At 71.3% G+C, this 57,671-nt stretch carries 46 protein-coding genes (2 of these 46 running past the window's edge); 37 read left to right on the top strand and 9 right to left on the bottom strand.

Annotated elements, in window-relative coordinates:
* On the top strand, positions 1–422 hold the 3' portion of the coding sequence (leuB, locus tag ACYVAK_RS13250; RefSeq protein WP_461061752.1) for a 3-isopropylmalate dehydrogenase. It extends 709 nt beyond the left edge of the window; the window shows 422 of its 1,131 coding nt (coding positions 710–1,131); its start codon lies beyond the left edge, outside the window; the stop codon is at positions 420–422.
* A gap of 41 nt (positions 423–463) precedes the next feature.
* Here the strand turns inward: leuB and ACYVAK_RS13245 are convergent, their stop codons facing one another.
* Complete coding sequence (locus ACYVAK_RS13245; RefSeq protein ID WP_461061750.1) at positions 464–1,906, bottom strand: PhnD/SsuA/transferrin family substrate-binding protein; 1,443 nt, start codon at positions 1,904–1,906, stop codon at positions 464–466.
* 343 nt (positions 1,907–2,249) lie between these two features.
* On the opposite strand from ACYVAK_RS13245, the gene ACYVAK_RS13240 reads away from it, so the two are divergent.
* The 3 genes from ACYVAK_RS13240 to lnt are packed head-to-tail and all read left to right on the top strand — an operon-like array spanning position 2,250 to position 6,483.
* Entirely contained in the window at positions 2,250–3,338 is a 1,089-nt protein-coding gene (locus tag ACYVAK_RS13240; protein WP_461061748.1) for a hypothetical protein, read from the top strand.
* Positions 3,339–3,355: 17 nt separating this feature from the next.
* Positions 3,356–4,051 carry a hypothetical protein gene (locus ACYVAK_RS13235; protein ID WP_461061746.1) on the top strand — a complete coding sequence of 232 codons (696 nt, stop codon included), beginning with the start codon at positions 3,356–3,358 and terminating at the stop codon, positions 4,049–4,051.
* A complete protein-coding gene (gene lnt / locus ACYVAK_RS13230) occupies positions 4,051–6,483 on the top strand; it encodes an apolipoprotein N-acyltransferase (RefSeq protein ID WP_461061744.1) in 2,433 nt (810 codons plus the stop codon). The genes ACYVAK_RS13235 and lnt overlap by 1 nt, the downstream gene beginning before the upstream one ends.
* Here lnt and mpl read toward each other — a convergent pair whose 3' ends face one another.
* Complete coding sequence (gene mpl, locus ACYVAK_RS13225) at positions 6,484–7,842, bottom strand: UDP-N-acetylmuramate:L-alanyl-gamma-D-glutamyl-meso-diaminopimelate ligase (RefSeq protein WP_461061742.1); 1,359 nt, start codon at positions 7,840–7,842, stop codon at positions 6,484–6,486. It lies immediately after the preceding gene.
* A 4-nt stretch (positions 7,843–7,846) separates the two neighbouring features.
* Entirely contained in the window at positions 7,847–8,413 is a 567-nt protein-coding gene (locus tag ACYVAK_RS13220) for an adenylate kinase (protein ID WP_461061740.1), read from the bottom strand.
* Positions 8,414–8,595: 182 nt separating this feature from the next.
* Here ACYVAK_RS13220 and ACYVAK_RS13215 point away from each other — a divergent pair, with 182 nt between their 5' ends.
* The 5 genes from ACYVAK_RS13215 to ACYVAK_RS13195 all read left to right on the top strand — a co-directional run bounded on the left by ACYVAK_RS13215 (position 8,596) and on the right by ACYVAK_RS13195 (position 15,550).
* Positions 8,596–9,849, top strand: coding sequence for a 6-phosphofructokinase (locus ACYVAK_RS13215; protein WP_461061738.1), 1,254 nt, complete (start codon positions 8,596–8,598; stop codon positions 9,847–9,849).
* Positions 9,850–9,930: 81 nt separating this feature from the next.
* Positions 9,931–12,054: a putative bifunctional diguanylate cyclase/phosphodiesterase gene (locus ACYVAK_RS13210; RefSeq protein ID WP_461061736.1), complete on the top strand. Its 2,124-nt coding sequence runs from the start codon at positions 9,931–9,933 to the stop codon at positions 12,052–12,054.
* 53 nt (positions 12,055–12,107) lie between these two features.
* Complete coding sequence (locus ACYVAK_RS13205) at positions 12,108–12,713, top strand: sigma-70 family RNA polymerase sigma factor (RefSeq protein ID WP_461061734.1); 606 nt, start codon at positions 12,108–12,110, stop codon at positions 12,711–12,713.
* Positions 12,710–13,351 (top strand): NrsF family protein, encoded by a 642-nt coding sequence (locus tag ACYVAK_RS13200; protein ID WP_461061732.1) that lies wholly within the window; start codon positions 12,710–12,712, stop codon positions 13,349–13,351. Before ACYVAK_RS13205 ends, ACYVAK_RS13200 begins: the two co-directional genes overlap by 4 nt.
* A gap of 165 nt (positions 13,352–13,516) precedes the next feature.
* On the top strand, positions 13,517–15,550 hold the full coding sequence (locus ACYVAK_RS13195; protein WP_461061730.1) for a sodium-translocating pyrophosphatase: 2,034 nt from the start codon (positions 13,517–13,519) through the stop codon (positions 15,548–15,550).
* Positions 15,551–15,633: 83 nt separating this feature from the next.
* Here the strand turns inward: ACYVAK_RS13195 and ACYVAK_RS13190 are convergent, their stop codons facing one another.
* Positions 15,634–17,298 (bottom strand): NAD(P)/FAD-dependent oxidoreductase, encoded by a 1,665-nt coding sequence (locus tag ACYVAK_RS13190; RefSeq protein WP_461061728.1) that lies wholly within the window; start codon positions 17,296–17,298, stop codon positions 15,634–15,636.
* 145 nt (positions 17,299–17,443) lie between these two features.
* On the opposite strand from ACYVAK_RS13190, the gene ACYVAK_RS13185 reads away from it, so the two are divergent.
* From ACYVAK_RS13185 to ACYVAK_RS13140, 10 genes are all read left to right on the top strand, one after another.
* A complete protein-coding gene (locus tag ACYVAK_RS13185) occupies positions 17,444–17,854 on the top strand; it encodes a hypothetical protein (RefSeq protein ID WP_461061726.1) in 411 nt (136 codons plus the stop codon).
* A gap of 56 nt (positions 17,855–17,910) precedes the next feature.
* Positions 17,911–20,067: an FAD-dependent oxidoreductase gene (locus ACYVAK_RS13180; protein WP_461061724.1), complete on the top strand. Its 2,157-nt coding sequence runs from the start codon at positions 17,911–17,913 to the stop codon at positions 20,065–20,067.
* A gap of 37 nt (positions 20,068–20,104) precedes the next feature.
* On the top strand, positions 20,105–21,178 hold the full coding sequence (locus ACYVAK_RS13175; RefSeq protein ID WP_461061722.1) for a methyltransferase domain-containing protein: 1,074 nt from the start codon (positions 20,105–20,107) through the stop codon (positions 21,176–21,178).
* A 23-nt stretch (positions 21,179–21,201) separates the two neighbouring features.
* A complete protein-coding gene (locus ACYVAK_RS13170; RefSeq protein WP_461061720.1) occupies positions 21,202–21,864 on the top strand; it encodes a glycosyl transferase family 2 in 663 nt (220 codons plus the stop codon).
* Positions 21,861–22,565 carry a DUF2064 domain-containing protein gene (locus ACYVAK_RS13165; protein WP_461061718.1) on the top strand — a complete coding sequence of 235 codons (705 nt, stop codon included), beginning with the start codon at positions 21,861–21,863 and terminating at the stop codon, positions 22,563–22,565. The genes ACYVAK_RS13170 and ACYVAK_RS13165 overlap by 4 nt, the downstream gene beginning before the upstream one ends.
* Entirely contained in the window at positions 22,562–23,377 is an 816-nt protein-coding gene (locus ACYVAK_RS13160) for a sterol desaturase family protein (protein ID WP_461061716.1), read from the top strand. The genes ACYVAK_RS13165 and ACYVAK_RS13160 overlap by 4 nt, the downstream gene beginning before the upstream one ends.
* Positions 23,370–24,326: an arsenosugar biosynthesis radical SAM (seleno)protein ArsS gene (gene arsS / locus ACYVAK_RS13155; RefSeq protein ID WP_461061714.1), complete on the top strand. Its 957-nt coding sequence runs from the start codon at positions 23,370–23,372 to the stop codon at positions 24,324–24,326. The genes ACYVAK_RS13160 and arsS overlap by 8 nt, the downstream gene beginning before the upstream one ends.
* 88 nt (positions 24,327–24,414) lie before the next feature.
* Entirely contained in the window at positions 24,415–24,969 is a 555-nt protein-coding gene (gene ppa / locus ACYVAK_RS13150; RefSeq protein ID WP_461061712.1) for an inorganic diphosphatase, read from the top strand.
* A gap of 187 nt (positions 24,970–25,156) precedes the next feature.
* Positions 25,157–26,233 (top strand): HDOD domain-containing protein, encoded by a 1,077-nt coding sequence (locus tag ACYVAK_RS13145; protein ID WP_461061710.1) that lies wholly within the window; start codon positions 25,157–25,159, stop codon positions 26,231–26,233.
* Positions 26,230–27,345 carry an HDOD domain-containing protein gene (locus ACYVAK_RS13140; protein WP_461061708.1) on the top strand — a complete coding sequence of 372 codons (1,116 nt, stop codon included), beginning with the start codon at positions 26,230–26,232 and terminating at the stop codon, positions 27,343–27,345. The genes ACYVAK_RS13145 and ACYVAK_RS13140 overlap by 4 nt, the downstream gene beginning before the upstream one ends.
* Before the next feature lie 42 nt (positions 27,346–27,387).
* Here ACYVAK_RS13140 and ACYVAK_RS13135 read toward each other — a convergent pair whose 3' ends face one another.
* The gene (locus ACYVAK_RS13135; RefSeq protein WP_461061706.1) at positions 27,388–27,894 is read right to left on the bottom strand and encodes a fasciclin domain-containing protein; all 507 of its coding nucleotides are present in this window, start codon (positions 27,892–27,894) and stop codon (positions 27,388–27,390) included.
* Between the two features lie 45 nt (positions 27,895–27,939).
* Here ACYVAK_RS13135 and ACYVAK_RS13130 point away from each other — a divergent pair, with 45 nt between their 5' ends.
* A complete protein-coding gene (locus tag ACYVAK_RS13130) occupies positions 27,940–28,938 on the top strand; it encodes a protein-disulfide reductase DsbD domain-containing protein (RefSeq protein ID WP_461061704.1) in 999 nt (332 codons plus the stop codon).
* Between the two features lie 73 nt (positions 28,939–29,011).
* The gene (locus ACYVAK_RS13125; RefSeq protein WP_461061702.1) at positions 29,012–29,614 is read left to right on the top strand and encodes a thioredoxin family protein; all 603 of its coding nucleotides are present in this window, start codon (positions 29,012–29,014) and stop codon (positions 29,612–29,614) included.
* Between the two features lie 33 nt (positions 29,615–29,647).
* Here the strand turns inward: ACYVAK_RS13125 and ACYVAK_RS13120 are convergent, their stop codons facing one another.
* The 3 genes from ACYVAK_RS13120 to ACYVAK_RS13110 all read right to left on the bottom strand — a co-directional run bounded on the left by ACYVAK_RS13120 (position 29,648) and on the right by ACYVAK_RS13110 (position 35,152).
* On the bottom strand, positions 29,648–30,979 hold the full coding sequence (locus tag ACYVAK_RS13120; protein ID WP_461061700.1) for a serine hydrolase: 1,332 nt from the start codon (positions 30,977–30,979) through the stop codon (positions 29,648–29,650).
* Positions 30,972–32,357, bottom strand: a complete 1,386-nt coding sequence (locus ACYVAK_RS13115) for an MFS transporter (protein WP_461061698.1) — start codon at positions 32,355–32,357, stop codon at positions 30,972–30,974. Before ACYVAK_RS13115 ends, ACYVAK_RS13120 begins: the two co-directional genes overlap by 8 nt.
* Before the next feature lie 146 nt (positions 32,358–32,503).
* Positions 32,504–35,152 (bottom strand): TonB-dependent receptor, encoded by a 2,649-nt coding sequence (locus tag ACYVAK_RS13110; protein WP_461061696.1) that lies wholly within the window; start codon positions 35,150–35,152, stop codon positions 32,504–32,506.
* Between the two features lie 197 nt (positions 35,153–35,349).
* Here ACYVAK_RS13110 and ACYVAK_RS13105 point away from each other — a divergent pair, with 197 nt between their 5' ends.
* The 16 genes from ACYVAK_RS13105 (at position 35,350) to ACYVAK_RS13030 (ending at position 56,145) form a co-directional block, all read left to right on the top strand.
* Positions 35,350–37,986 carry an alpha-amylase family glycosyl hydrolase gene (locus tag ACYVAK_RS13105; protein ID WP_461061694.1) on the top strand — a complete coding sequence of 879 codons (2,637 nt, stop codon included), beginning with the start codon at positions 35,350–35,352 and terminating at the stop codon, positions 37,984–37,986.
* A gap of 64 nt (positions 37,987–38,050) precedes the next feature.
* Positions 38,051–40,786, top strand: coding sequence for a serine/threonine-protein kinase (locus ACYVAK_RS13100; RefSeq protein WP_461061692.1), 2,736 nt, complete (start codon positions 38,051–38,053; stop codon positions 40,784–40,786).
* A 118-nt stretch (positions 40,787–40,904) separates the two neighbouring features.
* Positions 40,905–41,720: a type II secretion system protein gene (locus ACYVAK_RS13095; RefSeq protein WP_461061690.1), complete on the top strand. Its 816-nt coding sequence runs from the start codon at positions 40,905–40,907 to the stop codon at positions 41,718–41,720.
* A gap of 10 nt (positions 41,721–41,730) precedes the next feature.
* Entirely contained in the window at positions 41,731–42,243 is a 513-nt protein-coding gene (locus ACYVAK_RS13090; protein WP_461061688.1) for a hypothetical protein, read from the top strand.
* Positions 42,240–43,820 (top strand): hypothetical protein, encoded by a 1,581-nt coding sequence (locus ACYVAK_RS13085; protein WP_461061686.1) that lies wholly within the window; start codon positions 42,240–42,242, stop codon positions 43,818–43,820. The genes ACYVAK_RS13090 and ACYVAK_RS13085 overlap by 4 nt, the downstream gene beginning before the upstream one ends.
* The gene (locus tag ACYVAK_RS13080) at positions 43,817–44,350 is read left to right on the top strand and encodes a hypothetical protein (protein ID WP_461061684.1); all 534 of its coding nucleotides are present in this window, start codon (positions 43,817–43,819) and stop codon (positions 44,348–44,350) included. The genes ACYVAK_RS13085 and ACYVAK_RS13080 overlap by 4 nt, the downstream gene beginning before the upstream one ends.
* The gene (locus ACYVAK_RS13075) at positions 44,347–44,973 is read left to right on the top strand and encodes a hypothetical protein (protein ID WP_461061682.1); all 627 of its coding nucleotides are present in this window, start codon (positions 44,347–44,349) and stop codon (positions 44,971–44,973) included. Before ACYVAK_RS13080 ends, ACYVAK_RS13075 begins: the two co-directional genes overlap by 4 nt.
* 55 nt (positions 44,974–45,028) lie before the next feature.
* Positions 45,029–45,739: a type II secretion system protein gene (locus ACYVAK_RS13070; RefSeq protein WP_461061680.1), complete on the top strand. Its 711-nt coding sequence runs from the start codon at positions 45,029–45,031 to the stop codon at positions 45,737–45,739.
* Positions 45,740–45,767: 28 nt separating this feature from the next.
* Complete coding sequence (gene mshL / locus ACYVAK_RS13065; RefSeq protein ID WP_461061678.1) at positions 45,768–47,438, top strand: pilus (MSHA type) biogenesis protein MshL; 1,671 nt, start codon at positions 45,768–45,770, stop codon at positions 47,436–47,438.
* Positions 47,439–47,473: 35 nt separating this feature from the next.
* Positions 47,474–47,953 carry a hypothetical protein gene (locus tag ACYVAK_RS13060; protein WP_461061676.1) on the top strand — a complete coding sequence of 160 codons (480 nt, stop codon included), beginning with the start codon at positions 47,474–47,476 and terminating at the stop codon, positions 47,951–47,953.
* Positions 47,940–49,634, top strand: a complete 1,695-nt coding sequence (locus ACYVAK_RS13055) for a GspE/PulE family protein (RefSeq protein ID WP_461061674.1) — start codon at positions 47,940–47,942, stop codon at positions 49,632–49,634. The genes ACYVAK_RS13060 and ACYVAK_RS13055 overlap by 14 nt, the downstream gene beginning before the upstream one ends.
* Positions 49,631–50,887, top strand: a complete 1,257-nt coding sequence (locus ACYVAK_RS13050; RefSeq protein WP_461061672.1) for a type II secretion system F family protein — start codon at positions 49,631–49,633, stop codon at positions 50,885–50,887. Before ACYVAK_RS13055 ends, ACYVAK_RS13050 begins: the two co-directional genes overlap by 4 nt.
* 13 nt (positions 50,888–50,900) lie before the next feature.
* Entirely contained in the window at positions 50,901–53,192 is a 2,292-nt protein-coding gene (locus tag ACYVAK_RS13045; protein ID WP_461061670.1) for a hypothetical protein, read from the top strand.
* On the top strand, positions 53,189–54,259 hold the full coding sequence (locus ACYVAK_RS13040; protein ID WP_461061668.1) for a hypothetical protein: 1,071 nt from the start codon (positions 53,189–53,191) through the stop codon (positions 54,257–54,259). Before ACYVAK_RS13045 ends, ACYVAK_RS13040 begins: the two co-directional genes overlap by 4 nt.
* The gene (locus tag ACYVAK_RS13035) at positions 54,256–55,416 is read left to right on the top strand and encodes a hypothetical protein (RefSeq protein ID WP_461061666.1); all 1,161 of its coding nucleotides are present in this window, start codon (positions 54,256–54,258) and stop codon (positions 55,414–55,416) included. The genes ACYVAK_RS13040 and ACYVAK_RS13035 overlap by 4 nt, the downstream gene beginning before the upstream one ends.
* A 36-nt stretch (positions 55,417–55,452) precedes the next feature.
* Positions 55,453–56,145, top strand: coding sequence for a type II secretion system protein (locus ACYVAK_RS13030; protein WP_461061664.1), 693 nt, complete (start codon positions 55,453–55,455; stop codon positions 56,143–56,145).
* A gap of 12 nt (positions 56,146–56,157) precedes the next feature.
* On the opposite strand, the gene ACYVAK_RS13025 is transcribed toward ACYVAK_RS13030, so the two are convergent.
* Positions 56,158–57,671, bottom strand: the 3' portion of a protein-coding gene (locus tag ACYVAK_RS13025) for a BTAD domain-containing putative transcriptional regulator (protein ID WP_461061662.1). Its footprint extends 181 nt past the window's final position; the window shows 1,514 of its 1,695 coding nt (coding positions 182–1,695); its start codon lies beyond the right edge, outside the window — the gene reads right to left on this strand; the stop codon is at positions 56,158–56,160.

The raw sequence follows: 57,671 nt of genomic DNA, 5'->3' as shown, positions 1-57,671 counted from the left end.
TGGTCACCGAAAACCTCTTCGGCGACATCCTCACCGACGAGGCCGCGATGCTGGCCGGCTCGATGGGCCTGTTGCCCTCGGCCGCGCTGGGCGACGGCCCGCGCGGGTTGTACGAACCCATCCATGGCAGTGCGCCGGACATCGCCGGACAGGGCATCGCCAACCCGATCGCCGCCATCCTGAGCGTCGCGATGCTGTTGCGGCACTCGCTCGGCCTGCATCGCGAAGCAGAGGCCGTCGATGTGGCCGTCGCCACCGTGCTCACTGCCGGCGAAGGCGACCCTGCCCGACGCGCGCGCGATCTGGGCGGCACGGCAACGACCTCGGCATTGACCGAGGCGGTGCTGGCCGCGCTGGCCGCCGATACGCCGCGAGCCAGCACCGTCGAGCCGGCGTTCCCGGCCGTCGAGCTCCGGGACTGAGGGCGCCGGCCGTCGGCCGGCGTGATTGATCCGCGGGGTGGTCAGGCGTCGAGTTCCGCCACCGCACCCGCCTCGGAACGGCCGGTGTCGAGATGCAGGCCGCTCATCCAGAGGGGGCGGCCTTCGACGTCGCGAGCGACCACCTCGCCGCGGTCGCGCATCGACACCCAATGACCGAGGCGGTGACGCATGCGGAGATCGACGTCGTACCGGCGGGTCTCACCCCGCAGGTGCGCCTGAACCGCATCCCAGACCCGCTCCACGTCGTCCGGATGGACGCGACTGCGGAAGGTCTCGATATCGATCGGGGCGAGCTCCTCCAAGCGGTAACCGATCATCTCGGCCCAGTGCCGGTTGACGCGAAGCTCGCCGGTCTGGACGTTCCATTCCCAGGTACCGGCCCGCACCGCGCCCAGGATGCCCCGCAACCGCCGCCGCTCCTCGTCAACCGCCTGCTTCGCGGCGGCAAGCGCGAGCGCGTCCCGACGATGGCGACGCCGGGAACGCGTCAGCCCGACGACGGCCCAGAGGGCCGCCAGGAAGAGGGCAAAGACGCCCACCATCGTGCCCCGGTGGGCCGTCCAGACGTCGTACCAGGCCACGCGCACAGGCGAGTCGAACGGCGGCAGGCGGAGCTCGCGCAGCAGCGCCTCCACCCCCGAGTAGTCCGCCGGAACGGCCACCTGGCCGATGCCGGCGGCGACGAGGGCCGCGCTTCCCGGCTCCATGGCCAGCAGAACCTGGGCGAACCGACGCGCGCGCTGCTCGTCGAATTGCGGCAACAGGACGACCGGCCACTCCGGATAGACGGGCGTGGAGGTCACATAGGGAAACCCGGGGACGTCCATGGGCGCGACGACCTCGAGCTGGCCAACCCGCGCATCGCCGATGCGACGCCATTGCTCGAGCAGGCCGGTACGGACGAAGCCGATGTCCGCGCGCTCCTCGAGGACGGCGTCGAGGACGTCGTCGTAGGCAGGCCCCGTGCGCTCCAGTCGAAGGGAGGTCGGTCGAACGCCGGCATCGATGATCCGCCGCATCGGGGCCGCATAGCCGCCGAGCAGACCGCGATCCTGGTAGGCGACGCGCGCGCCCGAGAGCCCGTTCAACGCCGCCCACTCCGGCCGGTCCTGACGGCGGACGATGACGCCGCCGAAATAGGGCGTCGCCGGCTCGCTCGGGTCCATATCGATCGTCGCGACCGCTCCCGAGAATGGGCGTTCCGCGCGGATCTCGATGAAATGGACCGGGTTGGTGATGACGACATCCAGCTCGCCGCGCAGGACCGCGGCGCGGAGCGCCGCCGGTGGCAGCATGACGAGGTGCACCTCGGCGCCCTCGCCGAGACCGGCCTCGATGGCCCGGGCCCAAGGCCCCCAATCGGCCCGCCGGTCCAGCGTCGGGCCCGAGGAAAGGATCCCGACCCGAACGGGGGCGGCCGCGGCGACCGCGCCCGCCGCGACCAGGAGGACGGAAAGCAGCAAGGGGGGCAAAGCGGTGGAGCGCACGTGGGAGGCCGCGTCGGTGGGTCACCCCACCATGCGCCAATCAGGCCGGACACCTCAACCCCTCGGCGCCAGAGGACCGCCACGCTCCGAATATTGCATTGCAACATCCATACGCCCCGGCTGCGCTGCAACGCAGCATCAATTCGACCGAACGCCGCGCCCCATCTTGCGCCGCGCCTGACCGTACGCTAGCGTCCGTCCCGCGATGCACGGGGTGCGCCAGGGGATGTCAGCGCCCGCATCGTGGAGCCGGCCGCCGGTTTCCGTCGGACGCAGCGGGGAACACCCCGCGGCGATCACCACGCACAGGGGACAATCGATGAACCATCTCGCTCGCCGCCACACGCGGCGCGGTGCCATGGCGCTCGCGCTCGTCGCGATCGCTGCGCCGACGCTCGCCAGCACGCTGAACCAGAACGTCTCATGGACGGTCGACCGCGCCGGCACCACGGCCAAGTACCGTGTCGTCGCCTATGGCGATTCCATCTACGCCGGCTACAACGGGTCCATCTCGAACGCCGCCCGCTGGGCCGCGCCGACCGTGGACTCGGAGTACCTTTCCGCCCGCTGGAACGCCGACATCGAGAGCATCCGGCGTGCCAAGTCCGGCGCCGTGGCCCGCGACGTTTACGAGAACAAGATCGTCGCGGAGCGCTCGTGGATGCAGTCGGCGTCGACGCGGGTCGTCACTTTCGAGATGTGCGGCAACGACGGCCTGCAGGCGCGCACGGCCTTCAAGAACCAGACCGGTACCTGCAATTACAGCGGCATCGAAGCCGCCGTGAACAGCTGCAAGACCTACGTCGCCGCGTCGATGGACTACATCAACGCCAACGCCCACCCGAACACCCGGCTGAAGGTCATCTCCAACCTCTACTACCCGGGGTTCAATGCCGACAACGTCCAGAGCTCGTGCCGCGACGCCAGCACCGGCCAGACCGTGAACCTGCGCGACCGATTCCTGCCGGCCATCACCCGCATGAACTACTGGATGTGCGAGTACGCGCGGCAGAAAGGCTTCCAGTGCGCCGACAGTTTCGCCCAGTACATGGGCGCGGACTTCGACAGCAATGGCGATGGCCAGGTCGATTCCGACGCGCTCCGCTACGTGCCGGGCGACACCGAAGCGAGCTACGTGCAGCGCATCACCGTGACGCTGCGCAACACGCTGCGCGATGCCAACACGCACTTCATCTCGTCCACGACCAGCGCCGACTACATCCAGTCGGACGACGTGCACCCGACCTACAGCGGCCCGACGGTCAGCGCCGGCCTCTGGGGCGGCAGCACGGGCACGGGGGCACCGCGCTATCCAACGATCAGCAACGGCCGCAATCCGATCTGGAACACCTTCGGCCACGAGCGGATGGGCTGGGCGCTTTCGGTCTACAACCCGGCCAGCCCCTGACGCCTGACGAACGCCCCGTGGCTTTCTCGCCGCCCGGCCGCCACGCCCCGTCGTCCTCCGTGGACGACGAGGGCGTGCGCATCCTGCGCAAACCCGCCGCGCCGCGTTTCGGCGTCGAGGCGCGATGGGCCGCCGGGATCGCCGCCGTGGTCGGTGTGACGGTGGCGATGTCGCTCTGGACCTCCGACCGTGAGCCACCCGCCGCACCGCCGGTCGCAGCGACGCCCGTGCCGGGTCGCCTCGCCGTGCCGACACCGGAGGCGACGCCTCCGATCGCGCCCGATGTCGCACGGCACCTCGCGCCCACGCCGGACGTTCGGCCGATCGCGCTGCCGGCACCGCAGGGCGATCCCAACGATCTCGCGAGTTACTTCCGCCCCGGCGATCCCGTGCCCTCGACCGCGAACCTGATCAAGGCGATGAACCAGGCGGGCCTCCGCACCGGCATCGCGGCCTTCAATCCGCCGGGCACCAGCCCGCCGCTCGAAGGCCTCGCCGTTCCGGCGGATTTCGAACTGCCGCCCGGCTACGTGCGCCACCACCAGGCCACCGATGAGGGCGACACCATCGAGCCGATCCTGATGTTCTCGCCGGACCTCGTCCTGCGCGACGCGCAGGGTCGCCCCATCCCGCTGCCGGCGAACCGCGTCGTCCCGCCGGAGCTCGCGCCGCCGGGCCTGCCGCTGCGCTGGGTCCGCCCCGGCAAGTCTTGATGCCGGCCACGAGCGCCGGCGCCCGCTGGCGGATCCCCGCGCTGCTCCTCGCCACGGCCTCGCTGGTCGCGGTTTTCGCTGCTGCGGAAGCTGCCTGGCCGCTGGCCGCCCTCCTGTTCGTCCCGTGGCTGTACGCCCTCGACCGCGCGCGATCGTGGCGCGGTGTCGCCGCGCAGGGCTTCGCGATGACCGTGCTGTTCACCGCCGCGGTGCTCTGGTGGTTCGCCGTCGGCGTGGGCGCCTTCACCGGTATCGGCACCGGCCTCGCCGCCGCCGCCCTGCTGCTCGGCGCGCCCTTGCTGCAACCGCAGGTCCTTGCTTTCGCGCTGGTGCGTCACGCCGTCGGCCGCGCGCACGGACCGCTGCTGCGTGCCCTCGCCGGGGCGGCCGCCTGGGTGGCCACCGAAGCACTGTGGCCGAAGCTGCTCGGCGACACGCTGGGCCACGGGCTGCAGCCGGCCGACGCGCTGCGCCAGGCCGCGGACCTCGGCGGCGCTGCGGGCCTCACCGTCGTGGTGCTGCTCACCAATGAGGCGATCGCGCACGCGTTCGCCCGACGTCGCGCTGGCCTTAGGGCCTGGGGCGCGCCGCTCGCCCTCGGGGCGGCGATGCTCGGCGCGGTCGCGAGCTACGGCACGTGGCGCCTGCAGGCGCTGCGCACGCCAGCGGCGCCGGACACCGCCGTGCTGCGCGTCGCCATGGTGCAAGCCAGCCTCACCGACTACGAAGCGCGCCGGCGCGAACAGGGCGCGTACGCCGTGGTGCGCGAGGTGCTGGACACGCATTTCGGACTCTCGGCCTCGGCCCTGCGCGACCACGGCGCCGACGTGCTGCTGTGGTCGGAGACGGTGTACCCCACCACCTTCGGGCAGCCGCGCAGCGAGGATGGCGCGGCGTTCGATTCGGAAATCCAGCACTTCGTCGATGCCATGGGGATTCCCCTCGTGTTCGGCACCTACGAACGGGACACGCTCGGCGAGTACAACGCGGCCGTGGTCCTCGAACCGGGGAGCGGCCGCCTCGGCAGCTACCGCAAGACCCACCCGTTCCCGCTGACCGAGCACGTGCCCGAATGGCTCGACTCTCCGGCACTACGCGCGGCCCTGCCGTGGACCGGCGGCTGGCGGGCCGGCGATGGCGCGCGCGTGTTGCCGCTTCGCCGTGGCGACGGTCGCGAGGTGAACGTGGTGCCGCTGATCTGCCTCGACGATGTGCACCCGCAGCTCGCCATCGACGGCGCCCGCCTGGGCGCGCAGGCGATCCTCGGGCTGTCCAACGACTCGTGGTTCACCGACGCCCCGCTGGGCGCTCGCCTGCACCTCGCGGTGGCCGCCTTCCGCAGCGCGGAAACCGGCCTGCCGCAGCTGCGCGTGACCACCAACGGCTTCAGTGCGGTCATCGACGAGACGGGCGAAGTGCTGGTGCACACGGCCATGGGCCAGCAGGCCGTGCTCACGGGCTACCTGCTCGCCCGTGATCCCACGCCGACGCTGATGGTGCGCTGGGGCGACTGGGTCGGACGGGCCGGCCTCGCGTTCCTCGTGGGCCTGGCGCTGTGGCAGGCCTTGGTCTCCCTCGCCGCGCGTGCGCGGCGGCCGGTCGCCGCGTCCAGCGTGTTCCCCATCGTGCTGTTGCCGGCACCGGCGCGGCTCGCGGTGATCGCGCTCCGCGCCGTGGCGCTGGCCGGCCTGCTGGCGCTGGCCTACGACATGGCCACGCGCATCGGTTGGCAGGTGGCGTCCATGGCGCAGCTCCGCGCTTACGCGCTGTTCGTCGTGCTGCCCTTGCTGCTCGCTTGGGGGCTGCGTCGCTGGGGGCGGGGCGAACTGCGCTTCGAGTCGGCGCAGGTCGTCATCGACCGACCGCGCGAGCGCATCGAGATCCCGCGCCAAGCCATCGCCACGCTCTCCACGTGGCGCCTGCCCTTGCCCTCGCCGGGGCTCGACCTGGTGCTGGGCTCGGGCCGGCGCTGGTCGATGGCCCTGGCCTCGCCCTCGGCGGCCGGCGATGCGTGGCGCGGCGCACTCGCGACGGGACGCCTCGCCGCGCTCGCCGAGCAGCGCGCGCAGGCCCATCGCCCGCGCTGGGACCATGCCCTGCTGAAGTTCGGCCTGTTCCCCCTGCTGCCCGCCCTGATCGCCTTCCGCCTGCACCAGGTGATCGCGTTCGGCGGCCCCTTCGGCGAGTGGCTCACCTTCGGAGCGGGCGCATGGTTCGTTGGCCTGGCGATCTGGTGGGCGGCCTGGTCGCTGGGCCTGATGCTGTTCGCCGCCACGCTGCGGATCGCCCTCGAAGTGATCGCCTTCGTGGCGTCCTGGTTCACCACGCCCTCGCGGCAGACGATGCTGCGCGAAGGCGGCGAATGGCTGCTGCGCGGGCTGTACTACCTCGGCGCGCCGGCGGCGCTGGCGTGGCGCCTGCTGGCGGGTTGATCAGCCCCGAAGGGCATTCAGGAACCGCCGCGGCGCATCCTCGAAGCCACCGTTCGACATGAACACGACGTGGTCGCCGTCCATCGCCTGGGCAACGAGGCAGGCGATCATGGCATCGACATCCGGCACGGTGCTGGCCGCACCGCGCACGGCGGCGACAACCTTGGCGCCGTCCCAAGGCAGGTTCGGGCGGTGCAGGAACACCGTGGCGTCGGCCGGGTCGAGCGAAGGGGCAAGCGCGTCGGCATGCGCGCCGAGGCGCATGGAATTGCTGCGTGGCTCCAGCGCCGCGATCACGCGTGCCGTACCCACCTTCGCGCGCAGGCCTTCGAGCGTCGTGCGGATCGCCGTCGGATGGTGGGCGAAGTCGTCGTACACGGTGACGCCGCGTGCCGTGCCGATGACCTCGAGGCGACGCTTGGCGCTGGCGAAGCCGGCGAGGGCCGGCAGCAGGGTGCGGGCATCACAGCCCACCGCGGCGGCGGCGGCGAGCGCCGCGAGCGCGTTCATCACGTTGTGTCGCCCCACCAGGGGCCAGTCGACGGTGCCGAGCCCGACGCCGCGATGGGCGACGACGAAGCGCGAGCCATCGGCGGCGAGCAGGCGGGCCGTCCAATCGAAGTCGCCGTCGATCCCGAAGCGCTCCACCGGGGTCCAGCAGCCCATGGCCAGCACCTCGGCCAGCGCCGCGTCCTCGCCGTTGACGACCAGTCGCCCGCGGCCCGGCACGATGCGCACGAGGTGATGGAACTGGCGCTGGATCGCGGCGAGGTCCGGGAAGATGTCGGCGTGGTCGTACTCGAGGTTGTTCAGCACCGCCACCGTCGGCCGGTAATGCACGAACTTGCTGCGCTTGTCGAAGAAGGCGGTGTCGTACTCGTCGGCTTCGACGACGAACTCGCGGCCGCTGCCGAGGCGCGCGGACACGCCGAAGTTCTCGGGCACGCCGCCCACGAGGAAGCCCGGATCGCGGCCGGCGGATTCCAGCAGCCAGGCCAGAAGCGAGGTCGTGGTGGTCTTGCCGTGCGTGCCGGCGACGGCCAGCGTCTCGCGGCCGCGCAGCACATGCTCCGACAGCCACTGCGCGCCCGAGCTGTAGCGCATCCCGGCATCGAGCACGTGCTCGACGGCGGGGTTGCCGCGCGACAGCGCGTTGCCGACGACGACCTCGTCGACGCCGTCGCTGATGTGGGACGGCGTGTAGCCCGAGGCCAGCGTGATGCCCAGCTGCTCGAGCTGGGTGCTCATCGGCGGGTAGACGTTCTGGTCGCTGCCCTCGACCGCATGGCCGAGCTCGCGCGCCAGGGCGGCGATGCCGCCCATGAAGGTGCCGCAGATGCCGAGGATGTGGAGCCGCAACGCCTTATCGCTGCGGCAGGGCCGACACGATGCGCTGGAGCACGTCGTCGACCGGGCCCACGCCATCGACGACGGCCAGGCGGCCGCGCGACTGGTAGAAGCCTGCGACCGGCGCGGTCTGCTGGGCATACACATCGAGGCGCTTGCGGACCGTTTCCGGATGGTCGTCGGCGCGGCCCTCGGCGGCGTAGCGGATCTCGCAGCGGCCGACGATCACTTCGTTCGGCACCTCGAACTTCACGACGGCATCGAGCGGCTGGCCGATGCGGCCGAGCAGCGCGTCGAGCGCGTCGGCCTGGGCGAGGTTGCGCGGGTAGCCGTCGAGGATGAAGCCCTTGGCGGTGTCCGGCTTGGCGAGGCGCTCCTCGAGCATGCCGAGCACGAGGTCGTCCGACACCAGCTGGCCGGCATCCATCACGGCCTTGGCCTGCAGGCCGAGCGGCGTGCCTTCCTTGACCGCGGCGCGCAGCAGGTCACCGGTCGAGATGTGGGCGATGTTGAAGTGCTCGCGCAGGCGGGTGGCCTGCGTGCCCTTGCCCGAACCGGGGGCGCCGAGGAAGACGAGTCGCATGAAGAGGCTCCATAAACGATGACGCACGGCACCGTCTTCACCCCCAACCAATACGGGAGGCCGCCGACAGGCCGTGCGGACGAGGTCACGCTAGCGGCCCCGGGTGGTGAAGTCAAACAGGAAAGGCTTCAATGGCAGGCCCGGGCCGCTCCACGCGCGGCCCTGCCCCATGGAGTGCCCCCATGCCGAAAGGCCACCTGCTCTACGCCCAGTCGGGCGGCGTCACCGCCGTCATCAACGCCACCGCCAGCGCCGTCCTGGCCACCGCGCGCGCCCACAAGGTGCCGACCCTGTGGGCCAAGAACGGCATCCTGGGCGCCCTGCGCGAAGAGCTCTACGACACCCGCAAGCTCAAGGCCGCCGAGATCAAGGCCCTCGCCCACACGCCAGGCGGCGCCTTCGGCAGCTGCCGCTTCAAGCTGAAATCCATCGAGCAGGACCGCGCCCAGTACGAGCGCCTGATCGACGTCTTCCGCGCCCACGACATCCGCTGGTTCCTCTACAACGGCGGCAACGACTCGGCCGACACCGCGCTGAAGCTCTCGAAGGTCGCCTCGGAACTCGGCTACCCGCTGACCTGCATCGGCGTGCCGAAGACGGTCGACAACGACCTCGTGGTGACCGACTGCTGCCCGGGCTTCGGCTCGGCCGCGAAGTACACCGCGGTCTCCGTCGCCGAGGCCGCGCTCGACGTGGCTGCCATGGCCGACACCTCCACGAAGGTGTTCGTCTACGAGGTGATGGGCCGTCACGCCGGCTGGCTGGCCGCCGCCGCGGGCCTCGCGGGCCGCGGCGAGGACCAGGCCCCGCATCTGATCCTGTTCCCGGAGAACGCCTTCGACGAAGCGGCCTTCCTCGCCAAGGTGCAGGCCGTGGTGAAGAAGGTGGGCTATTGCGTCGTCGTCGTCTCGGAGGGCATCCGCCACGCCGACGGGCGCTTCGTGGCCGAAGCGGGCGGCAAGGACGCCTTCGGGCACTCCCAGCTCGGCGGCGTCGGGCCGATGCTGGCCGCGCTGTGCAAGGACAAGCTGGGCGTGAAGGTGCACTGGACGGTGCCGGACTACCTGCAGCGCTCGGCGCGCCATCTGGCCAGCAAGACCGACCTGCAGCAGGCCATGGCCGTCGGCAAGGCCGCGGTGGAACTGGCGCTGGCCGGCAAGAACGGCGTGATGCCGACGATCCAGCGCACCAGCGACAAGCCCTACCGCTGGAAGATCGTGCCGCACCCGCTCTCGGAGATCGCGAACCACGAGAAGACCATGCCGAAGGCCTTCATCCGCAAGGACGGCTTCGGCATCACCGAGGCCTGCCGCACCTACCTCGAGCCGCTGATTCGTGGCGAGGCGCCGCCGCCGTACGGCAAGGACGGGCTGCCGGCCTTCGTCCGCCCCACCCTGCCGCTGCTGCCGAAAACGCTGCCCGCTTGGTCAAAGTGAGTTGACGGGCACGCCGGGGCGCTGGACAGCGCCCCGGAGCTGGCTATCCTCAGGCCATCGTCGATGGAGCGTGAACCCCGCATGGCGGCTTCCCCGCAGCGCGACCCAGGCATCACCGCTCGGCTCCGCGCCTCGCTCACGGGCATCGGTGGGCGGCTGCTGGCGTCGATGGTGGTGGCCAGCACGCTGATCAGCACCGCGGTCGCGGGCGGCGAGGTGTGGGCCGGCTACCAGGACGACCTGCGAGAACTCGAGGCGGACATCGAGCGCATCAGCCGCGCCAGCCTCGACCCCATCGCGCTGTCGCTGTGGAACTACGACGACGCCCAATTGAAGCTCCAGCTCGACGGCATCCGACAGCGCCCCTACGTGGCCGCCGTGGAGGTGCGTGAGCGCGGCCCGGACGGCACGGACGGCGCGCTTCGGGCACGCGTCGGCGAGGACGCGGGCAGCGAGGCCCGCATCGAGAGGCTGCCGCTGTCGTACCGACGCGACGGCGAGAACGCCGACCTCGGGACCCTCATCGTCGAACTCGACGTCGGCGCGGTGAAGCGCAGCGCCCTCAAACGCGCCGCCAGCATCCTCATCACCCAGGGCGGCATCACCCTGCTGATCAGCCTTGCCCTGCTCCTTCTCGTGCGCCAGATCGTCACCCGGCACCTGTCGGCGCTGGCGGACGCCGCGCAGCGCTTCGACCTGCGCGACGAGACGGCCAGCTTCCGCGTGCGCCCGCGCGGCCTCGGCCCTGGCGACGAGATCGACCGGGTGATCGACGCGCTGGAGACCATGCGCAGCAGCCTGCACGGCGCGTATCGCGACCTCGCCGACACCAACGCCGAGCTTCAGGCCGACATCGCCGCGCGCCTGCGCGCCGAGGCCGCGGCCGACCACCTCGCCAACCACGACGCGCTGACCAACCTGCCGAACCGCCGCCTGCTGTTCCAGCGCCTCGCGCACGAACTCGCGGTGGCCGAACGCAGCGGCACGCAGGGCGCGATGATGTTCATCGACCTCGACCACTTCAAGACGTTGAACGATGCGCGCGGCCACAGCATCGGCGACGCCGTGCTGATCGAAGTGTCGCGGCGCCTGCGGGCGAGCCTGCGGGAAATCGACCTCGTGGCGCGCCTTGGCGGGGATGAGTTCGTTGCGGTGCTGCCGATGCTTGGCGAGCTGCGCGAGCGCGCCGCGCAGAATGCCCACAGTGCTGCGGAGAAGCTGCGGGCCGCCCTGGCCGAACCGATCGTCGTTCGCGACGAGGTCTTCCGCCTGTCGGCGAGCATCGGCGTGGCGTTGTTCCCCGACGACGGCGGCAGCCCCGAGAACCTGATCAAGCACGCCGACACGGCGATGTACCAGGCCAAGACCGAGGGCCGGAACACCATCCATTTCTTCCAGCGCGACCTGCTGGCGGCCATGGAGGAGCGCCACGCGCTGGAAACCGATCTCCGCCGCGCCCTGGTCGAGGGCGGACTCGACGTGGCCTACCAGCCGCTGGTGGATGCCCACGGGGGCGTCCGCGGCGCCGAAGCCCTGGTGCGCTGGACGCATCCCACCCGCGGCCCGGTCTCGCCCGCGCAGTTCATTCCACTCTGCGAGGAGAGCGGGCTGATCATCAACCTCGGCGACTGGGTGCTTCGGGCCGTGCTGCGCCAGCTGCAATCATGGCGTCGCGACGGCTTGCTGGGTCCGCAGCAGTACATCAGCGTGAACATCAGCCCGCGCCAGTTCCGCCAGCAGGGCTTCGAGGACCGCCTGCTCGCCGCGCTGCACGAGTTCGAGGTGCCGCCCTCGATGCTCGTTCTCGAGATCACCGAAGGCGTCGTGCTCGGCGACATCGACAGCGCGATCCAGCGCATGAACACGCTGCGCGCGCGCGGCATCCGCTTCTACATCGACGACTTCGGCACCGGCTATTCCTCGATGGCCTACCTGAAGCGCCTGCCGGCCGACGGCTTGAAGATCGACAAGGGCTTCGTGCGCGACCTGGGCACCGACGCCAACGATGCCGCGATCGTCGACGCCATCCTGGCCATGGGCCGTCACTTCGGCCTCACGGTCGTGGCCGAGGGCGTGGAGACCGAGGCACAGGCCCAGTACCTGATCCAACGGGACTGCGCCCTGCTGCAGGGCTACCACCTGGGCCGTCCGGCCGAGGCTGCACGTTTCGCCGAATCCTTCCTGCGCCGGCGAACGCTGGTGTAACCGCGCGGCGCACCGGGCCGTACCGGAAGGCTTCACCGCCCCCGAGCGCCCCCGTGACCGCCCTCGCCCTTTCCTTCGCGATGACGCCCCCGCCACCGATCGATTCCGCCCTCGGTGCGCTGTTCTGTGCCGGCCGCCAAGGCGACGAAAGGCGCTATGCGCGGGCCCTGCACGAGTGCGCGGTGCTGCTGCGGCGGTTCACCGCCGCAAGACTGCAGCGGATGGCGCCGGGCATGATCGGCGAGACCGAGGACGTGGTGCAGGAGTGCCTGCTGGCCCTGCACCTGAAGTCGCATACGTACGACGCCACACAGCCCTTCGAGCCCTGGCTGTATGCAGTGGCGCGCTACAAGTTGATCGACCTGCTGCGCCGCCGGCAGCCTGGCCGCGAGGTCAGCCTCGACCTGCTGGCGGAGACGCAGGAATTCGCCGGAGACAGCGACGCCACGGAACCGCAGGCCGGCGCCGACCTCGCCGTGCTGCTCGCGCATCTGCCCGAGAAACAGCGCCGGCCGATCGAATTGGTGAAGCTCGAAGGCCGCTCTGTCGCCGAAGCGGCCGCCAGCACCGGCCTCTCCATGTCCGCCGTGAAGGTCGGCATCCATCGCGGCCTGAAAGCGCTGGCCAAGCGCCTCGCCGCGGAAGGGGAAATCCGATGAAGACCGACGACCTGATCGTCCTCCTGGCCCGCCGTCCGGACGCCCTGCCGGAGATCCATCCGGCGCGCGACACGACGCTGGCCGTGCTGGCCGGCCTTGTCGCGTCCTTCCTGGTCATGGCGCTCCTGCTCGGGCCGCGGCCCGACCTGGCCGTTGCGATCACCGGCCCGATGTTCTGGCAGAAGACCGGCGCCCTCGCTCTGATGGTGGCGATCGCCGGCGTCGGCGCATACCGCTCCGGGCTACCAGGCCGTTCGCTGCAATCCGCCGAGCGCCTGCGCTGGGCCGCGCCGGCCTGGCTGGCCGTCGCCACGCTGGTCACGGTCGTCGCGGCACCCGCGGGTGATCGCATGGGACTGTTCCATTCGCCCACGATCCTCCTCTGCCTGACGATGGTGCCCCTGCTCTCGATGCTTCCCGCCGTGGCACTGGCGTGGGCCCTCCGGCGCGCTGCGCCGGCCGATCCGAGCCGGGCAGCGCGCGCCGTCGGCTGGACGGCGGGCGCGATCGGCGCCTTCGCCTACGCCTTCCACTGCCAAGCCGACCAGCCCGGCTATGTCCTCGCGTGGTACGGACTCGCCGTGATGATCACGATCGTGCTCATCCAAGCCGCCGCCACGCGCTGGCTTCGCTGGTGATGCGGCGACGCAACATGAAGGCGCCGTCGACGTGCGGCAGCGCGCCACGGGAACGCGCCGCCGCGCCATAGCGCCCCGCGCCCCCTTCGGCAATACTCGGCGCAAGCGGCCGTCCGGCCGCCTTCTCGTGTCTGAGGTCCTAAGTCCGAATCTGGGGAGGTCAGGATGTTGGAGCAGTACGGAATCGCCATCGCACTGTCGTGTGCCGTGGTCGCCATCCTTTATGGCATCGTGTCGGCGCGCTGGATCCTCGCGCAGCCGGCCGGCAATGAACGCATGCAGCAGATCGCCTCGGCGATCCAGGAAGGCGCGGGCGCCTACCTGCGGCGTCAATACACCACCATCGCCATGGTCGGCGTCGTGCTCTTCCTGGTGATCGGCTTCGTGCCGGCGCTGGGCTGGCCGACGGCCATCGGCTTCGCGCTCGGCGCCGTGCTCTCGGGCCTCGCCGGCTTCATCGGCATGTTCGTCTCGGTGCGCGCCAACGTGCGCACGACGCAGGCGGCCACGAAGGGGCTCAACGAAGCGCTGAACGTCAGCTTCAGGGGCGGTGCGGTCACCGGCCTCCTGGTCGTGGGCCTCGGCCTGCTCGGCGTCGCCGGCTACTTCTGGTTCGTCGGCGGCGCGGTGGATGACGAGGCGGCGATCAAGGCGGCATTGCAGCCGATGATCGGCCTCGCCTTCGGCAGCTCGCTGATCTCGATCTTCGCCCGCCTCGGTGGCGGCATCTTCACCAAAGGCGCCGACGTCGGCGCCGACCTCGTGGGCAAGGTCGAGGCCGGCATCCCCGAGGACGACCCGCGCAACCCGGCCGTGATCGCCGACAACGTGGGCGACAACGTCGGCGACTGCGCCGGCATGGCCGCCGACCTGTTCGAGACCTACGCGGTGACGATCATCGCTGCGATGCTGATCGCCGGCATCACCTTCAGCACCTACGGCTTCGCCGGCGTGATGTACCCGATGGTGCTCGGCGCGGTGTCGATCATCGCCTCGATCGTCGGCACCTTCTTCGTGAAGGTCGGCAGCGACGGCAAGATCATGAAGGCCCTCTACAAGGGCCTGATCGTCGCGGCCCTGCTTTCGGCGGTCGGCTTCTGGTTCGTGACCGACGCGATGATCGCCGTCAACACGACGCGGATCTTCCTCTGCGCCATCGTCGGCCTGGTGCTGACCGCGGCGATGGTGGTGATCACCGAGTACTACACCGCCACCGAGTACAAGCCGGTGCGCGACGTGGCGGCGGCCTCGGTGACCGGCCACGGCACCAACGTCATCGCCGGCCTCGCCGTGTCGATGAAGTCGACGGCCGCCCCGGTGCTCGCCGTCGCGCTGGCGATCTGGGTCTGCTACACGCTGGCCGGCCTGATGGGCATCGCGGTCGCTGCGACCTCGATGCTGTCGATGGCGGGCGTGATCGTGGCGCTCGACGCCTACGGCCCGATCACCGACAACGCCGGCGGCATCGCCGAGATGAGCGGCCTCGACAAGGAGATCCGCAAGACGACGGACGCGCTCGACGCCGTGGGCAACACGACGAAGGCCGTCACCAAGGGCTACGCCATCGGTTCGGCCGGCCTCGCCGCGCTGGTGCTGTTCGCCGACTACGCCCACAAGCTGGACGAGACGTTCGGCCAGGACGTCGTCGACTTCTCGATCGACAAGCCCGAGGTGCTGATCGGCCTGCTGATCGGCGGCCTGATCCCCTACCTGTTCGGCGCCTACGCCATGCAGGCCGTGGGCCGCGCGGCCGGTGCGGTGGTGGAGGAAGTGCGCCGCCAGTTCCGCGACATCAAGGGGATCATGGAAGGCACCGGCAAGCCGGAGTACGACAAGGCCGTGGACCTGCTGACCCAGTCGGCGATCCGCGAAATGATCGTGCCGTCGCTGCTGCCCCTGATCATCCCGATCCTCGTCGGCCTCGTGCTGGGCCCGGCGGCGCTCGGCGGCCTGCTGATGGGCACCATCGTGACCGGCCTGTTCGTGGCGATCTCGATGTGCACCGGCGGCGGCGCCTGGGACAACGCCAAGAAGTACATCGAGGAAGGCCACCACGGCGGCAAGGGCAGCGATGCCCACAAGGCCGCGGTGACCGGCGACACCGTCGGCGACCCCTACAAGGACACCGCCGGCCCGGCGATCAATCCGCTGATCAAGATCATCAACATCGTCGCCCTGCTGCTGGTGCCGCTGCTCTGATGCCGGATTGACCGGAACCGCGGCGCGATCCGCGTGCGCGAGGCACCGACGAAACCCCGCCCCAACGGCGGGGTTTCCTTTTCTCAGGCCGGCAGCGCGGTGCCGGCTTCGATCATCGCCTCGGCCACCCATTCCGCCGCACGGATGCCATCGACGCCCGCGGAAAGAATGCCGCCGGCATAGCCCGCGCCCTCGCCCGCCGGGAACAGGCCGCGGGTGTTGAGGCTCTGGCCGTCGTCGCCGCGCGTGAGGCGCACGGGCGACGAGGTACGCGTCTCGACGCCGGTGAGCAGGGCATCGGACATGTCGAAGCCCTTGATCTGCTTGCCGAAGGCCGGCAGCGCTTCGCGGATCGCCTCGATGGCGTAGCGCGGGAGGGCCGTGGAGAGATCGCCCAAGCGGACGCCGGGCGTGTAGGAGTTCACGACCGTGCCCAGCGACTCCGACGGCGTGCCGGCGAGGAAGTCGCCGACTTTCTGCGCCGGGGCCTCGTAGGTTTCGCCGCCGAGCTTGAACGCGACTTCCTCCCAATGGCGCTGCAGCGCGATGCCGGCCAGCGGGCTGCCGCTGGGGTCGTACTCGGCGTAATCCTCGGGCGTGATGCCCACGACGATCGCGGCGTTGGCGTTGCGCTCGTTGCGCGAGTACTGGCTCATGCCGTTGGTGACCACGCGCCCGGGCTCGCTGGCCGCCGCCACCACGGTGCCACCGGGGCACATGCAGAAGCTGTAGACCGAGCGCCCGTTCCTGCAGTGGTGCACCAGCTTGTAGTCGGCCGCGCCGAGGATCGGGTGGCCGGCCTGCGGCCCGAATCGCGCCTGGTCGATCACCGACTGCGGGTGCTCGATGCGGAAGCCGATCGAGAAGGGTTTGGCTTCCATGTGGACGCCGCGCGCATGCAGCATCGCGAAGGTGTCGCGGGCGCTGTGGCCCAGCGCCATCACGACGTGGTCTGCGCGGAGCGTTTCGCCGCTGGCCAGCACCACGCCGCGCAGATGACGCACCCCATCGGCATCCACCTCGATCCGCAGGTCATCCACGCGCTGCGAGAAGCGGATCTCACCGCCGAGGCCTTCGATGACGCCGCGCATGTGTTCCACCATCGACACCAGGCGGAAGGTGCCGATGTGCGGCTTGCTGACGTAGAGGATCTCGTCGGGCGCACCGGCCTGCACGAACTCCTCCAGCACCTTGCGCCCAAGGTGGCGCTTGTCGCTGATCTGGCTGTAGAGCTTGCCGTCGGAGAACGTGCCGGCACCGCCCTCGCCGTACTGCACGTTCGACTCGGGATTGAGGATCTTCTTCCGCCACAGCCCGAAGGTGTCGACGGTGCGCTCGCGCACTTGCTTGCCGCGTTCCAGCACGATGGGCCTAAGTCCCATCTGCGCCAGCACCAGCGCGGCGAACAGGCCACAGGGGCCCATGCCGATCACGATCGGGCGCAACGGCTGCTCCGGCGCCGGCTTGGCGATGAAGCGGTAGGTGGTGTCGGGCGTCGGGGTCACCTTGACCCGGTTCGGCGTCTTTTCCGCCGCCACGCGCTTCAGCACCGCCGCTTCATCGGCGACGTCGACATCCACCGAGTAGATCAGTTGGATCTGGCCACGCTTGCGGGCGTCGTAGCTGCGCTTGGCCACGGTGAGCGAACGCAGCGCACCGGGCTTCAACTTCAAGCGGGCCAGCACCGCGTCGTTGATCGCGGTGTCGCCGTGGTCCAGCGGCAGGGTGAGGTCGGTGAGTCGAAGCATGCGGCGCGCAGCGGTGGGGCCTTGGAAGGCCGCCATGATCCCACGGCGGGCGGCTCCGCTTCTGCTGGCCGTCGCGGCGGGGGACTCCGGGGCGCGTATCCTCGACGGCGGGCCGCGCAGGGCTCGCGCATCAGGGAGTGGACGAATGAAAATCGTGAAATGGTTCATCGCCGGGTTCGCGGCGACGCTGGTGTTCCACCAAGGCCTGCTCGGGCTGCTTTACGCGGCGGGCATCAGCCCGCGCGCCCCGTTCAGTCTGGAAACGACGGAACCGCTCGGCATCCCGCAAGTGGTGTCCTTGGCCTTCTGGGGCGGGGTCTGGGCGGTCGCGCTGGCGCCGCTGCTGGCGAAATTCACTGCAGCCCGCTGGTGGTCGGCCTGGATCATCGCCGGCGCCATTGGCCCGAGTGCCGTGGCCTTGTTCATCGTGTTCCCGCTCAAGGGCATGCCGATGGCCGGCGGCTGGGACCCCAAGCTCATCATCGGCGCCCTGCTGCTCAACGGCGCGTGGGGGCTGGGCTGTGCCGTCGTTCTCCGGCTGATGAAGTCCCGCTGAGCTGTAACCCCAGCCCTCCTCGCGGCGAAGGAGGGCCACACCGACAAGGAACGCCCATGGGCCGCGCCCCGACCCTGCCCCGTCCGCTGATCGTCTTGCTGCTCCTCGTGGCCGCGGCGCTCGCCCTCTGGCTCAGCGGGGCCCACCAGTGGCTGACGCTGGAGGCCCTGAAAGCCCAGGCCGATGCGCTTGCCGCCGCCGTGGCCGCGAACCCGTGGCGGGCGGCCGCGCTGTTCTTCCTCGCCTATGTCGGGGTGACGGCGCTGTCGATCCCCGGCGCCGCGGTGATGACGCTGGCCGCCGGCGCGCTGTTCGGCCTCGTGGAGGGGACGGTGCTCGTGTCCTTCGCCAGTTCGATCGGCGCGACGCTGGCCTTCCTCGTCGCGCGTTTCGGCTTCCGCGACGCGCTTCGAGCGCGCTTTGGCGACCGGCTGCGCGACATCGATGCCGGCATCGCCCGAGATGGCGCCTTCTACCTGTTCACCCTGCGCCTCGTGCCGGCCGTCCCGTTCTTCCTCGTCAACCTGCTCTCGGGCCTCACCGCGCTGCCCACGCGCACGTTCTACTGGGTGAGCCAGCTCGGCATGCTGCCGGCCACCGTCGTTTATGTGCTTGCCGGAACGCAACTGGCCCAGATCCGAAGCTTGGGCGACGTCCTCTCGCCCGGCCTGCTCGGCGCGCTGGTGGCGCTCGGCGCGCTGCCGCTGCTGCTGAGGGCGGTTCTCGGCTGGCTCAAGGCCCGCCGCGTCTACGCCGGGCACCGCAAGCCGAAATCCTTCGACTACAACCTGATCGCCATCGGTGCCGGTTCGGCCGGGCTCGTCACCACCTACATCGGCGCCGCCGTGAAGGCCAAGGTCGCCCTGATCGAAAGGCACAAGATGGGGGGCGATTGCCTCAACACCGGCTGCGTGCCTTCGAAGGCACTCATCCGTTCGGCGCGGCTGCTGGCCGAGGCGCGCGAGGCCGAGAAGTACGGGCTGAACTCGCTCACCGCCGATTTCGATTTCGCCACCGTGATGGCGCGCGTGCAGCGCGTGGTGTCCAAGGTGGAACCGCACGACTCCGTCGAGCGCTACACCGGGCTTGGCGTGGACGTGATCGAGGGCGAGGCCAAGCTCGTCAGCCCGTGGGAAGTCGAGGTCAACGGCCGTCGTATCAGCGCCCGCAGCATCGTCATCGCGACGGGCGCGCGGCCGCTGGTGCCGAAGCTCCCCGGCCTCGACGGCATCGAGGCGCTGACCAGCGACACCGTGTGGTCCTTGCGCGAACTCCCCAAGCGCCTGCTGGTGCTGGGCGGTGGGCCGATCGGTTGCGAGCTGGCGCAGAGCTTCGCCCGCTTCGGCGCGTCAGTGAGCGTGGTCGAGATGGCGCCGCGCCTGCTGCCGCGCGAGGACGCCGAGGTCGGCGCGCTGTTGGCCGAGCGCCTCGCGCACGAGGGCCTGCACGTCGCCACCGGCCACAAGGCCCTGCGCATCGAGCCCGCGGCCGACGGCCAGGGCGGCGTGCTGGTGGCCGAAGCCGAGGGTGCGGAAGTGCGCCTCGCCTTCGACCGCCTGCTGTTGGCCCTGGGCCGCACACCGAACACGCACGGCTTCGGCCTGCAGGACCTCGGCGTGGAACTCGGCCCCCGCGGCCACGTCGCCGTCGATGGCCTGATGCGGACGAACTTTCCCAACATCCTCGTGGCCGGCGACGTCGCCGGCCCCTACCAGTTCACCCACATGGCCGCGCACCAGGCTTGGTACGCCGCGGTCAACGGCCTGCTCGCGCCATTCTGGTCGTTCAAGGTCGACTACCGCGTGGTGCCTTGGGTCACCTTCACCGACCCGGAAGTGGCGCGCGTCGGGCTCTCGGAAGACGAGGCGAAGGCGCAGGGCATCGCCGTCGACGTGACGCGCTACGGCATCGACGATCTCGACCGCGCCATCGCCGACAGCCACGACGAGGGCTTCGTCAAGGTGCTCACGCCGCCCGGCAGCGACCGCATCCTCGGCGCCTGCATCGTTGGTGCCCATGCCGGCGAGCTGCTGCCGGAGTTCGTGCTGGCGATGAAGCACGGCCTCGGCTTGAACAAGCTGCTCGGCACCATCCACGTCTATCCGACGATGAATGAAGCCAACAAGTACGCCGCGGGCGTGTGGAAACGGGCGAACGCCCCGCAGGGCGCGCTGCGCTGGGCGGAGCGCTTCTTCCGGTGGCGCCGCGGATGAGCCGGCGGGGTCCCGCTTGGCACGCGAAACGAGTCCAATGACGACGATCACGATGAATACGACGAGCACACCGACACGCGCCCACGCCGACGTCCGCGAGTATTACGGCGACGTCTTGCAGTCGAGCGCCGATCTCAAGACCGGCGCGTGCTGCCCGGCCGAGGCCATGCCGCTGGCCCTGCGCCGGATGCTCGCCGACATCCATCCCGAGATCCTCGAACGCTTCTACGGCTGTGGCTCGCCGCTGCCGCCGGCGCTCGAAGGCCGCACCGTGCTCGACCTCGGCTGCGGCACCGGGCGGGACGCCTACCTGCTCTCCCGCCTCGTCGGCCCGACGGGACGCGTGATCGGCGTCGACATGACGCCGGAACAGCTCGCCGTGGCGAACCGCCACCGCGACTGGCACGCCGAGCGCTACGGCTTTGCGGCGAGCAACGTCGAATTCCACGAAGGCCTGATCGAGGACCTCGGCGCCATCGGCATCGCCGACGCCAGCGTCGACGTGGTGGTGTCGAACTGCGTGTTGAACCTCGCCCCCGACAAGGGCCGCGTGTTCGCCGAGATCTTCCGCGTCCTCAAGCCCGGCGGCGAGCTGCACTTCTCCGACGTGTTCGCCGACCGCCGCATCCCGGAAGCGCTGCGCCGCGATCCCGTGCTGCTCGGCGAATGCCTTGGCGGCGCGCTGTACACGGAGGACTTCCGCCGATTGATGCAGCAGGTGGGCTGCGCCGATGCGCGCACCGTCAGCCGCGCGCCGATCCCGCTGCTCGACCCGGCCATCGAGGCCGCCATCGGCTTCGTGAATTTCCAATCGATCACGGTGCGGGCGTTCAAGCTCGCGCTGGAGGATCGCTGCGAGGACTTCGGCCAGGTCGCCACGTATCGCGGCACGATGCCCGACGCGCCGCACGCCTTCGTACTCGACGGCCACCACACCTTCGAGACCGGCCGGCCGCTGCGCGTGTGCGGCAACACCTTCGACATGCTGGCCGCGACGCGCTTCGCGCCGCATTTCGATCTGCACGGCGACAAGGCACGCCACTTCGGCCTGTTCGACTGCGCCCCGGCCTCGCCCACCTCGGCGCCGAAGGCCGCCGGCGCCTGCTGCTGAGGTCTCCGCCCGTGGAGGCGCCCGTGCTCAGCATCGTCATCCCGGCCGGTCCCGGCGACCGCGACTGGGCGGCGCTGCTGGACGACCTGCCGGCGGGCGACGACGTCGAACGCCTGCTCGTGCTGGCCGAAGGCGACCGGCTCCCGGTCACGCCGCCGGGCATGCGCATTCTCACCGCTCCGGCCGGCCGCGCGCGGCAGATCAATGCCGGGCTGGCGGCAGCCGACGGCGGGACGGTGTGGGTATTGCATGCCGATTCCCGCATCGACGCGGAAACGCTCGCTGCCGCGCGGCAGGCCGCGGCGGGCTTTGCGCGCGGCGACACACCGGCGCTGTGCTGGTTCGACCTCGCCTTCCACGATGGCCCGACGGCGATGGCGATCAACGCCTTCGGCGCCAACCTCCGCAGCCGCTGGTTCGGAATACCGTTCGGCGACCAGGGCTTCCTCGCACCGCGAACCCTGTTCGAATCGCTCGGCGGTTTCGATCCGTCGGTCGGCCGCGGTGAAGACCATGCCTTCGTCCATGCCTCGCGACGGGCGGGGCTGCCGCTGCGACGCCTGCCCGGCCGGGTGGCGACCAGCGCACGCCGCTACATCGAACGCGGCTGGTGGCGGACGACGCGCGAGCACCTCGTGCTGACATGGTGCCAACGTCGCGCCTTCTCGAAGGGCCCGACGGCATGACGCCCGGACTCGCGCTGTTCGTGAAGACCCCGGGCCGCTCGCCGGTGAAGTCGCGGCTCTGGCCCGCCATCGGCCGGAACGCTGCGGAAGCGCTCTACCTCGACTGCGCCACCGCCGTTGGCGAGATCGCGCTGGCCCTCCAAGGCGAAGGCCGCGCTCAGGCGTACTGGGCCGTGGCCGAAGCCGAGCGCGATGGGGACGCCGACGTGTACACCGCATGGCATTCCTGGCAGTCCCTCCCGGTGGTCGCGCAGGGCGACGGCGGCCTCGGCGAGCGCATGGCCCAGGTCTACGCCACGCTGCGCGCTCGCCACGGCGCCGCGCTGCTGATCGGCACCGACCTGCCGCAGCTGTCCATGCCGGCCCTGGCCGACGCCGTGGACGCCCTCGTCCACGCCAAAGCCGATCTGGTGCTCGGGCCGAGCGAGGACGGCGGCTTCTGGCTGGTGGGCGGCCGTGTCGACCTGCCGCTCGCCGCATGGACGGCGCCGCGCTACAGCACGCCGGATGCGCGCAGCGACTTCCTCGCCGCGCTCCCGCAGGGCCTGCGCGTCCATCGGCTCGACACCGCGCACGACCTCGATGAACCGGGGGACCTCGTCGTCGTCGCCGCCGCGCTGGCCGCCCTGCCGCATCGCACGGAAGCCCAGGAGCGCGTGTCGCGCCGCCTCGACGCCCTGCTGGCCACGATGGCGCGATGAACGCCGACCTGCTCCGCCTCGCCTTCGTGCTCGGCCTGCTGGCCCTGCTGCTGGGGCTGCAGAGGCGGTTCGGCTTCCGCCACGACATGCATCTGCGGCCCATGCTCGACAACCTCGTCGTCGCGCTGGCCGGCAGCGGGCTGCTGCGCCTGCTGGTGCCGGTCGGCACGGTCGGCGCCGCGCTGTGGGCGCAGTCGCAAGGGCTGGGCCTGTTCCCGACGATCGGCCTCGACGGCGCATGGGCCATCGTGGGAACCGTCGTGCTGATGGACCTCGCGATCTGGGCACAGCATGTCGCCTCGCACCGCTGGCCCTGGCTGTGGCGCCTGCACCGCGTGCACCACGTGGCCACGCGCTTCGAGGCCACGCTGGGCCTGCGCTTCCATCCGCTCGAGATCGTCGTATCACTGGGGTGGAAGCTGCTGCTGGTCGTGGCCCTCGGCCTTCCCGCCGCCGGCATCGCGCTCTACGAGACCCTGCTCGCGCTGGCCGCGCTGTGGACGCACGCCGACCTCGCCCTGCCGCCGCGACTCGAACGCGCCGTCAGCGCGGTGCTGGTCACGCCCACGTGGCACCGTGTGCACCATTCGCCCGAGCGCGCCTGCACCGACAGCCACTACGGCAACCTGCTCACTGCCTGGGACCGGCTGTTCCGCACCCGCCCGGCGATGCCCCCCACCGACCAGCGCGCCATGGCCATCGGCCTCGAGGGCTGGCGCAGCGATGCCGACCAACGCTGGACTGCCCTGTTGCTGAACCCCTTCCGGCGCGCCCCGCGCCCCGCCCCCACCGAGACCGCCCCGCATGCGTGACACCTGGCCCCTGCTGAAGGACATCCCGTTCCCGGCGCTCACCCGCGGCGCGTTCACGACGCTGCAGCTCAACCTCGGCTACCGCTGCAACCTGAGCTGCGTGCACTGCCACGTGGCCGCCGGCCCGCGCCGCACCGAAACGATGTCGAAGGCGACGATGGCCACCGCGCTCGCCGTCGCCGAGCGCTTCGGCGTGACCACGCTCGACCTCACCGGCGGCTCGCCCGAGATGAACCCCGAGTTCCGCTGGCTGGTCGTCGAAGCCCGCGCGCGCGGGCTGCATGTGATGGACCGGCTGAACCCGACGATCATGGAAGAACCCGGCTACGACTGGGTCGGCCCCTTCCTCGCCGAACACCGCGTCGAGGCCGTGGCCTCCCTGCCCTGCTACAGCCAGGCCAACGTCGACGAACAGCGCGGCGATGGCGTGTTCGAAGCCTCCATCCGTGCCCTGCAGTCGCTCAACGCCCTGGGCTACGGCCAGCCTGGCAGCGGCCTGCTGCTCAACCTCGTCTACAACCCGAACGGCGCCTTCCTGCCGCCGCAGCAGGAAAAGCTCGAGGCCGACTACCAGCGCCTGCTCGGCGACAACTTCGGCATCGTGTTCAACCACCTGTATGCGCTGGCCAACATGCCGATCCAGCGCTTCGGCTCCTGGCTGCAGTCGAAGGGCCAGTTCGAGGCCTACATGGGCACGCTCCGGGCCGCGCACCGCGACGACAACCTCGCCGCGGTGATGTGCCGCTCGCTCGTCAGCGTCGATTACAACGGCGAGCTGTTCGACTGCGACTTCAACCAGATGCTGAAGATGCCGCTGGGCGGCGGCAGCGCGCCGCGCCACCTCGATGACCTGCTGGCCGGGCCCCTGCCGGAGCGCATCGCCGTCGCCGGGCACTGCTACGGCTGCACGGCCGGGCAGGGCTCGAGCTGCGGCGGCGCGCTGGCCTGATCCCGAGGCGCGGGGGCGGTTCGAGCCCGGATTCAGCGCCCTTGGGGTATCCTCCGCCGCCTCTTTCCGACCCCTTCCGAGAACCGCCATGGGCCTGAGCCTCGTCCCGACCGGCCGCGACGTGCCGAACGAAATCAACGTCATCATCGAGATCCCGAAGGACGCCGAGCCGGTCAAGTACGAGGTCGACAAGGAGACGGGCGCGATCTTCGTCGACCGCATCCTGTCGACCCCGATGCGCTACCCCTGCAACTACGGCTACGTGCCGCACACCCTGTGCGGCGACGGCGACCCGGTCGACGTGCTGGTGATCCTGCCGCTGGCCCTGGTGCCCGGCTCGGTGATCCGCTGCCGCCCGGTCGGCATGCTGAAGATGACCGACGAGGCCGGCGAGGACACCAAGCTGCTCGCCGTGCCGGTGCCGAAGGTCTTCAAGGGCTACGAGCACATCACCGACATCGCCCAGGTCTCGCAGCACTGGCTCGAGCGCATCGGCCACTTCTTCGAGCACTACAAGGACCTCGAGAAGGGCAAGTGGGTGAAGGTCGAAGGTTGGGAAGGCAAGGACGCGGCGATCAAGGAGATCCTCGACGGCGTGGCGCGCTACAACGACACCCCGGACGCGGACAAGCCGAAGTTCTGAGCCCGCGCTGGGCACCACCGGCGCGGCGGCCGGCGACTCGGCACGTTCGGTCGCCCCCGGACCCCGGCCTCGCGCCGGGGTTCGCGTTTTGTGGCCCCCTTCCACGACGCGGAGCGGCCGCCGGGCGTATCCTGCACTGCATCAGCGCCGCCACGATCGCGGCCGTATCGCCAGAAGGAGCCCCTGCATGTTGGTCCTGATCGTCGGCCGTGATCTCGAGCGCAGCGCGGACCTGTCCGCCACGCTGACGGCCCTCGGCCTCGATTGGACCGTGCAGTGGGTGGCCGAACCCGGCGAGGCCCAGGCACTGCTCGAGGGCCACGGCGTCGATGTCGTCGCCGTCGACGGCGGCGAAGCCCGCGGCATCGACGTGCTGCGGCGTGCACGCGAGAAGAATCCGACCGCCGTGCGCCTGCTGCTGCTGCCACCAGGCGCCGAGCCGAGCGCGGCGGCGATCGACATCGCCCACCGCCATCTCGGCCTGCCGCTGCAGGCCAACGCCATGGTGGATGCGGTGGAGGGCATCGGCGAGCTGTTCGAAGTGCTCGACAATCCCGACCTGAAATCGAAGGTGGGTGCCATCGCCCAGCTGCCGCCTTCGCCGGAAACCTACCTCGCCATCTCGAAGGCACTGTCCGATCCGAACGTGGGCGCCGCGCAGGTGGTGTCGATGCTGACGAAGGACCCGGCGCTGGTCGCCAAGGTGCTGCGTGTCTGCAACTCGGCCTTCTTCTCCGGCGGGCGGCCCGTCGCCGACCTCAAGGCCGCGGTCGTCCGGCTCGGGCTCGAGACGCTGCGCCGCGTGGTGCTCGCCGCGGAAGCCCTCTCGGCGAACAACGGCCCCGACGCCGAGACGGTGCGTCGCCGCGCGTTCTTCGCGTCACAGCTGGCCGCCCGCCTGCTGCCCGGCCCGAGCGCCGAAATGGCCGCCACCGCCGCCATGCTCGCCGAGCTCGGCCGCCTGCTGCCGGGCTTCAAGGACGCCTACGGCAAGGACGGCAACGCCAGCTATGCCGACGCCGGCGCTTGGCTGCTCGGCCTTTGGGGCCTGCCGATGCCGATCGTCGAAGGCGTCGCCTTCCACCTCGAGCCCACCCGCAGCCGCCAGCGCGGCTTCTGGATCCCCGGCGCCGTGCACGTGGCGCACGCCCTCGTCGGCAGCATCCCGCTCGACGAGGCTTGGCTCGACGCGAGCGGACTGCGCGACAAGCTGCCGGAGTGGCAGCGCATCCACGACAAGCTGGCCGACGCCGAGAACGCATGAGCCTGCGCGTCGCGCTGGTCGACCACCCCGATCAGTACGGCGACCTGCGCCGCCTCGCTGCCCAACTGCCCCGCGACTGGGTGGTCGTCGATGGCCTGCGGCCCGACCAGGTGCTCGAGGAAGCGGAACTGGGTGGCATCGATGCGGTTTTCACCAGTGCCGACCCGGGCGCCATGGACGGGGCCACGCTGCTGCAACGCGTGCAGCGCGCCTGCCCCGAGGCCCTGCGCGTGCTCGTCCTGCCGGCCGGCTTCGACGCGCGGCGCAGCGAGCGTCTTGCCGCCGAGCCCGCCGTGCAACAGGTGGTGGCCGCGCCCTTCGATGCCGGCACCGTGCGCGCCGCGATGCGCCGCGTGCTGACCGTGCGCAGCCTGCTGCGCGACCCCGCCCTGCGGGCTGAACTCGGCCAGGTGGAACGCCTGCCGGCCTCGCCGAGCGCCTATCTCAGCCTGCGCATGGTCGCGGCCGACGACAACGCCGGCGCCGAGGAGGCCGTGCAGGTGCTGCGACGTGATCCGGTGCTCGCGGCGCGCGTGTTGCGGGTCGCGAACTCGGCGCTGTACGCCAGGGGCCGGCCGATCCTCGACCTCGGGGTGGCCACGCAGCGCTTGGGGCTGCAAACGCTCGTGCAGCTCGTGCTAGCCAGCGAAGTGTTCAGCCGGCTCGGCGATGGCGATGCCCAAGCAGCGCAGACGCGTGCCTTGCTGGCCTCGACGCTGGCCATGCGCATCGCGGCGACGCCACGCGACGCGGGGCTCGCGGGCAGCGCGGCGTTGCTCGCCGACCTCGGGCGGCAGTTGCCGGGCTCGTTGTTGAATGCCCCCCCGCATCCGGGGGAACTGTGGCAGGCGGCACCCCGCGTGGCCCTGTTGGGCGCGGGATTGATGGCGCTGTGGGGCTTGCCCATGGAGATGGTCGAAGCCGTGGCCTTCCATCATGCGCCGGGCCGTTCTCCCGGACGCGGCCTCGATGTTGTCGGCACGACGCATCTCGCTCGCGCGCTCGTCGGCGATATCGCGCTGGACGACGCCTGGGTGGACGCCGCCGGGCTCACGCCGCGATTGGCGGCATGGCGCGAGCAGGCCGAACGCCTCGCGGCCGAGGTGGCCTGAGGCGAGGGAGCCCGAGTCGCCGGGCTCCCTTGGGGGCAAGCCTTATTCCGGCAGCATCACCGTGTCGATCACGTGGATCACGCCGTTGCTGGCGGGCACGTCGGTGGCGGTGATCGTCGCGCCGTCGATGGTGACGGTGCTGCCGCTGACGTTGATGTCCGCTTCGGCGCCGTTCACCGTCGTCGCCTTGTCGAGCTTCACCGCGTCGGCGGCCAGCACCTTGCCGGGCACCACGTGGTACGTGAGGATCGCCGTGAGCTTGGCCTTGTTCTCCGGCTTCAGCAGGTCCTCGAGCGTGCCCGCCGGCAGCTTGGCGAAGGCTTCGTCGGTCGGGGCGAACACCGTGAACGGGCCGGGGCCGCTGAGCGTCTCGACCAGGCCTGCGGCCTTCACGGCGGCGACGAGGGTCTCGAAGTCCGCGTTGCCGGCAGCAACGTCGACGATGGTGCCCGGAGCTTTGTCACCACCATGGTTGTGGGCGACCGCGGGCACGGCGACGGCCGTGGCAACGGCGAGGGTGAGCAGCGAGCGGTGCGCGAAAGAGAGCATGGACAACTCCTGGGATGGGGGCGTGCGGTGTGCACGGAGCTCACCTTGCCCAAGCCACCGTGGGCCCTGCGTGCGTTTCGCGTGCAGGTGTTGTCGCCAGTGCGTGGCGGCGAGGTGACGGGCCTGCACGCGCGCTTCACCTCGAATGGCGACGCTGTGCAACTCGACGCCCATCCCGACGCTCCCGTGCCACGAAACGTCCTGCTCCGCGCGCTCTTCGGCGCCATCGCGATGGCCGGCGCCTCGTCGGTGCTTTCCGACGCCCACCTGACACCGACGCTCAATGCCCGCGTCGCCCTCGTCGCCGACCACGCGGCGGTCGCGCCCGGTCAGGCATTCAAGGCGGGGCTGCGCATCCTCCACGACGAGGGCTGGCACACGTATTGGGCCAACCCCGGCGACTCGGGTCTCCCCACGCGCTTCGATTGGACCCTCCCCCCGGGCGCAAGCGCGGGCGCGATCCAATGGCCGCTGCCCGAGCGCCTCCTGGCGAGCGGCTTGACCAACTTCGGCTACAGCGATGCGCTGCTGCTGCCTGCCACCCTGCGCGTGCCTTCCAACGCCATCGCCGGCTCGCGGTTCCGCGCCACGCTGCGCGCGCGCTGGCTGATCTGCGAGGAGGCCTGCATCCCCGACGAGGCGACGCTGACGCTCGACCTGCCGGTCGAAGCCGCGCCGCGCGCGTCCTCCGATGCGGCCGATTTCTCGGCGACGGCGGCGCGCGTGCCGGTGGCGCCCCGGGTGCAGAGCGGGCACAGCTGGCGCGATGCGACGCACGTCGCCACGCAGCTCGACGATGCCGACACGATGCTGCGCGGCGCCACCCGGATCGAGGTCTTCCCGCTAACGCCCCAGATCGTCACGTCCACGCGCATCGAGGCCCGGCTCGGGCCCGACGGCGCGCTGCGCTTCCGCCATCCGGCCAGCGAGTACTTCGACCGGATGCCCGAGCGCATCGATTGGGTGATCGGCGCCCAGGGCAAGGACGGCCGCTGGCGCGCTCTGCACGTCTCGCTGCCGGCCGAGGACGCCCGTGCGCCATGACGCACTCGTCGCCCGCGCCAACCGCCCGCCATTCCACGCTGTCCTCCCCACGTTCCCACCACGGAGCCATCCGATGAAGACCCTGCTCGCTGCCACCCTCGGCGCCGCCCTTGCCTTTTCCGGCGGCGCCCATGCCGTCGCCACCGTCGGCCAGCCCGCGCCGGCGTTCACCCTCACCGACACGAAGGGCACCGCGCATTCGCTGGCCGACTTCGCCGGCAAGACCGTCGTGCTCGAGTGGTTCAACCACGAATGCCCGTTCGTGAAGAAGCACTATGGCGCCGGCAACATGCAGCGCCAGCAGAACGACGCAACCGGCAAGGGCGTGGTTTGGCTGACCATCAACTCCTCCGCGCCAGGCAAGCAGGGCCACGTCAACGCCGAGCAGGCCAACGCCATCCTCGGCGAGTGGAAGGCCACGCCCACCGCCTTCCTGCTCGACCACGATGGCACCGTCGGCAAGGCCTACGGCGCGAAGACCACGCCGCACATGTACGTGATCGACGGCGCGGGCGTGCTCCGCTACAACGGCGCGATCGACTCGAACCCGAGCGCCGATCCGGCCGACATCCCCGGCTCGACGCAGTACGTCGAAGCCGCGCTCGGCGATCTCGCCGCCAATCGCGCCGTCGCTCGCGGCACCACGCAGCCGTACGGGTGCTCGGTGAAGTACTGATCGATCGACGCGGGGACCGCCTCAGGGCGGCGGTCAACCCAAGCCCAGCACCAACGGGAGGAAGGCCGCGCCGGCACGATGCGGGCGCGGCCTTTCCATTTCGGCCGCCAGCGCGGCGCGGCCCAGCGCCGCCAGGAACGGACGGCCCAGCGTGTCGTACTCGTAGCGATCGTCGTTGAGCACGCCGTCGGCGTTCGCGTAGACGTTCGCGCTCAGCAGCACCTCGCACTGCCCGTCGGCGTCGGTGAGCAACGCCGTTTCGCCCTGGTGGCCGAAGGCTTCGCCGGTCTTGCCGAAGCTACGGAAGCCGCGCGGCGCGGCGTCACGGTCACCCACGACGAAGAACTTCGCGAAGCCGTCGCCGAACGCCGCGGGTGCGTGCGTCCCGGTGGCGAGCAGTGGGGATTCGCGCGGGAACAGGCCGATGATGCGCAGCAGGGAAAGGCGCGTCGTCGCGCTGAGCGCCCATCGCTGCGAGCGGCGCGCGACCTCGGGGAAAACGAGGCGCATCAGCATCCCATGCGCGTCCTCGAGCGGCAGGAAGTTCGCCGTGCCGAAGTCCCGCGGGCCCCTCTGGATGCGGCCGCGGTCGTCCTGCCAGTCCGCAGCCTTCAGCGCCGCACCGAAGGGGAACCGGCGCGGCGCCGCGCGGCGTGCGTCGGCGCTCAAGCGTGGCACCCAGGCCGACTCGCCGCCCGGCCCGCGCTCCGGGGCGTCGATACGCGAAGCCACGGTTTGCTGGTTCAACCGTGCATCCGCCGAGCCGAGCCGCGAGATGATGCGTGCATCGTCGAAACCCAGCTCGGCGAGGCGCGCATGGATCCGGTCGGGGCCCAGCACCTCGTAGAGGCGGTTGTACGGCACGTTCTCGCTGACGACCAGCAGGCGCCACAGCGTCTGCCACACCGTCTCGGCCAGCGGCTCCGACGCGTCCCAATGGCCGCTGCGCGGCGGGCTGGCCAGAACGATGCGCGCATTGAAGCCGAGGTTCGCCGCCTCCAGGACTTCGGCCAGCAGCAGCGCGATCGGCAACTTCACGACGCTCGCCGCGGGGAACCAACGCTGCCGCTGCACGCCGAACGTCGCGGTCGCGAAGCGCGCGCCACCGTCCGCCTCGCGCTCGATGCGCGTGAGCGCGATCTGGACCTCGCGCCGCGGGTCGCGGAGCACCTCGCGCTGCGCGGCCGGGAGGTGGGCGAACACGGCGTCGAACAGCGCTTGCGCTTCCGCGCCCTGCAGTCGGCGATGGCGACGCTGGGCCGCGCTGGTGGCGCGGGCCACCGTCTGCGCGCTGGCCGGCGGCGCGGCGCCGAGCACGCCCAGCGCAAGGAGCGCCGCCATCACGCTCCGACGCTGCTCATCCATGCGCGGGTTCCGGCACCGGTTCGAGTACCGGACGCTCGCTGACGCGAAGGAGGAACCCCGCGGCCAGCAAGAGGCTGCAACCGCTGAGGACGAGCGCGTAGATCGCATGGTTGTCGAACACCTGCTTCACCAGCGGGCCAAGCACAAGGGCCGCGGCGATCTGCGGAAGTACGATGAACATGTTGAACAGGCCCATGAAGACACCCATGCGCTTGTCCTCGAGGCAGCCGGCGAGCAGGGCATAGGGCATGGACAGGATGCTGGCCCAGGCCACGCCGACGAGGACGAATCCGAACTTCAGCCACTCCGGTGACGGCGCGATGTACATCGACAGGAAGCCAAGCCCCCCCGACACCAGCGAGACGGCGTGCACCGCCCGGCGATTCAGCACGAAGCGCGAGGCGTAGAACGCCAGGAGAAGCGCCACGACCATCGACGAGAGACCGTACCAGCCCATCGCGACGCCCACGAGGTCGGCGGCGTCCTGGTAGGCCTTGTTCGCCGCCGCGAACCCCGCGGCCTGCTCCGGCACTGCCATGTCGTAGGCGCTGGCGACCGGCGCCGGCGCGTTGAACACGTGCTCGGTCAGGCCGGGGGTCGCCATGCTCCACATCGAGAAGAAGGCGAACCAGCTGAAGAACTGCACGATGCCGATTCGGCGCATCTGCCGCGGCATGTGCACCACGTTGTGCACGATGTCGCGGAAGAACCGTCCCTGCTGCTTCTCGGCCTCGAAGGTGGCGAGGTCCTCCGGCGGGTACTCCTTCGTGGTGAACACGGTGACGAGGATCGACGCCAGGAACACGAAGGCGCCGATCGCAAAGGCCACCTGCACCGAAGGTGGCACGACGCCGGGGGCGGCTTCGTTGCTCACGCCCATCTGAGTGACGAACCACGGCAGGTTGCTCGCCACCCAGGTGCCGATGCCGATGATGAGCGTCTGCACCACGAAACCGTAGCTGCGCTGGTCTTCCGGCAACTTGTCGGCGACCAGGGCGCGGAACGGCTCCATGCTGACGTTGATCGACGCGTCGAGCACCCACAGCGTGCCGACGGCGATCCACAGCGCCGGCGAGTGCGGCATGAACAGCAAAGCGATCGAACTGAGGATCGCCCCGATCACGAAATAGGGTCGGCGCCGGCCGAGGATCGGGTGCCAGGTGCGGTCGCTGAGGTAGCCAATGATGGGCTGGACGAGCAGGCCGGTCAGCGGCGCGGCGATCCACAGCAGCGGCAAGGCGTCTTTCTCCGCACCGAGGGTCTGGAAGATGCGCGAGACGAATCCGCCCTGCAGCGCGAAGCCGAACTGGATGCCGAGGAAGCCGAACGACATGTTCCAGATCTGCCAGAACGACAACCGGGGACGAGGGCGGGACATTGGGTTCGATGCGGTGCCGCTGCTTGCCATGGATCGGGAGCTCCGGTGTGCGGGGGCGAGGCGACGGGGCCAGCGTGGCGCGCCCTCGGGACGAAAAAAAGCCCCCGGGCGGTGCGGGACCGGCCGGGGGCGCGACGCCAGGACGCTTAGAACTTGTAGCTGATGCCAAGCAGGGCGTTGTTGCCGTACTCCACGTACTCCTGCGGGCGGGTCGGCGAACCGAAGTTGCGGGTGAACGGCTCGTCCGTCAGGTTGCTGATCTGGAAGATGAAGCCGAGGTTCTTCACCGGGCCTTCCTGCACCGTGTAGCTGACCTGGAAGTCGACGATCTCCTCGGAGCCGATCACCGAGCGCTCGCTGTCGAGGAAGACGTTCACGCCTTCGCCCACGTAGGAGGAACGCGTGCGGCGGGTGGCACGGACGCCCCAGCCGAAGCGCTCCCAGTACAGGGTGACGTTCGACGTGTACTTCGAGAAACCCGGCAGCTGCGGCACGCCGAGGACGCGCGGGTCGATGCTCGTCGCGGTGTCGGTGTAGCTCGCCTGCAGGCCGAAGCCCTCGAGCGGCTGCCACAGCATGTCGAACGGCAGCGAGAGGGCGTACTCGAAGCCCTTGATCGTGCCGCCCTCGGCATTCACCGGGCGGGTGTAGACGCCGATGCGCGAGGCCGGCAGCGTCGTCACGCCATCGGGGACCGGCAGGCCGGTGAAGTCGAAGGGCACCGACTGGTTGGCGACGTAGTTGAGCAGGTCCTTGTGGAAGTAGGCGATCGAGACGTAGCCCCGGCCACCGAAGTACTTCTCCCACGACAGGTCGAGGGCGTCGGCCTCCCACGGACGCAGGGTCGGGTTGCCGCCGCCGGCCTCCCAACGCGCGCCACCAGGGGCCGTCTGGTTGACGCCATAGCCGAAGCCCGCGGAGAGATCGTCGATGCGCGGACGGGCCACCTGGCGCGCGGCGCCGAAGCGCAGCTTCTGCTCCCACGGCAGGTCGGCGATGAGGTTCAGCGACGGCAGCACCTTGGTGTAGCTGTCGCTGACCTCGAACGGCGTACCCTCGGCGTTGCCGTTGTAGGTGATGCGGCCGAAGCCGGTCTGGTCGACGCGCTGCACCTGCACGCCGATGTTGCCGGAGAGCGGGATCGAGCCGTACTCGGTGTCGAGGTTGGCCTGGATGTACGCCGTCGTGATGTCTTCCTCGACGCCGAAGCTCTTGCGCGCGCCGCCGAACTCGGCGAAGCGGCTCTGGCGCGCATAGTCCACCGCCGACGGCTCGAAGCTCGGCAGGAACGGGATGCCGAAGAAGCCGAAGGCGAAGTTGCCGCCCGCCGGATAGGGCGCGGTCTGGTTCGACAGCGAGCAGGAGTTGATGCAGAGGCGGTCTTCGGTGGCGAAACGGTCCTTCTCGCGCATCGTCAGGTTGGCGCCGAATTCCAGCGAGCTGATGAAGCCGGACTCGAAGCTGCGCTCGAAGTCGACGCGCGCCTGCTGGATCTCGTCGTTGATCTGGTAGGGCTTGTCGAAGCCGTCACCGCCCCAGCCGCCGCGGTCCCACAGCCGCAGCTGCGCGGGATCGTTGAAGTCGATGCCGTAGTCCATGTCGTACCAGCCACCCGGATTGAAGGTGGCGGTCAGCGTGGTGCCGGGCGATCCCGGCGGCAGGCCGGCGTTGCTCTCGAAGTTGCGGCCGTTGCGTTCGGCCTTCGAGATGCTCAGGTCGGCGGTGGCCTTCCAGGCTTCGTTGATGGTCCATTCGTGGTTCCAGCCGACCGACAGCAGGTCGTCCTCGCTGTCGTACTTGTCGGTGCGGAAGACCGGGCTCGCCCCCGTCCAGCTGAAGCTGTTCGGTGTGCGGACCACGCCCGAGTTGGTCAGGTAGCCGCCGTTGCCCAGGCCGATCTCGATGCCGCGCTGCGTGGTGCTCGAGTCGAACTGCGAATAGAAGACGTCGAGCGCGCCGCGATGGGCGTCGTTCGGACGGTACTCGAGGGTGGCGTTGAACCCTTCGCGCACCTGGTCGGAGAAGCGCGACTGGATCGTCGCGCCTTCGAGCAGGCCGGTGCCGTCGTAGCCCCAGGCGCGCCAGCTGTTCGACTGGCCCGGGGTGTTGAGGTAGGCGTAGCCGAGGACGAGGCCAAGCGTGCGGGCCTCGTTCTGGTCGATGTAGGTGACGCTGCCGCGCTCGCCGTGGAGGTTGGAGTCCTCGAGCTGGTTGCGGTCGGCGCGCAGGTTGACGGCGACGGTGCGCTTGTCGAAGTCGAGCGGGCGGATCGTCTGCAGGTCGATGGTGGCCGAGAGGCCCTGGCCGACGAGGCCGGCCTGCGGGGTCTTGTAGACCAGCACCTGCTTCATCAGCTCGGCCGGGTACTGGTCGAACTCGACGCCTCGGTTGATGCCCATGCTGGCCTGTTCGCGGCCGTTCAACGTGGTGGCGGAGAAGTCGCCCGACAGGCCACGGACGTTGATGTCGGTGGCGCGGCCGCGTACACGCTGGGCAGTAACACCCGGCAGGCGCGCCAGCGAATCGGCGATGGAGAAGTCGGGGAGCTTGCCGATGTCCTCGGCGGAAACGGCTTCGACGATCGAGCGCGCATCGCGCTTGGAGTCGATGGCGTTCTCGATGCCGGCGACGATGCCGGAGCGGACTTCCACCGCATCCAGTTCCTTGACGTCGGCCTCGCCGGCCTTCTCGTCGTCTTCCGCGGCCGCCTGGGCCTGCGCTTGGGCGTTCGCCGCCATGGCCATGATGGCCGAGGCGAGCGCCACGCTCAGCATGTCGCGCTTGAGGTTCAACATTCCCATCTCCTGACACTCGGGCTGGATCTGACGCCTTGCGGCGCGGTCGATCGTGACGGCGCGCATGGGCGTGCGTCACGGTTTGTTCATGTTAGTGCTACGACTCAAAACGATCGCTTGGCTGCATACGTATTCATGGACTCTTAACGATTGTCTTGCAAGACACAATCGATCACCCCGTCCAGCGGAGCCCGGTGATGACCCCGACCCTCCCCCGGCAGCGGCGCCTACCGATGGCCCTGCTGGCCCTTGCCTTGGCGGCCACGCCCGGCGTCGCGGCGGCGGTCCCGCCCGGCCCGCCGGGCCCGGCGTCGACGCCCGTGGACTGGCGGGACCAGGTCCTCTACTTCGCGATGATCGACCGCTTCGCCGACGGCGACCCGGCCAACAACGACCAGGGGGCCGGCGTGTTCGACCCGGCCGACGGGTCCAAGTACAGCGGCGGGGACCTGCAAGGCATCACCCAGCGCCTCGACTACATCGCCGGCCTCGGCGTCACCGGGCTCTGGATCACCCCGCCCGTGGCCAACCAGTGGTGGGACGACGAGGCCCGCTTCTCCGGCTACCACGGCTACTGGGCCAGCGACGTCTCGGCCGTGGACGCGCACTACGGCACGCTCGAGGACTACGTGGCGCTGGGCCGGGCGCTGGACGCCCGCGGCATGACCCTGGTGCAGGACATCGTGGTCAACCACATGGGCAACTTCTTTGCCTACGACGACTGGCGCGCCGGCGACGCGACCCACTCGTGGCGCCGCACCCGCGGCAGCCGGCCCATGGACCGCCCCACGCAGTGGCCGTTCTCGCAGAACGACCCGAACGACCCGGCGCAGCGCGCGCTGTCGGTCTACCACTGGACCCCGCCGGTCCGCGATTACACGGACAAGGTGCAGGAACTGACCTTCCAGATGGCCGGCCTGGACGACCTGAACACTTCGAGCCCCGTGGTGCGCCGCGCGCTGCGCAAGAGCTTCGGCGACTGGATCACGAAGGTCGGCGTGGACGGCTTCCGCGTCGACACGGCCTTCTACGTGGAACCGGATTTCTTCCCCGACTTCCTGCACGCGGACGACCCCAAGGCCCCCGGCGTCCTGCGTGTTGCGGAAGCGGCCGGCAACCCGCGCTTCCACCTGTTCGGCGAGGGCTTCGGCATCGACAAGCCCTTCGAGGACGTGCAGATGCGCAAGATCGACGCCTACCAGCGCGTCGAGGGCGGCCTCCCGGCGATGATCCAGTTCCCGATGTACGGGACCTTCGGCGACGTCTTCGCCCGCGGGCACGCCCCGGCCGAGCTGGCCTGGCGCATCGAGCGCACGCTGGCCGTGCACGCCGACCCGTGGCGCATGCCCACGTTCGTCGACAACCACGACGTCGACCGTTTCCTCGCCGGCGCCGGCGAGCCGGCGCTGAAGCAGGCCCTGCTGGCCATGCTCACCCTGCCGGGCATCCCGGTCCTCTACTACGGCACCGAGCAGGGCTTCCGCGGCCAGCGCGACGCGATGTTCGCCGCCGGTTTCGGCAGCGGCGGGCGCGACCACTTCGACACCACGCATCCGCTGTACCGGCAGATCGCCGCCATGGTGGAGCTGCGCCGCGCGCATCCCGCGCTGTCGCGCGCGCGGCCCGAGGTCCTCGCCGCCGACGGCGCCGGGCCGGGCGTCATCGCCTGGGCCATGCAGGGCGATGCCGAAGCCGGCAGCACCGACGGCGACCGGCTGGTGGTGCTGCTCAACACCGCCGAGGACCGGCGCCTGCTCGACCTCGATGGCCTGCCGCCGGGCGCGCGCCTCGTGCCCCTGCTCACCCTCGACGGCGTGGGCCCGGTGCTGCAGGCCGGTGCCGACGGACGCGCACTGGGCGAACTGCCGGCCCGCGCCGGTGGCGTCTGGCGCGTGGAACCGGCGCCGCGAACGGCCGATGGCGCGGCGGCGACCGGGCCGGCCGCCGCCCCGACCCTCGATCCGCTGCCCGAGGTCGTCCGCGACACACTCGTGCTCACCGGCACCCTGCCGCCGGGACGCGACGGCACGCTCGTCGTCGACGGCGACCTGGTGCGGGCGCAGCGCCTGATCGCCGATGCGGATGGGCGCTGGCGCGAGACGGTGCCGACCGACGATTTCATCGACCCGAAGGCGACCCACCGCGTGGTGGTGCTGGCCGGCGACGGCCTCGCCTCGCCGGGCCACACCTTCCGCGTCGAGCGCGACTGGACCCTGCTGGCCGAAGCCACCGATCCGGAAGGGGATGACGCCGGCCCCGAGGGCCGCTACCGCTACCCCACCGACCCGAGCTACGCCGGCGAGGCCAGCATGGACCTGCGCGGGATGCGGGTGTTCGGCTCCGGCGGCGCCTTGGCGGTCGAGCTGGCGATGGGCGAGGTGCTGGACAGCTGGAACCCCGCGAACGGCTTCGACCACGTGGCCTTCTCGGTCTTCCTCTCCCTGCCCGGCCGCAGCGACGGCGCCACAACGATGCCGGGCCAGAACGCGACCCTGCCCGACGGCCGCCGCTGGCAGGTGCGGCTGCGCACGCACGGCTGGAGCAATGCCGCCTTCAGCGCCGAGGGCGCACACGCCAGCGCGGACGGCACGCCGCTGGTGCCGGGCGCGCGCATCGCCGTCGACAAGGCGCGGAAGCTCGTCCGCTTCGAATTCCCGGCCGCGGCGCTCGGCCATCCGACGGATCTCCGGGGTCTGGTCGTGCACGCCACCACCTGGGACTGGGACGGCGGCTGGCGCGGCCTGAGCCCCGAAGGCGGCGGGCACACGATGGGCGGCGGCGACGGGGCACGTGCCCCCCTGTGGATGGACGCCCTTCACCTCGAAGTGGATTGACTTCCACCCCCCCGAAACCGATGGCATAGTCGGACGGCCGCCCCCCCTACGCACGCCCGACGCCATGGAAGACCGCGACGAGCCCACCGGCCCGCGATCGCCGGCCCCCCTTCCGCCCGAGGCCGGCGCCACGCTGTCCGTCGACGCACGCACGGAGTCGCTCGATACGGTCGCCGCCGCCGTCTTCCAGCAGTCGCTGGAACCGCTGCGTGCCCTGGTGTCACGCGGCGATACCGAGGAGTTGGCCGTCGGCGATCGCTTGGGGCACTGGACCCTCACCGAGCGCCTGGGGCAGGGCGGCATGGGCAGCGTGTTCGTGGCCGAGCGCGATGATGGCCTGTTCCGGCAACGGGTCGCCGTCAAGATCCTGCGCCGTCCCGCCGACGCCGAGGCCGCCAGCCACCTCGATGCGGAGCGCGCGCTGCTCGCCGGCCTTGTGCATCCGGGCGTCGCGCGTCTGTATGACGGCGGCTCGACGCCCGGCGGGCAGCCCTTCCTCGTCCTCGAACACGTCGAGGGAAGACCCCTCAACCGCTGGCGGCACGAGGACGCACCGACGCTCGAGGCCCGCCTCGCGCTGTTCGACCGGCTCTGCGACGCCGTGGCCTACGCCCACCGGCAGTTCGTCGTGCACTGCGACCTGAAGCCGTCGAACATCCTCGTGCGCGCCGACGGCACGCCGATGCTGCTCGACTTCGGCATCGCGCGGTGGATCGGCTCGGACGCCACCGATGGGGCCTCCGAGCGGCGAGCCGGCACCTACTGCACGCCCGCCTACGCCAGCCCCGAACAGGTCGCCGGTGGCCGGCCCGGGGTGGCCTCCGACGTGTTCTCGCTCGGGATCGTCCTCGCCGAGCTCCTCGCCGACGCTCCGATGCAGCGGGGCGCCGGCGACATCGCCCGTCCAGCGCGGCGGCCCAGCGACTTCGCCGCCGGCGCAGCGCTCGCCTGGAGGCGCCAGCTGCGCGGGGACCTCGACGCCATCGTGGCCAAGGCCACGGCCCTGGAGCCGGGCGCGCGCTACCCCGACGTGGCGGCACTGCGCTCCGACCTCGGCCGATACCGCGACCACCTCCCGGTCTCGGCGCGTCCGGCGGCATGGCCGCGGCGCGGCCTGCTGTTCCTCCGCCGCTACCGGGGTGGCGCCATCGCCGCGGGCGTGGGCCTGGCGATGGCGGCGGGCTTCACCGCGCAGCTGGTGCAGGAACGCGATCGCGCCCGCGAGGCCGCAGCCACCGCCGAGCAGGTCAGCCAATTCATGGTCGGCGCCTTCGATGCCGCCAACGTGCGCCTCGATGGCGGCCAACGCGACCTGCGTGCCCGCGACGTCCTCAAGGCCGGCGCCGAACGCATCGAGCGCGACCTGGCCGGGCAACCCGGGGTGCAGGCACGACTGCTGCTTGCGCTCGGCGGTGCCTACGCCAGCCTTGGCGAGGACAGGGAGGCCAAGTCACTGCTGGCGCGAGCCGTGGCGCTGGCCGAGGGCCGCGATGAGGATGCGCTCGTCGCGATCGAGGCGCTCGAACACCAGTCGGTCATCGCCGGCAACGAAGCCCGGGGCGATGAGGCCCTGGCCTTCGCGCAGCGGGCGGCGGCGCTGCGGCGCGAGCATGGACACGACGACACCGACGGCCTCGGCTCGGCCTTGAACCACGTCGGCCTCGCGCTGCGCGCGGTACGCCGCTACGACGAGGCCCGGGACGCCCTCGTGGAGTCGCTGCGCCTGCGCCGCCAGCTCCCGCCCGAGGAGATCGACCAGGTGATCTCGACACTCAACAACCTCGGCCTCGTCGAGCGCCTCGATGGCCGCCCGGAGGCCGCGCTTCCCTATTACGAGGAGGCGATCGCGCTCGCCCGGCAGGTCGGCGCATCCGGCGACTACTCGCTGCACAACGCGTTGAGCGGCCTCGGCCGCGCCTATGCCCAGCAGCGGCGCTTCGAGGACGCCCTGCCCGCGCTCCGGGAAAGCCATGCCATCGCACTGCGCCTCTACGGCGAGGCGAGCCCGATGACGGCCTCGGCCATCGCCGAACTGGGCATCGTCTACTGGGACCTCGGCCGCCTCGAGGAAGCCGAAGGCCTGCTGCGCAGGACGTTGCACCTTGCGCGGACCACCGAGCCCGACGACCGGATGTCGATCGCCATCGCGATGAACAACCTCGGCCTGCTGCTCGACGAACGCGGCGATCCTTCGGCCGCCCTGCCGCTGGTCGAAGGCTCGCTGGCGATCCGTCGCGAGCACCTGGAGGCCGACGATCCGGCCTTGCGGCGGGCGGTGTTCAATACCGCCCGGATCGAACTGCATCGCGAGGCACCCGAGGCGGCCCGCGCGCGGATCGCACCTTACGTCGAGGAACTGCTTGGCCATCCCCAGGAATCGCGGACGGAGTGGTGGAGCCAGGCCATCCTCGCCCTCGAGGTCGCGTGGCGGGCCGGTCGACCCGCGGAGGACGTGCTCGAAACCCTGTTCGCTTGGCCATCGACGCCGGCGGATACCGCCTTCGATGCCGTGCGGTGGCGCCTCCAGCGCTTGAAGGCGAGGCTGTTGCTCGATGCCGGGCGGTCGGCCGCCGCGACCGCGACGATCGAGCATGCCGTGGCCGGCGTACGCCGCGGCGGCAGCCGGCTCGACCTCGCGGTGATGCAGCTGACCGCAGCACAGATCGCCGAGGCGGCGGGGGACCCCGCCTCGGCGCGTGGACACCTCGCCGAGGCCGGACCGGCCCTGGACGACCTCCACGTGGAAGGCTCCGCGCTACGGCGCGAGGCCGCGGCCCTGGCCGCCCGCCTCGGGCGCTGACGCCGCCCACCGACGCCCTCTTACGGGGCTCTTACACCGATCACCTAGCGTCCACGCCAATGCACCGGCGTGGGCGTCCTCGCCTGTGCAGTCTCATCGATTCCCGAGGGGCAACGACATGCGAGCACAACCCACGCGCGGCGAACGCGGCACCCGCCAAGCCGGCTTCACCCTGGTCGAGATGGCGGTGGTCCTCGTCATCATCGGCGTCATCCTCGGCGCCGTGATGATCGGCCGCGACGTCCAGCGCAACGCCGAGTACACCCGCATCAAGCAGAAGTTCGTCGACCAGTGGGTGGTGGCCTACAACACCTACAACCAGCGGCTCGGCGCCCCCATCGGCGACAACCAGACCGCGCCGCGCCTGATGGTCAATGGCTTCAACTTCGCCGGCAACGGCACGACCCTGTCCGGCGGCGACATGTCAGGCGCCACCGAGCCAGCGGCGATCTGCCGCGGCAACGCCGGACCCGGCATGGCCCGCCCCGTGCAGTCCGGCGACGAGTTCAACCTGCGCGACCTGATGCGCAAGGCCGGCGTGACCCTGCCGCCGGGGCGCGGCGAAGGACTCGAGGACCGCTACGTCTACCTCGACACCAACGGCAACCCGCAGGAAATCCAGATCTGCTTCCAATGGAACCGCCCCGGCACCGCGTCGGGCTCCGGCAACGTCATGGTGATCACCGGTCTCACGCCGGACCTCGCGCGGGCGCTCGACCAGGCCATCGACGGCAAGCCGGACGCCCAGAACGGCGCCTTCCGCCAGGAAGGCGTGGTGCGCGCCACCGGCACCGCGTTCGACCCCGGCATCGAGTGGTCGGGGAACAACACGCAGGACATCACCGGGAGCGGCGGCGCCAACGACATCAACGCGGCGGCGACGGACGCCGACCAGGTCCGCGTCATGGTCGCCCACCTCAAGATGAACCAGTGAGGCCAAGGCCATGAGCCTCGCTGTCCCCCATCGTCTCCGGCGCGTCGCCGGCTCGCGCAAGGCCTCGCTCGCCGGCTTCGCGATCACCCTCGGGGCGCTGCTGCTCGCCGCGGCGTGGTTCACGACCGCGAGGCAGTCGCTCGGCGACGCCTATGGCGAGCTCGCCGCGGCCCAGCAGTCGCTCGCCGCCGCGGAGCAGCGCCTGCGCGAGGCCGAGCTGCGGGCCCGCCTTGCGGAAAGCGCCGAGCGCCTCGTCGAGGAGGCGCGCGCTTCCGGCCACGTCGGGGAGCGGTGGGGCGAGCGCCTGATCAACGTGGCGCAGTCGCCGATGCCGAGGGAAGACGTGAACCACCTCCTGGCCTCGGTGGCCCGCGACGAGCGCCGCCTGTTCGGCGCCGACGCCTTCGACCTGTCCGTGACGCGACCGGACGAAGGACTGTTCGAAACGACCGACCCGCGCAGCCCGCCGCTGATGGTGACGCTGCGCGGAACCCTGCTCTTCCGCACGTCGGAGACCCCATGAATCCGCGCCTGCTGATGCACCAGGACGGCCGCTGGCTGGCCTTCGACGGCTCCGTCGTGGCCGTGCTCGACGCCCGGCCGCGCGTAGAACGCGCCACCATCGTGCTGACCGACTTCGACGGTGCGGTGAGCGACGTCGCCTCGCTGGAGGGCAGCCCGTCGCACGCCGTGGCGCTGATCGAACGGCGACTGCGCTCGGATGGCCTGATCGACGGCGACGCAAAGGTGCTCGTGCACCAGGTGCGGACCGTGGGCAACGGCTACCAGGCCCTGTACACGGCGGTGCCACTCGATCGCTGGCAGCAGCTGTTCGCCTGGGCCGACCAGCAGGACGACCACTGCCTGCTGGTGCCCGTGGTCGCGCTGCTGTGGAAGCGTCTCCGTCCCGGCCAGGGCGTCGTCCTGCACAGCGGCCGCAAGTTGGTCTTTCTGGCGTCGCTGCGCAGCGGGCCGGTCTACGCCTCGGCGCTCGCCTTCAGCGACTCGCGCGCCGATCTCGCGATGACCGTCGCCGCGCTGGGCGAACGCGCCGGGATGCTGCTGAGCGCCGGGGACGATGGCGCGGTCGATGCGCCGACGATCGAATGGATCGGCGCGATGACCGCCCTCGGTGTACCGCACGGGAGCACCGGCACGGGAAGGTCGCGACGCATCGAGCCGGCGCTGTCCGATCCGCCGCTGGACGAGGTCCCGACGGAGCGGAACCCGCAGGCGGCGCACGCCGGGCCGTCGATGAGCTTCGACGGGCAGGACGAGTACGCCGACACGCCGGCCGTCGCGGCGAACCCGGCCCCGGCGATCGCCGGCGTGCCGGGCATGCCAGTGGCCGCGGACGCCCCGTTGGACGAGGCCCTGCTCGAGATCTTCGCCGCCAACAGCGGGGCCACCGTGCGCCTCGCACCGCACGCGGTCGTGACCGACGCGTCGGGGCACCGGCACCGCAGTGGCGTGCCCGCGCTGCTCGCCGACGCCTCGCCGGCTGTCGCCGTCAACTCGGGGGTGGCGCGGGCCATGTTCGCAGCCGAGCGACTGCTCCCCTGGGCCAGCGTCGCGTCGCTGGTGCTCGCCATCGGGCTCGCGGCCCTGGGCGGGCGCTGGACGCTGTCGGCGCACGAGGCACGCAGCGGCGCGGCGACGCTGCGTGCCGACACCGAGCGCCTCGAAGAACGGGCGACCGCCATCGAGGGAAATGCGTCGGTGCCAGCGGAGTACCCCGCCGTGCTCGACTTTGTCGGCCGGGCCAGCACCCTCGCCCAGGCCCTCGATCCGACCGCGACGCTGGTGATGCTGCGCGATGCCGCCGGGGAGGACGTCCGCATCCTGCGGCTGCGCCTCGATCCCACGACCGACGGCAGCCACTCGCTGCGGGTCGATGGCCTCGTCAACTACGGGGCCTCGCCCGGTGGCGTCGAGGGCGGGCAGCAGATCGCCCGTTTCGTGCAACGCCTGCGCGAGTCCGGCTACGTGCCGACGGCCGTCGATCCGCAGTCGGGCAACGCCCGCGCTGGCGCCGCTGGCGGCGTCTTCTCCTACCAGCTCACGCGAGCCCCCGCTGCCGCTCCGGGAGCCATGCCATGACGCCGAAGCAGTTCGCGCTCCTCGCACTCGTGGCCTGGCTGGCCGTGGCCGGCTGGATCGGCTCGATGATCCTCGCCAAGCCGGCGGCGCTGTCGCGGGCCGGTTCCGACGTGGACACCGGCACGGCGATGCGGATCGAGGCCGACCTCCGCCGCACCGACCAGGCGCGCACGACCCTCGCGGCGCTCGTGGCGGCACCGGTACGCGTCGCTGGACCGTCGATCATCGCGCTTCCACCCGCCCGGGGCGTCGGCGCAGCGGCCCTCGGCGCCGCGAGCGGCGAGGACGCGCTGGCGCCGGGCGCTCCGCCGGCGCGGACCCTCGCCTTCATCGTGTCCGGGCGCGACCTGCGTCCTCGCGCCATGATCGACGGCGCCCTCGTCGGCGCGGGGGCGCGACTGCCGGACGGCGCGATCGTCCGCCACATCGGCGCTCGCGCCGTGCGCATCGAAGACGGGGAAGGGCAGATGCACACGCTCGTGCTGCGCACGCCGGGCGAAGCCGGCGCGACCGCAGGGGACGGGCGATGAGCCGCCGCCACCTGGCCATCGGCACGCTACTGCTGGTGGGCGTCGGCGTGCTGGCCGTCGCCACCCTGCGGACCGTTGCGCCGGTGGGGCCGGTGGCGCCGCGATCCGACGCGCCGCGCGGCGTGGACGCCGACGGCGTGCCGCGACCGGAAGCGACGGCCGCCGCCGTGGCGCCCACCGCGTCGGAAGCGCCGCCGCCGTGGGCGACCGGTCTTCCCGCGGACGGCATCGCCGGCGACGACGCCGGCACCGCGAGCCCGCGCGAACGGCACGTCGCGGCCCTGCAGGAGACGATGTCTCTGATGGTCGAGGACGCGCTGCAGCGCTCGGAAGCCAACAGCGTGCACATGCGCAAGGCCTTGGAGGTGCTCGAGGCCATCGACGACCCGGCGGTCAAGGCGCAGATCGACCTCGCCGGCTTGCGGCACAACATGGAAGTCAGCCTGCAGATGCAGGCCCTCGCGCGGGAGATGCAGGCGGCCCTGGCAACCCCGAAGACGCCCCAGCGCGATGCGGCGATCGATGCGCTGCAGGTCCGTTTCGATGCCCTCCGCCGCCAGCTGCGCACCGACGTGGCCCCGCCGGGTCCGGGCGCGCCGGCAACCGCGGGGCAGGGGCGCTGAGATGGCGCGACGCGCCCCCCAGCCAAGGTCTTCCGGCCCGAGCCGCGCCGCCGGCGTGAGCCTGGTGGAACTCGCCGTGGTGCTGTCGATCCTCGGCCTGCTCGGCGTGGTCGTCGGCACCGGCCTCGGCGACGCGGCGCGCATGGGCGATCGCAGCAACGCGCGGGCTGACGCCGAACGCGCCCGCCAGGCCGTGCGCACGTTCGCGCTGCGCCACCACCGCCTGCCCTGCCCGGACCTGAGCGACTTCGGTGACGGCGCACGCGAGGGCCTGGCGGGAAGCTGCCCTGCCGGGATCCAGGTGGGCTGGCTGCCGTATGAAAGCCTCGGACTGACGCGACCCGACCGCGAGCAGCGCCTGCGCTATGCCGTGGCCCGCGCCGGCGGCGCCGACCTCGTGGCGCCGGCCACTCCCGGCGGAACGCTGGAGGGCAGCACGCCGTTCCGTGTCGCGCTGGCGGCCGCGGCGCGACGGCCCCGCGGCAGCGATCGCCCCTATCTGACCGGGCCGGGCACCGCGGCCTCGCCCGAGGACTGCGCCGCCGTGCAGTCCAACCCGGCGTTCGTCCTGGTCGCCCCGGTGCGCGATGCCGACGGCGCCGGTCCGGCGCACCCCGGCTTCGACGGCGTCAATGCGGGGATGGCCAGTGCGAGCCGACTCTGCATCGCCGCCCCCTCGCGCCCGGCCGATGCCCGATACGACGACGTGGTGCTGGCCGAGGGCGCGACCGCGCTGCTCGGCTGGTTGGCCGCGCAGACGCGATGAATCACGGAACCCACGACCGAGCATGAGCATGAGCCTTTTCCCTCCGAAGCACGCCCGCCGCAGCGCCACCGCCCTGGCCCTCGCGATCGCCGTCGCGACCCTTGGTGCCGGATGCAGCACCACGCCGCGCAGCGTGCGCGACCTGCCCGCCACCGATCCGACCGCGCTGCAGCAGCTGACCGGCAAGGTGGCCGGCGAGTCGGCCGCACTGGCCGAGGAGAACGCCCGGCTGCGCCGTGAACTCGAACGCGTGCAGCCCGCGCCGATGCCGGCGGCAGCGCTCGCGCCGGCGTACGACCCGCTCGAGAACCGCGTGGTCACCATCAACATGAGCGACGCGAACGTCAACGCGCTGCTCTGGGCGCTGGCCGAGCAGCTCGGCATGAACCTCATCATCGACCCGAGCGTCCAGGCCCGCGACCAGCGCGCCAGCCTGTTCCTGAAGGACGTGACGGCCCGCGAGGTGTACGACCACATCCTTGCCGCCTTCGACCTGCACGGCGAGACGCGCGGCGGCGCGCTGATCGTCGCCCCGATGCAGGAGCGCGTGTTCCAGCTGGACATGCTCAACAGCACCACCTCGCTCGAGATGAGCACCGGTGGCGACGTGTTCGGCGCCGGAAGCAGCGGTGCCGGCGGCGGCGGCGACTCCCTGCGCGGCACGCTGATCCTCGATGGCAGCGTCGGCAAGGAGAACGATCCCAACAAGCAGATCACGGCGGCGATCGAAGCGATCCTCAAGGACGAGGCGGGCGGCCGTGCCGCGACCGATCGCGAGGCGGCGCGGTACAGCCTCGACCCGCTGACCGGCACCTTGTTCGTGCGCGCCCGCCCCTCGCAGGTGCGCGCGATCGCGGGGGTGATCGAGCGCCAGCAGCGCATCCTCGGCCGGCAGGTCCTGGTCGAAGCCCAGTTGATCGACGTCCAGCTCAGCGACCGGTTCCAGTACGGCGTCGACTGGAACCTGCTGCGCGGCCGGGTGGCTGGCATCTACGGCGACGCGCCGATCCAGCTCGACCCGGTCTCCGGCGCCCTGCCTGGCGCGCGCGACAACACCCTCGACCGCCTGCTGACGATCCCGCGCCAGACGGTTGGCAGCCCGCTGGGCCGGGGCACCGGCCTCGCCTACGCCGGCGACACCTTCTCCGCCGCTCTGAACGCGCTGCGCGGCTTCGGCAACGTCAAGGTGCTGTCCAACCCCAGCCTCCGCGTCCGCAACGCCACGCCGGCCTACCTGAGCGTCGGCCGCAACATCCGCTACGTCAGCAAGTCCACGACCAGTTTCAGCAACCCCGGCGGCGGGGCCACCAACACCTCCTCCGACGTGCAGACCGAATCGCTGTTCGCGGGCGTGGTGATCGGCGTCGCGCCGCTGATCCACGACGACGGCAAGGTCGAACTGCTGGTGCACCCGATGCAGACCGACGTCGCCCCGGGAAGCCTCGAACTGGTCGAGGTCGGCGAAGGCAACGCCGTGACCCTGCCGGTCATCAGCTTCAAGGGCATGACGACCACCCTGAACCTGCGCGATGGCGACACCGTGCTGATGGGCGGCCTGATCGACCAGCAGACCGAGAACAGCGACCAGGGCATCCCCGGGGTCTCCGACGTGCCCGGCCTCGGACGACTGTTCGGATCACGCAGCCAGCAGCACGACAGCCGTGAGCTGGTGATGGTCCTGCGGGTGACCGTGCTGTGAGCCGGTGCATCGATCACCTCCGGCGCGCGCTGGGGATGGCGCTCATCGCCTCCGCGCTGTCCGGCGCCGCCCTGGCCGGCGCCCCGGCCGCGGCCGCACCGCCCACACCCGCCACCGGCGTGCCGATCGGCGACGTCGACGCGCAAGGCGTCGCCAGGGCGATCACCGCCGTCGAGCGCGCCCTGCGTGCCGACGACCTCGAGGCCGCCCGGGCGGGACTGGCCACGCTCGAGGCGCTGCTGCCGGCGCGCAGCCTCACCCTGCTGCGGATGCAGGCCTGGGTCGCGCATCGCGCCGAGGACGACATCGAGGCCACGGCACGCTACCGCGAGCTGCTGCAGCGCGTGCCCGGCGACCGCAACGCCAGCATCAACCTCGCCCTGCTCGAGGCCCGGCAAGGCGACATCGACGGCGCCAGCCGCCGCCTGGTCGCACTGCGCGCCAGCGCCGGCGAGTCCGCCGAACTCGCCGCGGCGATGGCCCATGTCGGAGCAACGCGCCATGGCCGCCGTTAACGCCGCACCCAACGCCGTGGCGGGCCAGGAGGCGCAGCGCCTCGGGAGGATCCTGGTCGAGCGCGGCCTGCTCAACGGGGCGCAGCTGCAGTACGCGCTGCAGAAACACGCGATCGAAGGGCAGCGTTTCGGCCGGCTGCTGGTGAAGCACGGCCTCGCCAGCGAGACGGCGATCGTGCGCGTCATCGCCGAGCTGCAGGGCATGCCGTTCACGCCGGTCGACACGCTGCCGCAGGCCGATCCGCAGGTGCTGGCGCTGTTCAACCGCGAACTCTGCCTGCTGCGTGCCTTCCTGCCGCTGCGCCGCGTCGACAACGCGCTCGAGGTGCTGCTCGGCGACGCCGACGCGGACGCCGTGGCGCAGCTGGTTCTGCAGCGCTCCGGCCTGCGCTGCCAGTTCGTCCAGGGCGAATTCACCCGCGTCGCCCAGCTGATCCGCTACACCTACTACTTCGCGCAGAATCCGGTGGAGTCGCTTCTCGAGCGCGAGCTCAAGCGTATCGCCGCCGACGTCGACCACGCCTACAGCCCGGAGAAGCTGCTCGACTACCTGCTGCACCTCGCGGTGCGCGAGCGCACCACCGACATCCACATCGCGCCGGCCGACGGCAGCATCCACGTGCTGTTCCGCGTCGACGGCGTGCTGCGCCCGATCCTCGCGATGCCGGCCTCGCTGCAACGCCTGCTCGGCTTCATCAAGCTGGCGGCCGAGATGGACATCTCCGAGCAGCGCCGGCCTCAGGACGGCAGCTTCCGGGCCACCGTGCTCGACAGCGCACTCACCGTGCGCGTCTCCACGCTGATCAGCGAGGGCGGCGAGCGCATGGTGATGCGCCTGCTGCCCGAGCACAGCGACCTCTCGGGCCTGGCGGAACTTGGCTTCTTTCCCGAGGACGTGGCCGGCCTCGAGCGCATGTTCGCGAAGCCCGCCGGCCTGATCCTCATCACCGGCCCGACCGGCTCCGGCAAGAGCAGTTCGCTGCATGCCGCACTGCGCATGCAGTCGCTGATCGAACGCAACGTGCTCACCGTCGAGGACCCGATCGAGTACCGGGTTCCCGGCGCCTGCCAGACCGAGGTCAACCGCCGCGCCGGCTACGAGTTCGGTTCGGCGCTGCGGCACTTCCTGCGCCACGACCCGGACGTGATCCTGCTCGGCGAGATGCGCGACGCCGAGACCGCACAGGCGGCGATCGAGGCCGCCGCCACCGGCCACCTGGTGCTGTCCACCCTGCACGTGTCCGGCGTTTTCGGCGTGGTGCCACGCTTGCGGCCGCTCGGGTTGGAGGCGCAGGTGATCGCCGACAACCTGCTGGCGGTAGTCAACCAGCGGCTCGTGCGGCAGAACTGCCCGCACTGCAGCGTCTCCGTGCCGTTCACCACCGCCGAGCGCACCTGGTTGGGCATCGACGACCCCGACGCCTGCGGCCGTCGCGGCGTTGGCTGCGAGCACTGCCGCGGCAGCGGCTACCGCGGCCGCCTGCCGGTATACGAGATCCTCGTGCTGGACGAGGCGATCGCCAACGCCATCGCCGACGACGCCGGCCGCGAGGCCGTGCGCACGCTCGCGCACGCGGCCGGCTTCACGGACATGACCCGCGTGGCCAAGCGCCGCGTCGCGCTCGGGCAGACCACGCCGGCGGAAGTGCTGCGAGTGGTGGGCGACGGGCCGGCCGCATGAACGTCTACTACTACCGCCTGCTGCTTTCGAGCGGCCGCACGAGGAGCGGCATCGCCCAGCTCGCGGTGGAGCAGGACGCCTCGGCACGGCTGTGGCTGGAAAAGAACTTCGAAGCCACCGTGGTGCAGCTCACGCGGCTTCCGGGCTGGCTGGCCCAGACCCAGCGCAGCCTCGCCCAGCTGGTGCGGCCGAACATCCGCCCGCCGGAGCTGGCGGGCATGCTGCGCGACATGGCGGTGATGACCAGCAGCGGCATCCCGGTGGTGGAGGCGCTGCGCGCCGTTGCGCAGGAGGTCGGCACCGGCCGCGCCTCGAACGCCGCGCGTGTCGCCCGCAACCTGATGGACGAGCTCGACGCCGGCGCGTCGATGAGCGAGGCCTTCGCACGCTATCCCGACACCTTCCCGGAGACCGTCCGCAACCTCGTGATGATCGGCGACGAGACCGGCAGCATGGACCTGATGCTGGCCGAGGCCGCCGACCACGTCGAGCGCGTGGCCAAGATGACCGCCGACACGCGGCAGGCCCTGATCTACCCGGCCTTCGTCTTCGCGTCGATCTTCGCGGCGGGCGCGTTCTGGATCTACTACGTGATCCCGAACCTCACGGGCCTGTTCAAGCAGATGAACGCGAAGCTCCCACCCCTGACGGTGGCGGTGATCGCCTTCTCGGAATGGTTCACCGCCAACGTCGCTTCGATCCTCCTGGGCCTGGTCGCGGTCGCCTTCGCGCTCTGGGTGACCTGGCGGCACAGCCGCGCGTTCCGCCGCGCCGTCCACAACCTGCTGCACCGGTTGCCCATCGCGAAGACCGTGATGAACTCCGCCGGCCTCGCCTTCCTCACCGAGTACCTCGCCCTGCTGATCCGCGCGGGCGTCGACATGGTGAGCAGCCTGAAGGTGATGGAGCGCGCGATGCGCGACGAGTACTACCGCGAGCGCGTCGTGGCGATCCGCCAGGTGCTCGAACGCGGCGACCGCGTGTCGTCGGCGATGCGCCAGGTGGGCGGCTTCCCGCCGATGCTCGTGCGCATGGTCTCGGTCGGCGAGGACACGGGCACGCTCGACCAGCAGCTGTCGCGGCTCTCGGGCGAGTACAGCCTGCGCCTCCAACGCCTGATCGCGAACCTCTCGGAAATCATCAAGCCCGTGGTCGTCCTGCTCGCGGGCGGCCTGTTCATCCTGCTCATCGTCGCGCTGCTGCTGCCGGTCTACGACCTGGTGAAGCAGGCGATGTCCTCCCCCCAGTTCTGACCGGAGGCCCGCCATGCGTCCGTCCTTCCATGCCATCCCCACGCCGGCGTCCTGCCGCGGCCCGATGCAGCGCGCCGCGGGCATCGGCTTGCTGCAGGTGCTGGTGCTGCTGGTGCTGCTCGGTGGCGCGATCGTCGCGGGCTTCACCCTGCTGCGCGCGGAGCGCCCGGTACGCGATGCCGTCGACCAGGCGATCGCCCTGCGCTGGGCCGACGAAGCCCTCGTGGCCTACGCCGCCGCGAACGCCCACCTGCCCTGCGCCGTCGCGACGCCGACCAGCGCCGCGAGCGACTGCGTGGCCCCGGGGAGCAAGGGCTGGCTTCCGCTGCGCGCCCTCGAAGCCGTGCATCCGGGCGGCACGCGGCCCGGCGCGCCGCTGCGCTACACCGTCTTCCGCGGCGAGGGCGAGGCCGATCTCGCGACCGCGAGCAACGCCTTCAGTCCGCACCGTTGGGATCGGACCGCGCATTCGCTCGATCCGATCAACGGATTGGACTTCTGCGCCAAGCTCGGCGAGGCGGCCCAACAGACCGCCAGCACGGTACGGATGGACCGCGCGCGGACGCGCGACGCCGGCGGCGCGACCGTCAACGTCGCCTACGCACTGGCGGCGCCGGGCCCCACGCCCGGCGACGCCGGCGGGCGCTTCGACGGCGTGAACCAGGGCGCCGATGCCGCCATGGAATCGCCGTCGCGCGGCGCGGACGAGCGCTACGACGACCGCACGCGGGCGCGCGACTTCGCCTCGCTGGCGAGGACGCTGGGCTGCGGCACCGTCGATGCGCGTTCGCCGGGTGGCGTGAGCCTGGCCGCGCTGGACCTCATGGCGCTGGCGGTGGACGTCAACGACGAAGTCGTCGAGCAGCACGAAGGCAACGTCGAGGACACCACGCTGGCCGTGGCGATGGCCTCGGTGTCGACCGCCTTCGCCGGGATCGCCGTGGCGCTCGGCGGCGCCAGCATCGCGAACTCCGTGTCCACGCTGGCCACCGCATCGGCACAGCTGAGCAGTGCCATCGCGTCCTGCGTCGTGCTCGTCGGCTGCGGGCTGATCCCGCCCTACACCGCTGCGGTGACCGCGGCGGGCGTCGCCATCGGCCTGGCCTCCGGGGCCACCGCCCTGTATGCCGGCGCGCTCGTGCCGACATCGATGGCACTGGCTACGACGATCGAGGCCCGCGACATGGCCCAGCAAGGCCTTCCGAGCGCGAGCATCGACATCAGCGCCGCCACCGAGCGCACCTGCACCGGCGCGGAGGGCGGCTGGGTGACCCAGGTCGTCAACGGCAGCGGCGTGCTGGTGACCGTCGACCCGCCGGTGTGGCGTGACGGCCTGCGGCAGGAGGCCGAGGCCACGGCCGCGGAACTCGCCGCGCTCCAGCTCGACATCACCCAGAACCGCGACCGCATCACCCGGCTCGAGCAGATCCCGTCGGTGGAGCTCATCGACTACCCGCCGCCCCCGGTCCGCCAGCAGAACGAATCCGACGCCGCGTGGAACGCCCGCTACCAGGCCTGGCTCGACACCCGCGCCCAGCAGGAGACGATGCTGCAGGCCAAGCTGGAGGCGATCCGGGCCGCGATGACCGCGAAGTTCGCGGCGGAGACGCAGGAGCAGACGGTCGAGAACCTCGACAAGGAACTGGCGGCCATCACCACCTCGGTGACCGAGCTGCGGGTGCAGATCGCCTTCTGCTCGGGCATCGCGGCCGGCGACGTCGTCGGCCAGCGGCGCTGCGCGGCGCAGCGCGAGGCCCTGCGGGGGCTGGAGACCTGCGACGCGGACGTCATGACCGCCGACCAGGTCCGCGAGCGCCAGTGCCTCCCGTGGAAGACGCAGGACCTCGCCGACGCGCGCGCCGCCCTCGCGACGGCCCGCGATACCGCGACCTGGGCGGAGCTGACGGCCGTGGGCCATCCCCAGCCGCCGATCAAGAACTACATCACCAACACCGGCTGGTTCCTTGGCCCTTGGGACTGCAACGTGTTCGGCTGGTGCGATCCACTGATCGTCTGGAACCAGTCCGACAACGACAAGCGCGAGACCTATGCGAAGACCGTCTACAAGTCCTTCGGGCTCGAAGCCGCGCTGGCCGAGAAGCAGTCGGAGTTCGACGAGAAGCAGACCGCCTACGAGGCCGCGCGGGCGCAGTGCGAGACCCTGCGGGCCCTGAACCCCGGGGGCGGCGCCAGCGGCACCGAGATCCCGCCGGCCTGGGTCGGCGCGAACGCGATCATGACGGCGGCCAACTGCCGTGGGGCGACCGGCGCGGTCCAGCCGGGCACCTGCGGGGGCACGCCATGAGGCGCGCGGCCCCGACCCGCGGGGGCGGCTGGTCGCTGGTGGAAATGGCGGTCGTGCTCGTCGTCCTCGGCGTGCTCGGCGTGGTTTTGATGCGTTTCCTGCCGCTGGCACCCCGGGTCGCCGCCGGCGACCTCGCCGCGAGCGAACTCGCCCAGGCCGAGCAGGCCCTCGTGGGCCATGTCCTCGTGCACGCCCGACTGCCCGCTCCCGTGATCGAGAACGGCGTGGGCGTCCTGCCGGTGGAGGCGCTCGGACTACCTGCGTCCTTGCGCATGCGCTACCAGGTGCAGCCCTCCCTGACCGTGTCACCGGGTGACGGCTTCGCCCCGCTGCTGCCCCCGGTGGTCGGCGTGACGCCGGCCACCCCCACCGAGCCCGGGAACGTCAATGGACTGGACTTCTGCATGGCGCTCAAGGCCGCCAACGGCCTCAGCCTGGTCGGCATGGAGGGGATCCCGACCGCGTTCGCGCTGATGCACGGCGGGCCCGCGGGCCACGACGGCCTGGCCGGGGCGGCCTTCGCGCTGCCGGGCAGCACGCAGGCGGGGGAGCGCCGGGTGCGCGCCGTGGGCCCGGGCGAATTCGCCAGCCGGTTGGCCTGTCCGGACCGCGTGGCGCAGGTGCACGGCGCGGCGCGCGCGGCCTATGCGGCCTACGATCTCGCCCGCGTCGCCCGCCAGTACGACGAGTTCCGCACCTTCGCCATCCAGGTCGCGGAGATGAACGAGGCCAATGCGCGGACCAACGAGATCTTCGCGGGATTCGACGTGGCGTACGGCGTCTTCCTCGAGGCGGTCGCGATCCTCCAGGAGATCGCCGGCTGGCCGCCCGACGCCCTGGCCATCGCCACCGGGATCGCCTCGCACGTCACCGCCACCGCCCAGCTCGCCATCGCCATCAACAATCTCGTCAGCGCCGTCCAGGAGCGCGAAGAAGCCCAGGCCAGCGTGGTGACGGCGCGTAGCCAGAGCGCCGCCGCGCGGACCAACCTCGATCGGATGGAGGCGCTGGCCGCGGGGTCGCTGGCCGACGCCACCGCCCTGGACCAGGCAGGACTGCAGCCATGAACCACTCCGCCACCACCGCCCGCCGCGCCCGCGGAGCGTCGCTCGTCGAGCTTGCCGTCGTCCTCGTGGCCATCGGTCTCGTCACCCTCCTGCTGCTGCGCTTCCTGCAGGTCGCCGCCCGCGACCGCGAGGACGTCGCCGGCCGCGACCTGTTGCAGCGCGCCGACGACGCGTTGCTGGCCTTCGCCATGGTGAACGCACGGCTGCCGTGCCCGGCCAGCGGCAGCAGTGGCCTGGAGGACTGCGCCACCGGGCAAGTCGGGCAGCTGCCCTATCGCACGCTTGGCCTGCCGGACGCCAATGCGCGCTACCTCCGCTACGGGGTGTTGCGGCGCCCCGCCAGCCGGAAGCAGGACGCCGATCTCGCCCAACGCCTCGACCGGTTCGACCCGCTGCAGGTGATCGCCGGTGGCGTCGGCACCGAATTGCCGGTGGGCCATCGCAACGGACTCGACCTCTGCTGGGCGCTGCGCAGCGCCGCGGAAGCCCCCGCCGACACCGGCTTCCTGCACGTGGCGCGCCCCGATGCACCGTCGACGCTCGGCGCCCACGTCGCCTATGCCCTTGCCCTCCCCGCGCCCGGCGAGACCTTCGGCGGCCACCAGGCCACCAGCAACCCGGTGTTCGATTCGCCGCGGCGGCCCGCGAGCCCGTTCCACCGCGACCGCGTCCTCGCCGTCGGTCTCGACCAGCTGTGGACGCGCATGCGCTGTGGCGACAACCTTGCCGCCGCCTCGCATGCGCACTTCAACACCGCTGCCGCGATCAGCGTCATGCACACGGCGCTGGTCGACTACAAGAGCCAGCTCGCGATCGCCGAGAAACTGGCGCAGGCCAACGTCGAGAACGGCGCCGCGGCCTCGCTTTCCGGCGTGGCGGGCGTGGCGGGCGCGGCCGGGGACGTCGCCGACACGGTGTCGGAAGGATTGGCCAGCACGGGCATCGTCTCCTACCGCATCGCCCTTGGCGCCGTGGCGACGGCCGCCGCCGTCGCCGTCACCGCCACCGCATTCGCCCTCGTGGCGACCGCCGCGATCTCCAAGGATGCCGCGTCCGAAGCCTACCGCGACGTCGATCCGCACATCGACCGCGCCGCCGCCCTCGAGCCCAGCGTCCTCGAACACGCCCGGGCCGCCGACGCCGTCGGCCTCTACTGACGCCGGCCCGCCGCCCCCGCAACGGAACCCTCGACCATGCGACACACCCGCCGAACGCCGCATCCCTCACCGGGCTTCACCATCGTCGAGATGTCGGTGGTGCTGGTGATCATCGCCCTCATCGTCGGCGCCGCGTCGGTGGGCCGCGACCTGTACCGGAGCGCGCAGGCCGAGCGCCTGACCGCCGAATTCGTGCAGGGTTGGCTGCTGGCCTACGAACAGTTCGTGGCCGGTACGGGCAGCGTGCCCGGCGACGACTTCGACAACCCCACGGGTCTCGTGGAAGGCAGCCTCGGGACGTTCCTCTGCGGCGTCGACCTGCAGAACGCGATGCTCGGCGCCGGCGTGACCTTGCCGTCAGGCCGCGGCGAAGGGCTGGCCGACCGCGCCGTCTACCAGGACCAGCGTGGCATCCCGCACGAGGTCCGCGTCTGCATCGGCAGCACCGCCTGGTCGGAGCCATTCGGCAGCGTCGGCAACTACGCCGCGCGGCCGCGCAACGTGATGCGGTTCGAGGGGCTCACGCCGTCCCTCGCGACGCTGATCGACGCGAAGGTCGATGGCCGCGTGGACGCCCGCCACGGCCGCTTCCGCGAGGCTGGACTGCAGGACGACACCACCGCGCTCGGCGCGCCCTGGAGCCTGCAGGACGACGACACGCTCGCCGGAGGGGCGAACCCGGATGCGCAGGTCGCCGAGGTCACCGGCCTGCTGCGGATGGACCGCTAGGCCACGGCCGGTTCAGTCGTCGCGCCCGAGTCGGAGCACGCAGTCACCGACCGCGACGACATCCCCCACGGCGAGACGGGCGTCGATGATCGGCAGGCCATTGACGCAGGTGCGGTTGGTGGCCCCCAGGTCGCGGAGGCGGTAGCCCTCGGCCTCGCGCCAGACCACGCAGTGGTGCCGCGACACGGTGCGGCGCGGCAACTGCAAGTCGGCATCCGGCGAACGTCCGACGACGACCGGGGCCTCGGCCACGCCCACGCGCTTGCCACGATCGACCCCCTCGATCACCGTGAGCCACGCGGACGCCTCCTCGGCATCGCCCGGCGGCCGCGGGGCCTCGTCCAGACGCAATGTCAGGAGCTCGAGACCGATCCGCGCCGGGACACCCGCGAGCGTTGCGGGCCGCCCGTCCTCGGCAACGACTTCACCCGCGCACTCGCCTTCGCGCCCCAGTTGCCAGACCCGCGGTGGATGCTCGACGCCCGGCAGGCTGCCGGCCGGCAGCGGATGCAGGGCAAAGGCCTCGTAGAGGTCGGGAAACAGGGACCCGCAAACCAGTACGGTGCCCGGGAGCGCATGGTCGAGCAGGGTTGCGGCGGCGTCGGGATTGCCCAGCGGCATCGCGGTGCCCGTCCCCTGCCATTGCACGAGCCCGGGGCAGAGCGCCGCGGCGACCCGTCCGTCGAACGCGCTGGCCAAACCGGCGGCGATCCGCGCCGCATCGATGGCCGCTGCGCCCATCGTCCCTGGCGGCCCGCCGGCCGGCACGCCGAGCCACAGCGCGGCCGGGCGGGCCGACAGCACGAGCGCGCCCGCGGCGCGGGCGCGGAGGGCCACTTCGTTGGCAGCGGCCTCGACCATGTCGTCGGCCGCGTGGAGACGGCAGGCGATGCCGCACACCCACTGCCGCGGCCCGACGAACGCGGCGACGGGCGCCAACGGCAACGCGCCGGCACCGCCGCGCGAGGCGGCCTCCACCACGTCACGGAAACCCGAGAGTGCCGCCGACGGCACGCCACCCAGCTCGGCGGCCAGCATCGCCGCATGGCGATCGTAGGCCGCCAGCGCCTCGTCGAAGCGGCCGTCGGCCGCCAACGCCGCCATCCACTGCCGCTGCACGCCCTCGTCCCACGGGTCGAGCGCAACCAGGCGCCGGGCGATGGCGATCGCCGCCGTCGGCCGGCCCGCCGCCGCGTGCGCTTCGAGGGCCAGGCGCAGCGCACGCGCACTGATCATCGCCAGCCGCGAGCGCTCCATCTGCAACCACGCCGAGAATCGCGGGCAATCGTCGAACACGAGGCCGGCGAGGAACTCGCCGCCGCCGTCAGGGCCGGCACACGGCAACGCCAGCAGCGCCTCGGTGTCGGCCGTGTCGACCGCGCGGGCCAGGGCCAGCACGTCGATCGCCACCCCGGGCCGCGCCACGAGCCCGACGTCGTCGCGACCGGCGACCAGCCATCCAGCACCACCGCAGGCGTCGAGCACGCGATGCAGGTTGGCCAGCACCTGGCGGAGATTGGTGCGTG

It is taken from the genome of Silanimonas algicola (genome assembly GCF_054777375.1).
Note: the sequence above shows the minus strand (reverse complement) of the source record. Positions and strands in the feature narration are given on the sequence as shown.

What these genes read in the sequence shown, in the direction of transcription:
- ACYVAK_RS13100 (WP_461061692.1), top strand. Translation starts at nt 38,051, where the DNA reads ATGGAAGACCGCGACGAGCCCACCGGCCCGCGATCGCCGGCCCCCCTT.
- ACYVAK_RS13195 (WP_461061730.1), top strand. Translation starts at nt 13,517, where the DNA reads ATGTTGGAGCAGTACGGAATCGCCATCGCACTGTCGTGTGCCGTGGTC.
- ACYVAK_RS13165 (WP_461061718.1), top strand. Translation starts at nt 21,861, where the DNA reads ATGACGCCCGGACTCGCGCTGTTCGTGAAGACCCCGGGCCGCTCGCCG.
- lnt (WP_461061744.1), top strand. Translation starts at nt 4,051, where the DNA reads ATGCCGGCCACGAGCGCCGGCGCCCGCTGGCGGATCCCCGCGCTGCTC.
- ACYVAK_RS13045 (WP_461061670.1), top strand. Translation starts at nt 50,901, where the DNA reads ATGCGTCCGTCCTTCCATGCCATCCCCACGCCGGCGTCCTGCCGCGGC.
- ACYVAK_RS13095 (WP_461061690.1), top strand. Translation starts at nt 40,905, where the DNA reads ATGCGAGCACAACCCACGCGCGGCGAACGCGGCACCCGCCAAGCCGGC.
- ACYVAK_RS13160 (WP_461061716.1), top strand. Translation starts at nt 22,562, where the DNA reads ATGAACGCCGACCTGCTCCGCCTCGCCTTCGTGCTCGGCCTGCTGGCC.
- ACYVAK_RS13040 (WP_461061668.1), top strand. Translation starts at nt 53,189, where the DNA reads ATGAGGCGCGCGGCCCCGACCCGCGGGGGCGGCTGGTCGCTGGTGGAA.
- ACYVAK_RS13105 (WP_461061694.1), top strand. Translation starts at nt 35,350, where the DNA reads ATGACCCCGACCCTCCCCCGGCAGCGGCGCCTACCGATGGCCCTGCTG.
- ACYVAK_RS13120 (WP_461061700.1), bottom strand. Translation starts at nt 30,979, where the DNA reads ATGGATGAGCAGCGTCGGAGCGTGATGGCGGCGCTCCTTGCGCTGGGC.
- ppa (WP_461061712.1), top strand. Translation starts at nt 24,415, where the DNA reads ATGGGCCTGAGCCTCGTCCCGACCGGCCGCGACGTGCCGAACGAAATC.
- ACYVAK_RS13175 (WP_461061722.1), top strand. Translation starts at nt 20,105, where the DNA reads ATGACGACGATCACGATGAATACGACGAGCACACCGACACGCGCCCAC.
- ACYVAK_RS13220 (WP_461061740.1), bottom strand. Translation starts at nt 8,413, where the DNA reads ATGCGACTCGTCTTCCTCGGCGCCCCCGGTTCGGGCAAGGGCACGCAG.
- ACYVAK_RS13185 (WP_461061726.1), top strand. Translation starts at nt 17,444, where the DNA reads ATGAAAATCGTGAAATGGTTCATCGCCGGGTTCGCGGCGACGCTGGTG.
- ACYVAK_RS13240 (WP_461061748.1), top strand. Translation starts at nt 2,250, where the DNA reads ATGAACCATCTCGCTCGCCGCCACACGCGGCGCGGTGCCATGGCGCTC.
- ACYVAK_RS13080 (WP_461061684.1), top strand. Translation starts at nt 43,817, where the DNA reads ATGACGCCGAAGCAGTTCGCGCTCCTCGCACTCGTGGCCTGGCTGGCC.
- ACYVAK_RS13215 (WP_461061738.1), top strand. Translation starts at nt 8,596, where the DNA reads ATGCCGAAAGGCCACCTGCTCTACGCCCAGTCGGGCGGCGTCACCGCC.
- ACYVAK_RS13055 (WP_461061674.1), top strand. Translation starts at nt 47,940, where the DNA reads ATGGCCGCCGTTAACGCCGCACCCAACGCCGTGGCGGGCCAGGAGGCG.
- ACYVAK_RS13075 (WP_461061682.1), top strand. Translation starts at nt 44,347, where the DNA reads ATGAGCCGCCGCCACCTGGCCATCGGCACGCTACTGCTGGTGGGCGTC.
- ACYVAK_RS13115 (WP_461061698.1), bottom strand. Translation starts at nt 32,357, where the DNA reads ATGTCCCGCCCTCGTCCCCGGTTGTCGTTCTGGCAGATCTGGAACATG.
- ACYVAK_RS13110 (WP_461061696.1), bottom strand. Translation starts at nt 35,152, where the DNA reads ATGTTGAACCTCAAGCGCGACATGCTGAGCGTGGCGCTCGCCTCGGCC.
- mshL (WP_461061678.1), top strand. Translation starts at nt 45,768, where the DNA reads ATGAGCCTTTTCCCTCCGAAGCACGCCCGCCGCAGCGCCACCGCCCTG.
- ACYVAK_RS13030 (WP_461061664.1), top strand. Translation starts at nt 55,453, where the DNA reads ATGCGACACACCCGCCGAACGCCGCATCCCTCACCGGGCTTCACCATC.
- ACYVAK_RS13060 (WP_461061676.1), top strand. Translation starts at nt 47,474, where the DNA reads ATGGCGCTCATCGCCTCCGCGCTGTCCGGCGCCGCCCTGGCCGGCGCC.
- ACYVAK_RS13090 (WP_461061688.1), top strand. Translation starts at nt 41,731, where the DNA reads ATGAGCCTCGCTGTCCCCCATCGTCTCCGGCGCGTCGCCGGCTCGCGC.
- ACYVAK_RS13200 (WP_461061732.1), top strand. Translation starts at nt 12,710, where the DNA reads ATGAAGACCGACGACCTGATCGTCCTCCTGGCCCGCCGTCCGGACGCC.
- ACYVAK_RS13085 (WP_461061686.1), top strand. Translation starts at nt 42,240, where the DNA reads ATGAATCCGCGCCTGCTGATGCACCAGGACGGCCGCTGGCTGGCCTTC.
- ACYVAK_RS13190 (WP_461061728.1), bottom strand. Translation starts at nt 17,298, where the DNA reads ATGCTTCGACTCACCGACCTCACCCTGCCGCTGGACCACGGCGACACC.
- ACYVAK_RS13140 (WP_461061708.1), top strand. Translation starts at nt 26,230, where the DNA reads ATGAGCCTGCGCGTCGCGCTGGTCGACCACCCCGATCAGTACGGCGAC.
- arsS (WP_461061714.1), top strand. Translation starts at nt 23,370, where the DNA reads ATGCGTGACACCTGGCCCCTGCTGAAGGACATCCCGTTCCCGGCGCTC.
- ACYVAK_RS13125 (WP_461061702.1), top strand. Translation starts at nt 29,012, where the DNA reads ATGAAGACCCTGCTCGCTGCCACCCTCGGCGCCGCCCTTGCCTTTTCC.
- ACYVAK_RS13135 (WP_461061706.1), bottom strand. Translation starts at nt 27,894, where the DNA reads ATGCTCTCTTTCGCGCACCGCTCGCTGCTCACCCTCGCCGTTGCCACG.
- ACYVAK_RS13035 (WP_461061666.1), top strand. Translation starts at nt 54,256, where the DNA reads ATGAACCACTCCGCCACCACCGCCCGCCGCGCCCGCGGAGCGTCGCTC.
- ACYVAK_RS13210 (WP_461061736.1), top strand. Translation starts at nt 9,931, where the DNA reads ATGGCGGCTTCCCCGCAGCGCGACCCAGGCATCACCGCTCGGCTCCGC.
- ACYVAK_RS13145 (WP_461061710.1), top strand. Translation starts at nt 25,157, where the DNA reads ATGTTGGTCCTGATCGTCGGCCGTGATCTCGAGCGCAGCGCGGACCTG.
- ACYVAK_RS13050 (WP_461061672.1), top strand. Translation starts at nt 49,631, where the DNA reads ATGAACGTCTACTACTACCGCCTGCTGCTTTCGAGCGGCCGCACGAGG.
- ACYVAK_RS13180 (WP_461061724.1), top strand. Translation starts at nt 17,911, where the DNA reads ATGGGCCGCGCCCCGACCCTGCCCCGTCCGCTGATCGTCTTGCTGCTC.